This window comes from Bacillus sp. R86525 (assembly GCF_042466195.1).
Classification (GTDB): Bacteria; Bacillota; Bacilli; order Bacillales; family Bacillaceae_G; genus Bacillus_A; species Bacillus_A nitratireducens.
On sequence record NZ_JAXHPX010000007.1, the window covers coordinates 2,822,641 to 2,880,311 of the forward strand.

The 57,671-nt window shown below is 33.3% G+C and carries 43 protein-coding genes and 5 pseudogenes (2 of these 48 only partly in view); 16 read left to right on the forward strand and 32 right to left on the reverse strand.

The window, feature by feature from the left end; translation table 11 throughout:
* The 5 genes and pseudogenes from SJY24_RS17175 to SJY24_RS17195 form a co-directional block, all read right to left on the reverse strand.
* Positions 1 to 632, reverse strand: the 5' end (the start) of a protein-coding gene (locus SJY24_RS17175; RefSeq protein WP_377865578.1) for a PQQ-dependent sugar dehydrogenase. Its footprint begins 799 nt before the window's first position; the window shows 632 of its 1,431 coding nt (coding positions 1–632); it begins with the start codon at positions 630 to 632; its stop codon lies beyond the left edge, outside the window.
* A 91-nt stretch (positions 633 to 723) separates the two neighbouring features.
* Positions 724 to 2,442 (reverse strand): alpha-keto acid decarboxylase family protein, encoded by a 1,719-nt coding sequence (locus SJY24_RS17180; protein WP_377865579.1) that lies wholly within the window; start codon positions 2,440 to 2,442, stop codon positions 724 to 726.
* 379 nt (positions 2,443 to 2,821) lie between these two features.
* Positions 2,822 to 4,693, reverse strand: coding sequence for an ABC transporter ATP-binding protein (locus tag SJY24_RS17185; RefSeq protein WP_377865580.1), 1,872 nt, complete (start codon positions 4,691 to 4,693; stop codon positions 2,822 to 2,824).
* Positions 4,690 to 6,936, reverse strand: a complete 2,247-nt coding sequence (locus tag SJY24_RS17190) for an ABC transporter ATP-binding protein (protein WP_377865581.1) — start codon at positions 6,934 to 6,936, stop codon at positions 4,690 to 4,692. Before SJY24_RS17190 ends, SJY24_RS17185 begins: the two co-directional genes overlap by 4 nt.
* A gap of 162 nt (positions 6,937 to 7,098) precedes the next feature.
* A pseudogene (locus SJY24_RS17195) lies at positions 7,099 to 7,203 on the reverse strand (IS6 family transposase); the annotation flags it as partial.
* Between the two features lie 487 nt (positions 7,204 to 7,690).
* On the opposite strand from SJY24_RS17195, the gene pssA reads away from it, so the two are divergent.
* Complete coding sequence (gene pssA / locus SJY24_RS17200) at positions 7,691 to 8,182, forward strand: CDP-diacylglycerol--serine O-phosphatidyltransferase (RefSeq protein ID WP_000481773.1); 492 nt, start codon at positions 7,691 to 7,693, stop codon at positions 8,180 to 8,182.
* A gap of 440 nt (positions 8,183 to 8,622) precedes the next feature.
* On the opposite strand, the gene SJY24_RS17205 is transcribed toward pssA, so the two are convergent.
* Together SJY24_RS17205 and SJY24_RS17210 are read right to left on the reverse strand one after the other, a co-directional pair.
* Positions 8,623 to 9,738, reverse strand: a complete 1,116-nt coding sequence (locus SJY24_RS17205; protein WP_377865582.1) for an NAD(P)/FAD-dependent oxidoreductase — start codon at positions 9,736 to 9,738, stop codon at positions 8,623 to 8,625.
* Between the two features lie 126 nt (positions 9,739 to 9,864).
* Complete coding sequence (locus SJY24_RS17210) at positions 9,865 to 10,518, reverse strand: YdeI/OmpD-associated family protein (protein WP_377865583.1); 654 nt, start codon at positions 10,516 to 10,518, stop codon at positions 9,865 to 9,867.
* 143 nt (positions 10,519 to 10,661) lie between these two features.
* On the opposite strand from SJY24_RS17210, the gene SJY24_RS17215 reads away from it, so the two are divergent.
* On the forward strand, positions 10,662 to 10,844 hold the full coding sequence (locus SJY24_RS17215) for a hypothetical protein (RefSeq protein ID WP_098767827.1): 183 nt from the start codon (positions 10,662 to 10,664) through the stop codon (positions 10,842 to 10,844).
* Positions 10,845 to 10,863: 19 nt separating this feature from the next.
* On the opposite strand, the gene SJY24_RS17220 is transcribed toward SJY24_RS17215, so the two are convergent.
* The 3 genes from SJY24_RS17220 to SJY24_RS17230 all read right to left on the reverse strand — a co-directional run bounded on the left by SJY24_RS17220 (position 10,864) and on the right by SJY24_RS17230 (position 13,036).
* Entirely contained in the window at positions 10,864 to 11,631 is a 768-nt protein-coding gene (locus tag SJY24_RS17220) for an arylamine N-acetyltransferase family protein (protein ID WP_377865584.1), read from the reverse strand.
* Between the two features lie 190 nt (positions 11,632 to 11,821).
* Positions 11,822 to 12,190 carry a DUF4180 domain-containing protein gene (locus tag SJY24_RS17225; RefSeq protein WP_098767829.1) on the reverse strand — a complete coding sequence of 123 codons (369 nt, stop codon included), beginning with the start codon at positions 12,188 to 12,190 and terminating at the stop codon, positions 11,822 to 11,824.
* Positions 12,191 to 12,361: 171 nt separating this feature from the next.
* Complete coding sequence (locus SJY24_RS17230; RefSeq protein WP_377865585.1) at positions 12,362 to 13,036, reverse strand: HAD family hydrolase; 675 nt, start codon at positions 13,034 to 13,036, stop codon at positions 12,362 to 12,364.
* 464 nt (positions 13,037 to 13,500) lie between these two features.
* On the opposite strand from SJY24_RS17230, the gene SJY24_RS17235 reads away from it, so the two are divergent.
* Positions 13,501 to 14,166 carry a response regulator transcription factor gene (locus SJY24_RS17235; protein WP_000800741.1) on the forward strand — a complete coding sequence of 222 codons (666 nt, stop codon included), beginning with the start codon at positions 13,501 to 13,503 and terminating at the stop codon, positions 14,164 to 14,166.
* Entirely contained in the window at positions 14,159 to 15,631 is a 1,473-nt protein-coding gene (locus tag SJY24_RS17240; protein WP_097885051.1) for a sensor histidine kinase, read from the forward strand. Before SJY24_RS17235 ends, SJY24_RS17240 begins: the two co-directional genes overlap by 8 nt.
* Before the next feature lie 57 nt (positions 15,632 to 15,688).
* Here the strand turns inward: SJY24_RS17240 and SJY24_RS17245 are convergent, their stop codons facing one another.
* Complete coding sequence (locus tag SJY24_RS17245) at positions 15,689 to 16,981, reverse strand: hypothetical protein (RefSeq protein WP_377867266.1); 1,293 nt, start codon at positions 16,979 to 16,981, stop codon at positions 15,689 to 15,691.
* Positions 16,982 to 17,449: 468 nt separating this feature from the next.
* Between SJY24_RS17245 and bla the strand changes: the two genes are divergently transcribed.
* A complete protein-coding gene (gene bla / locus SJY24_RS17250) occupies positions 17,450 to 18,385 on the forward strand; it encodes a class A beta-lactamase (RefSeq protein ID WP_377865586.1) in 936 nt (311 codons plus the stop codon).
* A 239-nt stretch (positions 18,386 to 18,624) separates the two neighbouring features.
* Here bla and gerXC read toward each other — a convergent pair.
* The 5 genes and pseudogenes from gerXC to SJY24_RS17275 all read right to left on the reverse strand — a co-directional run bounded on the left by gerXC (position 18,625) and on the right by SJY24_RS17275 (position 24,937).
* A pseudogene (gerXC, locus tag SJY24_RS17255) lies at positions 18,625 to 19,784 on the reverse strand (spore germination protein GerXC).
* A complete protein-coding gene (gene gerXA / locus SJY24_RS17260; protein ID WP_377865587.1) occupies positions 19,771 to 21,249 on the reverse strand; it encodes a spore germination protein GerXA in 1,479 nt (492 codons plus the stop codon). The pseudogene gerXC and the gene gerXA overlap by 14 nt, the downstream one beginning before the upstream one ends.
* Positions 21,250 to 21,305: 56 nt before the next feature.
* Positions 21,306 to 22,385: a spore germination protein GerXB gene (gene gerXB, locus SJY24_RS17265; protein ID WP_377865588.1), complete on the reverse strand. Its 1,080-nt coding sequence runs from the start codon at positions 22,383 to 22,385 to the stop codon at positions 21,306 to 21,308.
* Positions 22,386 to 22,826: 441 nt separating this feature from the next.
* Positions 22,827 to 23,504: an ABC transporter ATP-binding protein gene (locus tag SJY24_RS17270; RefSeq protein WP_000447830.1), complete on the reverse strand. Its 678-nt coding sequence runs from the start codon at positions 23,502 to 23,504 to the stop codon at positions 22,827 to 22,829.
* Positions 23,505 to 23,515: 11 nt separating this feature from the next.
* Positions 23,516 to 24,937 (reverse strand): ABC transporter permease, encoded by a 1,422-nt coding sequence (locus SJY24_RS17275; RefSeq protein ID WP_377865589.1) that lies wholly within the window; start codon positions 24,935 to 24,937, stop codon positions 23,516 to 23,518.
* A 523-nt stretch (positions 24,938 to 25,460) separates the two neighbouring features.
* Between SJY24_RS17275 and SJY24_RS17280 the strand changes: the two genes are divergently transcribed.
* Positions 25,461 to 25,922: a GNAT family N-acetyltransferase gene (locus SJY24_RS17280; RefSeq protein WP_016129523.1), complete on the forward strand. Its 462-nt coding sequence runs from the start codon at positions 25,461 to 25,463 to the stop codon at positions 25,920 to 25,922.
* Positions 25,923 to 26,316: 394 nt separating this feature from the next.
* A complete protein-coding gene (locus SJY24_RS17285; RefSeq protein WP_377865590.1) occupies positions 26,317 to 27,318 on the forward strand; it encodes an alpha/beta hydrolase in 1,002 nt (333 codons plus the stop codon).
* 388 nt (positions 27,319 to 27,706) lie between these two features.
* Here SJY24_RS17285 and pulA read toward each other — a convergent pair whose 3' ends face one another.
* The 4 genes from pulA to SJY24_RS17305 all read right to left on the reverse strand — a co-directional run bounded on the left by pulA (position 27,707) and on the right by SJY24_RS17305 (position 36,189).
* Positions 27,707 to 30,277: a type I pullulanase gene (gene pulA / locus SJY24_RS17290; protein ID WP_377865591.1), complete on the reverse strand. Its 2,571-nt coding sequence runs from the start codon at positions 30,275 to 30,277 to the stop codon at positions 27,707 to 27,709.
* Between the two features lie 483 nt (positions 30,278 to 30,760).
* Positions 30,761 to 32,464 (reverse strand): M4 family metallopeptidase, encoded by a 1,704-nt coding sequence (locus SJY24_RS17295; RefSeq protein ID WP_377865592.1) that lies wholly within the window; start codon positions 32,462 to 32,464, stop codon positions 30,761 to 30,763.
* Positions 32,465 to 33,149: 685 nt separating this feature from the next.
* Positions 33,150 to 35,096 (reverse strand): bifunctional metallophosphatase/5'-nucleotidase, encoded by a 1,947-nt coding sequence (locus tag SJY24_RS17300; RefSeq protein WP_377865593.1) that lies wholly within the window; start codon positions 35,094 to 35,096, stop codon positions 33,150 to 33,152.
* Positions 35,097 to 35,673: 577 nt separating this feature from the next.
* On the reverse strand, positions 35,674 to 36,189 hold the full coding sequence (locus tag SJY24_RS17305; protein WP_098764117.1) for a DinB family protein: 516 nt from the start codon (positions 36,187 to 36,189) through the stop codon (positions 35,674 to 35,676).
* Positions 36,190 to 36,725: 536 nt separating this feature from the next.
* Here SJY24_RS17305 and secY point away from each other — a divergent pair.
* Both secY and SJY24_RS17315 read left to right on the forward strand, forming a co-directional pair.
* Positions 36,726 to 38,030, forward strand: coding sequence for a preprotein translocase subunit SecY (gene secY / locus SJY24_RS17310; protein WP_002069884.1), 1,305 nt, complete (start codon positions 36,726 to 36,728; stop codon positions 38,028 to 38,030).
* An 80-nt stretch (positions 38,031 to 38,110) separates the two neighbouring features.
* Positions 38,111 to 38,554 carry a carboxymuconolactone decarboxylase family protein gene (locus tag SJY24_RS17315; protein ID WP_000083090.1) on the forward strand — a complete coding sequence of 148 codons (444 nt, stop codon included), beginning with the start codon at positions 38,111 to 38,113 and terminating at the stop codon, positions 38,552 to 38,554.
* Positions 38,555 to 38,769: 215 nt separating this feature from the next.
* On the opposite strand, the gene SJY24_RS17320 is transcribed toward SJY24_RS17315, so the two are convergent.
* A complete protein-coding gene (locus SJY24_RS17320) occupies positions 38,770 to 39,687 on the reverse strand; it encodes a DMT family transporter (RefSeq protein WP_377865594.1) in 918 nt (305 codons plus the stop codon).
* Between the two features lie 148 nt (positions 39,688 to 39,835).
* Between SJY24_RS17320 and pdxR the strand changes: the two genes are divergently transcribed.
* Entirely contained in the window at positions 39,836 to 41,275 is a 1,440-nt protein-coding gene (gene pdxR / locus SJY24_RS17325; protein ID WP_377865595.1) for a MocR-like pyridoxine biosynthesis transcription factor PdxR, read from the forward strand.
* A 337-nt stretch (positions 41,276 to 41,612) separates the two neighbouring features.
* On the opposite strand, the gene SJY24_RS17330 is transcribed toward pdxR, so the two are convergent.
* Positions 41,613 to 42,035 (reverse strand): DUF3995 domain-containing protein, encoded by a 423-nt coding sequence (locus SJY24_RS17330; protein WP_098271957.1) that lies wholly within the window; start codon positions 42,033 to 42,035, stop codon positions 41,613 to 41,615.
* Between the two features lie 155 nt (positions 42,036 to 42,190).
* The gene (locus tag SJY24_RS17335; RefSeq protein WP_377865596.1) at positions 42,191 to 42,724 is read right to left on the reverse strand and encodes a TetR/AcrR family transcriptional regulator; all 534 of its coding nucleotides are present in this window, start codon (positions 42,722 to 42,724) and stop codon (positions 42,191 to 42,193) included.
* 410 nt (positions 42,725 to 43,134) lie between these two features.
* Here SJY24_RS17335 and SJY24_RS17340 point away from each other — a divergent pair, with 410 nt between their 5' ends.
* Entirely contained in the window at positions 43,135 to 44,628 is a 1,494-nt protein-coding gene (locus SJY24_RS17340) for a multicopper oxidase family protein (RefSeq protein ID WP_377865597.1), read from the forward strand.
* A gap of 85 nt (positions 44,629 to 44,713) precedes the next feature.
* On the opposite strand, the gene SJY24_RS17345 is transcribed toward SJY24_RS17340, so the two are convergent.
* From SJY24_RS17345 to SJY24_RS17355, 3 genes and pseudogenes are all read right to left on the reverse strand, one after another.
* Positions 44,714 to 45,211, reverse strand: coding sequence for a DUF421 domain-containing protein (locus SJY24_RS17345; RefSeq protein WP_001022986.1), 498 nt, complete (start codon positions 45,209 to 45,211; stop codon positions 44,714 to 44,716).
* 63 nt (positions 45,212 to 45,274) lie between these two features.
* A pseudogene (locus tag SJY24_RS17350) lies at positions 45,275 to 46,132 on the reverse strand (NAD-dependent epimerase/dehydratase family protein).
* Between the two features lie 81 nt (positions 46,133 to 46,213).
* Entirely contained in the window at positions 46,214 to 47,140 is a 927-nt protein-coding gene (locus SJY24_RS17355) for a zinc-binding dehydrogenase (protein ID WP_377865598.1), read from the reverse strand.
* A gap of 118 nt (positions 47,141 to 47,258) precedes the next feature.
* On the opposite strand from SJY24_RS17355, the gene SJY24_RS17360 reads away from it, so the two are divergent.
* Positions 47,259 to 47,501: a hypothetical protein gene (locus SJY24_RS17360; protein WP_377865599.1), complete on the forward strand. Its 243-nt coding sequence runs from the start codon at positions 47,259 to 47,261 to the stop codon at positions 47,499 to 47,501.
* Between the two features lie 35 nt (positions 47,502 to 47,536).
* Here the strand turns inward: SJY24_RS17360 and SJY24_RS17365 are convergent, their stop codons facing one another.
* Positions 47,537 to 47,740: a hypothetical protein gene (locus SJY24_RS17365; protein ID WP_377865600.1), complete on the reverse strand. Its 204-nt coding sequence runs from the start codon at positions 47,738 to 47,740 to the stop codon at positions 47,537 to 47,539.
* 424 nt (positions 47,741 to 48,164) lie between these two features.
* Here SJY24_RS17365 and SJY24_RS17370 point away from each other — a divergent pair.
* Positions 48,165 to 48,818, forward strand: a pseudogene (locus SJY24_RS17370) (CPBP family intramembrane glutamic endopeptidase).
* Between the two features lie 234 nt (positions 48,819 to 49,052).
* On the opposite strand, the gene SJY24_RS17375 reads toward SJY24_RS17370, so the two are convergent.
* From SJY24_RS17375 to SJY24_RS17390, 4 genes are all read right to left on the reverse strand, one after another.
* Entirely contained in the window at positions 49,053 to 49,931 is an 879-nt protein-coding gene (locus tag SJY24_RS17375) for an SDR family oxidoreductase (RefSeq protein WP_377865601.1), read from the reverse strand.
* A gap of 191 nt (positions 49,932 to 50,122) precedes the next feature.
* A complete protein-coding gene (locus tag SJY24_RS17380) occupies positions 50,123 to 50,884 on the reverse strand; it encodes a glycosyltransferase family 2 protein (RefSeq protein WP_377865602.1) in 762 nt (253 codons plus the stop codon).
* 229 nt (positions 50,885 to 51,113) lie between these two features.
* Positions 51,114 to 51,530, reverse strand: coding sequence for a VOC family protein (locus SJY24_RS17385; RefSeq protein WP_377865603.1), 417 nt, complete (start codon positions 51,528 to 51,530; stop codon positions 51,114 to 51,116).
* Between the two features lie 247 nt (positions 51,531 to 51,777).
* The gene (locus SJY24_RS17390; protein WP_377865604.1) at positions 51,778 to 53,148 is read right to left on the reverse strand and encodes an aminotransferase-like domain-containing protein; all 1,371 of its coding nucleotides are present in this window, start codon (positions 53,146 to 53,148) and stop codon (positions 51,778 to 51,780) included.
* A gap of 125 nt (positions 53,149 to 53,273) precedes the next feature.
* On the opposite strand from SJY24_RS17390, the gene SJY24_RS17395 reads away from it, so the two are divergent.
* Positions 53,274 to 54,212, forward strand: coding sequence for a DMT family transporter (locus SJY24_RS17395; RefSeq protein WP_377865605.1), 939 nt, complete (start codon positions 53,274 to 53,276; stop codon positions 54,210 to 54,212).
* Positions 54,213 to 54,229: 17 nt separating this feature from the next.
* Positions 54,230 to 55,921: a M3 family oligoendopeptidase gene (locus tag SJY24_RS17400; protein ID WP_377865606.1), complete on the forward strand. Its 1,692-nt coding sequence runs from the start codon at positions 54,230 to 54,232 to the stop codon at positions 55,919 to 55,921.
* 70 nt (positions 55,922 to 55,991) lie between these two features.
* On the opposite strand, the pseudogene SJY24_RS17405 reads toward SJY24_RS17400, so the two are convergent.
* A pseudogene (locus SJY24_RS17405) lies at positions 55,992 to 57,068 on the reverse strand (helix-turn-helix transcriptional regulator).
* Between the two features lie 326 nt (positions 57,069 to 57,394).
* On the opposite strand from SJY24_RS17405, the gene SJY24_RS17410 reads away from it, so the two are divergent.
* A protein-coding gene (locus SJY24_RS17410) for a phosphotransferase enzyme family protein (RefSeq protein WP_377865607.1) crosses the window boundary here: on the forward strand, positions 57,395 to 57,671 show its 5' end (the start). It continues 695 nt past the right edge of the window; 277 of the gene's 972 nt are visible here — the first part of the coding sequence; it begins with the start codon at positions 57,395 to 57,397; the stop codon falls past the right edge of the window.

Here is a 57,671-nt window from a genome sequence, read left to right on the forward strand (position 1 = left end):
ATTTTACCCGCTATTTCTAAATCATCCTGGCTTAGATTAAATGGATCATAACCCGATCCACCATCTCCATTTGTAAAAATAAGTTTTCCAGTCTCGGGTGAAAAGTTTAAACTATTAACACCGTTATGATTAAAAAATGGCCGTTTTATGTTAAATAACGTTCTTCGTTTTTGAGGTTGACCGTTTGATTGTAAAATCCATTCTTCAATTGTATCAATATGATCATATTGAGTATCTCTATTTATCCACTTTAAGTTTAAAGTTTTCGGGTCACAAGGATTCGGTTTAAATTGTTCTGCAAGTGCACCTGGTCCTTGAGTCCCAGCCATTGAATAATGAAGATAAAATAAACCATTATGATTAAATTGTGGATGAAACGCTAGTCCTAGCAATCCGCGTTCATCATAACCGCTACTAGAAACACCTTCTTCAAACGTGCCTAATTTGATAATTCGCGGACGAATATTTAAAAATGTTTTTATTACACCGTCTCCTATATAAAAAATCTCTCCTAATTGGGTTGCAATAAAGAGTCTTTCAGCCGATTCACCTGGAAGTATGGCTGTTTTTATTACAGTTGGTAAATTTATGTTATGAACGATGGGTCGTAAACTAACCTTAACTTTTGTCAACTTACTTTACACCCCTTTAATTGCTTTTTATTAAAAGAGTATGATTAGAACTGTTCGATTAGTATTCAATTAGGGACTAGGGAATTGGATATTATTTCTGACTGCGCTGCTTTTCCTGCTTCTCCATATAACTACGCATCCGTCGCATATATTCAGGTGCGTCCATTGGATTCCCTGCGATCATTTCAATTATACAGAGTCTTTTGACGCTTTCCTTTTCAGCATGGATTATAGCCTGATCAAGCTCTCCATAGGTCTGGACCGTAACGGTAAACGCGTTACCTCCAAAAGCTTCGGCCAGCTTGGTGTAAGACCATCGAGGGATTTGGTTGTACTTTTGATCCTCTGTTTTGACATTTAAATATCTTTCGATTGTATAACCATCGTTGTTCAAAACAAAGATTATGGGCTTGCAGCCGTAATAGAGCATAGAACTGATTTCCTGTGCCGTTAGCTGCAGGGCACCGTCACCTGTAAACACCAATACTCGGCGTTCCGGCGCGGCCATAATAGCACCAAACGTCGAAGGGATTGCGTAACCGATGGACTGCCATCCACCTTGTCCAATATATGTTACATTGCCCGGCAGTCTTACCTCTCCCATTCCATAATAAAACGTTCCGGTCTCGGCGATTACAATATCCCCATCTTTCAGCATGCGCTGAAAACGCGGATAATAGCCGTCCGCCATTAGAGGTCCGTCGGCAATAGTTGTGAATTGCTCATAAGGGAATGACAATTTTTTTGTCAAACCTTTGCCCGTATAACCCACCTTCTGAACGGCAAGTAGCATGTCGGCTGCAAGAACATTCGGATATTCCGCCTCAGCGATTTTAACTATATCTGGTTGAATATCGACAGTTATCAGCGGGTTCAGCTTTGCGGTAAAGCTTGCGGTGTTTGTGTCCGCCCATACCATGCCAATCGCAATGATACAATCTGCATTCTCCACCGCACTTTGGACTTCAGTTCTCCCGAAAGAGCCTAGGTACATTCCGATATAATTTGGATGGGTCTCATCGAATCCTCCCTTCCCGTACATCATCGTTACAACAGGCACATTCATTGCATCGGCTAGTTGCCGAGTTGCTGTCTGAAGGCCGAATCGCATCGTTTTCACATCCACCAAGATAACGGGTCGGTTGGCGCGTTCCAAAAGCGGACGGACATGATTCACTGCAGCCTGAAGGGTATTCGGGTTGGATGTTGGACGTGGTGGTACCGGTTCTGCCCAAACTTTAATCGGCTTGGTCACTAAATCATTAGCCACAACCAGGTATACCGGCTTTTTCTTTTCCTTAGCAATGCGAATCGCAGTCTGAATTTCAATCTTGGCATTTTCCGGCGTAAGCACCGCGGTATATGCCGTAATCTGCTCATACACCTTGCGAAAAACGTCAAAATTCCCATCCATTAAGGTGTGATGCATAAGCTTATGCTCTTTTTGATCCTTCTCAGGAGGCGCACCCACAATGTGTATAATTGGTACATGCTCGCTGTTGGCTCCCGCTATCGCATTGCATGCACTGAGCTCCCCGACCCCAAATGTCGTAATAAGAGCCGATATTCCTTTGATTCTTGCATAGCCATCTGCAGCGTAGCCCGAGTTTAGTTCGTTTCGTCCTTCTATAAAACGGATGCCGTTATAACACTCCAAAGTATCAAGAAGTGTAAAATTATAGTCCCCTGCGACACCAAAAATTTCGGTAATGCCCTCGAGTTTCAGGCAATCGAACAAATACTGGCCAACCGTTTTTTGAGCAGGTCCCCTTTGTAAACCAAAGTTGCCCGTATTAATCATGTTGTCCATCGCTTGCTCACTCCTTATCTATTTCTTGGGCTTGTTCTGTTTTATAGTACCCTTTTTGATAATGCCCATTAATTAAACCGATTATCCGTTGGGCAACAATTAATAGGGAAGAAATGCTCCTTATCTTTGGAGATAGTCATAAAACAAGAGAAGGAGGAGAAACACTGCAACATTACAAGAATGTATTAACTAATCTTCTAATGTTCTTTTTAAATTGTTTCCCTTTAAAATATTCCATTTATCATGCTCCTCACTCTGTTTTGCAAATGTCTAGCTTACTTTTAAAAACTTTGTAACAGAACCTTAAAAATAATAAAAACCCACGAAGAAAATGCATTTTCTTCGTGGGTTTAGTTATTTAAATGGACTTTCACCTAACTCAAGAAGCATCCGCACCTTCAAACTGACTATTATAAAGCGAAGCATAGAAACCGTCAGCTTTCAATAACTCTTCATGATTACCTTGTTCTACAATATCCCCGTCTTTCATGACAAGGATTAAATCTGCATCACGTATTGTTGATAATCTATGAGCGATAATGAAGCTTGTTCTACCTTCCATAAGGTTTTCCATCGCTTTTTGAATCAGTACTTCTGTACGAGTGTCAATGGAGCTTGTTGCTTCATCGAGTATTAATATTTTCGGATCCGCTATAAGGGCACGCGCAATTGTTAGTAGCTGCTTTTGTCCTTGGGATACGTTGCTTGCTTCTTCGTTTAGTTCCATTTGATATTTATTTGGTAATGTTTTTACGAAGTTGTGAACGTGAGCTGCTTGCGCTGCTTCAATTACTTCTTCGTCTGTAGCATCGAGTCTACCGTAACGTATATTTTCCATGATGGAGCCGTTAAATAGCCACGTGTCTTGAAGTACCATACCAAACATGTTGCGCAGGTCTTCTCGCGTGAAGTCTTTTATATCGTGACCGTCGATACATATTGCACCACTGTTTATGTCATAGAAACGCATTAACAGTTTTACAATCGTTGTTTTACCAGCTCCGGTTGGTCCGACGATTGCTACCTTTTGTCCAGGTTTAATGTTAGATGAGAAATTATTGATGATGATCTTATCTGGATTGTATCCAAATTGAACATCTTGGAAGGTAACTTCTCCTTGAACTTTTTGCAGCTTCACTGGATTTTCTGCTTCTGGCACTTCCTCTTCTTCTTCTAAAAATTCGAAGACTCTTTCTGCAGCAGCTGCAGTGGATTGAAGTACGTTCGCGATTTGCGCTACTTGAGCGATTGGTTGCGTAAAGCTTCTAACATATTGCACAAATGCTAGAATGTCTCCAACTGCGATGGTTCTCTTTACCGCAAGCCATCCACCTAAAATAGATACAGCGACGTAACCGATATTACCGATAAATGTCATAATCGGCATCATCATTCCAGATAAAAATTGAGATTTCCATGCGGAGTGGTAAAGGGTATCATTTACCTTTTCGAATTTTTTTACTTCTTCTTCTTCTTTGTTAAAGGCTTTTACGATATTGTGACCACTATAAATTTCTTCGACCTGACCGTTTACGTGTCCTAAATATTCTTGCTGGGATTTGAAGTATTTTTGTGATCGTTTTACGACTGCCATGATGAGAATCATCGATACTGGCAATATTAAAAGCGCCACTAATGTCATTTGCCAGCTGATTGATAACATCATGATAAGTACACCGATGATTGTAATAACGGATGTGATGATTTGCGACATACTTTGGTTTAAAGTTTGGCTCACCGTATCTACGTCATTTGTAATTCTCGATAATACTTCGCCGTGCGTTGTTTTATCAAAGTATTTCAGCGGCATACGGTTAATTTTTTCATCGATTTCTTTTCTGAAGTTATAAGATACTTTTTGAGCTACTCCAGAAATAATGTACCCCTGGATAATACCAAACACAGTGCTCAGTATATATAATCCAAGGAGTAAAATGACAATATTTCCGATATAGGTAAAGTCAATGGCCGCACCAGGTGCTCCTGATACTTTGCTTACAAGTCCTTCGAAAAGTTTTGTTGTCGCATTTCCTAAAATTTTTGGACCAACGATTGTAAAGGCTGCACTACCGATTGCGAAAAGGATAACGATTAAGATTGATAATTTATAGGGCTTCAAGTATTGAAGGAGTTTATTCATCGTTCCTTTGAAGTTTTTTGCTTTCTCAATCTTTCTCATGCCGCCCATATGACCGCCACCACCAGGACCAGGGCCGCTTTGTTTTGTATTTTCTATTTTTCTATCACTCATGATGACAACTCCTCTCTTGAAAGTTGTGATAAAGCAATTTGCTTATAAACTTCACAGTTTTCCATAAGCTCTTCATGAGTACCAGTTCCAACTATTTTTCCTTCGTCAAGTACAATAATCTTATCGGCATTCATGATTGTACTGATTCTTTGGGCAATAAGTAAAATAGTACTTCCTGTAATCTCATTGTTTAAAGCTCTGCGCAATGCTGCGTCTGTCTTAAAGTCAAGAGCTGAGAAACTGTCATCGAATATGAAGATTTCCGATTTTTTCGTAAGAGCACGCGCAATAGAAAGTCTTTGTTTTTGACCACCGGAAACGTTCGTACCACCTTGTGATATTTCTGTACGGAAGTTTTCAGTTTTCGCGTTAATAAACTCCATAGCCTGCGCGATTTCTGCCGCTTTTTCGAGTTCTTCTTCAGTTGCTTCTTTTTTACCGTATTTCAAATTACTCTCGATTGTACCTGAGAAGAGAACTCCTTTTTGCGGTACATAACCAATTTTTTCTCTTAATTCCTTCTGAGATACTTCTCTAATATCCGTGCCATCTATTAATATTTGGCCGCTTGTGACATCGTAAAAGCGTGGAATTAAGTTGATTAATGTTGATTTACCACTACCTGTACTTCCGATAAAAGCTGTCGTTTCACCAGGTTTTGCAGTAAAGGTGATATTGGAAAGCACATCTTCTTCTGCACCTGGGTATCTAAAGCCAACATTTTTAAATTCAACGTAACCTTTCTTGTCTGAAGCAAATGTTTTCGGCTCTTTTACATCACTAATGGTAATGTCAGTATCTAAAACTTCTGCGATACGTTGTGCGGAAACTGAAGCACGTGGAACCATAATAGATACCATTGAAATCATTAAGAAGGCCATGATGATTTGCATTGTATATTGCATAAATGCCATCAAATCACCAACTTGCATATGTCCTATATCCACTTGGTGTGATCCAACCCAAATAATAAGTACAGTAACGGCATTCATGATAAACATCATCATTGGCATCATAAATGACATTAAACGGCTTACAAATAAATTTGTTTTTGTTAAATCTTGATTTCCTTTTTCAAATTTCTTTTCTTCATGTTTTTGATTATTAAAAGCACGAATAACAAGCATACCGGTTAAAGATTCACGAGTGATTAAGTTAATTTTATCTACTAACTTTTGGATACGCTTAAACTTAGGAATCGCGAAGCTAAATAAACCAATGACTAGGCTTAAAATCGCAATTACCGCAACTGCGATAATCCATCCCATTGAAAGGTCTGTAGTAAGTACTTTAATAATGCCGCCGATACCTAAAATTGGTGCATAGAATACAATGCGAAGCATCATAACCATAAGTGTTTGAACTTGTTGGATATCATTTGTACTTCTTGTGATTAGAGATGCAGTGGAAAACTTATCAAACTCCGCATTCGAGAAGTTTGTAACTTTCCGGAATACTTTCTTTCTAAGGTCTCTGCCGAGTCCTGCAGCTACTTTTGCAGCAAGTAAACTCACGATAACGGTAGCTGCCATACTTACTAAGGATAAAAGTAGCATTTTCCCGCCGGAAGTAAGAATAAAATTAGATTGAAGTTTATCAGTATTGATACCGATTTTCTTATACTCATTCTCGATGTATGAAACAGCTGACTGTGTTACCATGCTGCCTGGCATATTCTTAAACTTTTCATCTGCCTTTTCTTTCATTGCATTGATTTGATCTTGAGGAAGTTTCGCAATGATTGCAAAAGGATCTGTATTTGGCGGAAGTTTCGCTGGTGTGTTGTTGTCACCTGTCGCAGCAGGAGAGAAAGCAGATGAGCCACCTTTTTCAATTCCTTGTGTAATTAACATTGGTTTCCCAAAGATATCGTTAAGTTCGTTAATTATTTTTTTATCTTCTGTATGTAACTTATAAAGTGGCTCTTTATCAAGCTGCGGATAATCTTTTAAGTCATTTTTTAGTTCACTTTGAGAGAGGTTGTTCTTATCTAAAAGCACATAGTTGTCAGCAACTTTTTTCTTCTCATTTTCATTCATAAAGAGCGTAAGTTTATCCATTTCACTTTTACGAATAACCTCAGGTACTGCATTTTCTACACCTTTTTGTTGAATCCCTACATTGACAATGTTAGACATGTAGTCTGGCAGTGATAGATCGCATACTGCCTGTACAGTTAAAAGACATACAACCGCAATGATGGAAGCAATAAATGGTTTTAAATGTTTGATGATCTTTAACATTTAGTTCATCTCTCCATTTTCTTTGTCTAATTTTTTTAGTTTTTACTCCGCTTCTCTCCTTTATTCTTCGTATTCTCACTAATTCATTCTAGCAGCTCTTTACGTATTTTCGACTACAGATTAATTTTATGACTATATGAAGATATGATGCAAATTTTAGGGTGTAGATGTTGTTTTATAGGACTTAAATCCAAAAATAGAACGCACATGTTTCTTGATAAAACGATGATCTTGTTCCACTATATAATTAACATATCTAACTAATCTTTTCTGGCGGAAAACCAGAATTTCGTAAACTAACTGAATTGATTGATGAATATCGGATTAATATGTTTCCTGTACTCTTAGGCAGTGGACTACCTTTATTCAAAGAAATTACGGACAAAATCAATCTTAAACTTATAAAAAACAATACATTTAAAACCGGAGGAAAATGTTTGACTACTCGGCAATTCAACTATCGGGTGCTAATGTTCAACAACGCGTACCGAAAATAATCAAACATATTTTATAAAAAGTGATTCTATAAAATATGTTTAGAGCCTATTTTGGATAACTCTTTTTTTCAAAAACGTTTTTTTTATATTAGGTAAATTAGCAGTAATAGACTTACCAACATAACGTACAGGAAATCGACTTTTTTCTTGTCGAAATTTACTTAGCATACAGTGGTCATATATTTTCAAGAATAACGGAAGAATATATAGAAAATGCTACATAAACGTGAAGTTTGATCAACTTAGGGGGGACAACCTTGTTCAATCACATAGTAAAAGCTGTACCCAATTTATTTACGATTGGAAATTTATTGTGCGGTGTTTTTTCAATTACCATGAATATGAGTGACTATTTGGAAGTAGCCTCCATTTTTATTTTCTTTTCAGCTGTTTTAGATCTCCTTGATGGAAGAATTGCTAGAAAATTAAAAGTGAACAGTGAGTTTGGTGTACAATTGGATTCCTTAGCTGATATAGTTAGTTTCGGAGTTGCTCCTGCACTTTTATTTCATTCGATAGCAACACCATCTATTTTAACTTCTTTGGCATTTATCCTTTTCCCAACGATGGGTGCTTTAAGATTAGCTAAATTTAGTATAAAACCAACCATTGGATATTTTAAGGGATTACCTATTCCAGCTGCTGGATTACCATTGGCCGGTATGGGGTTGTTTTCATATAGCAATGCATGGATTACATTAATCCTTGCTCTCTTAATGGTAAGTCCAATTAGGTTTAAAAAACTTTAATTGGGATCCCATCTATCGCTTTAATTTCATTTGTGAAACGGTTCGCTAATATCCATCAAGTTGAGGTTTTTGATGTTGTTCATCATTTTACGAATACAGCGATGGGACAGACTTTAAAGAGCTTACCTATTGTAATTGTTCATAATAGATTGTGAAATTGAATAGCCTCCAGTTTTTGAGGTTATTGTTTATATTTCGGATATGTATTAAAAGAAAGGATATTCGCCTCTATATTGAACGAATCAATCTTTCTTCTCTAATGCCTCAAACGATAAAAATGCACTTCGTTGCTATAAGAGGTCAAAAATTTTCGTTTTGTGGATTATCTATTTTCTTAGCTTGATAGCGATGTGGTGGTACCCTTGTTTAAAAGAACTCCTACCGCCCAAATAACATAATAAAAAGATTAGGAAATCACTCCTAATCTTTTTTGTTTATTACTATTCCATTGCCCCAGCAACGTCATAATCGTTTAAATCTAATTCAATTGGTTGTCCTAATGCCAGTTTAGCAAGTTGAGATCCTAAGTATGGTCCCGCAGTTAAACCCGAAGCACCTAATCCATTTGCAACGAGAATACCTTCAAACTTAGGTAGTGGTCCAATAACAGGTAAGAACCCTGGTGTAAACGGTCTAAAGCCAACTCTTGTTTCAATCATTGTACCATCTTTTAAACCAGGCGCTATTGTTAACGCTTTATGGAATATTTCATGTACACCACCCGCTGTTACACGGTGATCGAAACCAGTGTCATTTTCATGGGTAGCACCGATTACGACATGACCATCGTCAAACGTTAAAATATATTGATCGTTCGGCGGCATAACAACTGGCATATTTTCTGTTGCTGTATTTTCCATTTGTAAATGAACAATTTGTCCTTTTTGGAACGTAACTAAGAAATTAACTCCTAATGGATTCAAGATTTCGTTCGCCCATGCGCCTGCAGTTACCATTACCTTTTCCGCTACAATTGTTTCGTCATTTACTTTAACTCCCGTAATATGATTCCCTTCACGGACTAATACTGCATCACCTTTTATGAAAGTTGCACCATGCTTTTTCGCAGCGCTTATTAATGCGTTGCGTAATAATCTTCCATTTACTCGTGCAGCGCCACTAATATGAACAGAACTATATTCTTCCGATAATGCTGGGAATAATTTTTTCGTTTCTTCAGCTGATAAGCGAGTGATTTCACCAATCTCCGGTGCATCTTCACGGCGTTTATACGCTCGCTCTTCCATTTGATCCAGTTTTTTCTCATCAGTATGTAAACTAATTGCGCCTACACGGTTGTAACCTGTATCAGTTTCACCGTCTTCTTCTAATTGCTGAATTAACGAAGAATAGTAACGCGCACCGCCTTTAACGATTTTATACCACGCTTTATTACGACGTTGCGACAGCCACGGACAGACAATACCTGCTGCTGCGTCAGTTGCTTGACCTAAATCTTGACGATCTACAATAGTAACCTTCGCACCAGCCTTAGCAAGATGATAGGCAGTAGATGCCCCTAAAATTCCCGCTCCAACTACAATATACGATTTCATTTCAAACACCTTTTCTCTTTTGCTAATTATTTAAATATAAGAACATACTTTAGTATACTGAAAGGAATCCTCTTTTCAATGTACTCTTTGCAATTAATTGTTTCATCATTGTGACGTTCCTAATTGTTATTTTTTCTTCTTACGGAATAACTCAATTGTTTTATAGCCTTGTGAAAGGATTTCAATCATTTTCTCAAGACGTTTTTCACGTGTTTTTTCTTGTTTTACAGAAAATAAATTACGTGCCCAATCTTTCTGATATCCAGGAGTTAAACTTTGATAAAACTTAAGTTCATTTGGATGATTAGCTAATAAAGCTTCAACATCTTTAATTCGATCTGCATAATCGGCAACACATTGACTCATAGCAGGCGTTTTCGTCGCTTTTTTCTTTTCACGCTTTAGGCCTACAACAGTAAAGACGTCATCCATACTTACCATTCGAGCGAATTTAATTTCGCTTTTTCCTACATATCCATCTTCTCCAACACTTAATGCTGGAAACATCTCATCACGGTGAATAAACGTACTGTAACGAGCATTACCTTTTTTCGGATATGCGAAAAACACATAACCTTTTTCAAGTAATAATTCTTCATTATTAATAATAAAATTCGTTTGTTTCACCATTTCATCAAGCGTTTCAACAAAAATAAAAATAGCATCGTGTTCTTTTGAAAATGCAGTTTCTTTACCTGTGAAAATGTCATAATCACTTGGTTCGTTAATTACGACCATATTTGTATACTTATTTAGTTTCAATTTATCAATAACTGACATTATAATCTTCCTTTACATCCAATATTCATTTTATATACTTCTTTATACTGTTCTAGTGTATTATATCTATTAAGAAAATTAAACTTGAAATCGTATCATTCTGTTTCAATAGACCATAATTTTTTACTATAAGGAGTGGTTTTATGCCGTATGTAATCCGAGATGAAGGGCTAGTTTTGCAAGGAGATAATGGAAAAGAGCCAGTTTTTCATACATATGAAGAAGCTGAGGAAACGTTAAAAACATTAACTATACCGCAGTTTCCGAAACATATTAGACGAAAACCATTTAAACCAAAAATAATAAAAATAGCCGATCCTGAATAAGAATTGGCTATTTGTTTATTCATAACTTAATAGCAAATAAAGTATATAAAATCTCTTTATATTGATTTTCTGTAATTTCACGCTTAGTTTTTTGACCACAATTAATTTCAGTTATACTTGTATTTGTTAAAGAAATATGACCAAAATCCGTCAATTTGACTGCAATTGGTCCTTTATTGAAAATAGACTTCTCATCTTCTATCACTCTTCTTTGAACGTCGTTTACTACTGTCTCATCAATAATATGAGTATAAAAAGCATGACAAACTTTCCATTCTCCATCAACATCTATTCTTTCTAGAACATAATTTCCTTTACTCGTATCTTTTCGTCTCACACGATACGAACCATTTTTAGAAGAAACAGACTCACCAGTAAAAGGTACAGGAACGAGAGGTACTAATGAAGCAATACCTACATCAATTAAGTACAGTACGTTATCATAATTTAATATAATTGTTATATGCCCATCTTCAAGTGCCCAAGCGTCTATATCATTTTTATATACGGTACCTAGTGCGAGTTGTACATCATAACCACTATCTTTTAAAAAATAGTAAAAAAGAGTATTTAATTCATAACAAAGTCCGCCGCGGGATCTAGTTAAAATTTTCTCTTGTAAGTTTTCCATAGAAATTGTATTCGCATTACTTGCTATTACATCTAAATTCTCAAACGGGATTGTGTGGGCAAATGCAAAGAGTATTGTACTTAATTCTTCAAATTTTATTTCAGTACGTTTTTCAAGGTTTAATCTTGTAAAAAGTTGATTTTGTAACTTTTTCATATTCAGCACCCCTTAATAAGTTATAAGTTAAAATAATATATGCTGATTGTAAATTTGAAGGGATATTGTAACAATGTACATTTGCAGTTACTGTACCGGTACAAAATTTAAATTTGAAAAACATATTTATATAAAAATACAAATAAGAGGCACCTTCACGGATGCCTCTTTCGAAATACATTTTATATCTTTATTTCAATGAGCTTAACTTTTCAATTGCCTGTTGCTCAGTTGCTATGAAAAAAATATCCTTACCTTTATTACATTCATAAATGAAATCTTTTAAGCTTTTACTAGCGTACATAGAAAAATCCCCGACGATAGCAATTTTCACGCTGTAATTAATAAACTTTTGAAGAATATCACCGGCAAGACGTGTTTTTAAGTCAAAGAAACTTTCACTTATTAATGATTTATTGATAACAATCCACTTCGAATCCGCTTCATATTGAACTGTTGCCATGAAATCTAATGCAGATTGAACGTCGGATATTAATACTGTATCGTTTCTGACGACCGCAATATTTATTCCGTCAATTACTACTTTCTTTATTTCCATAGTCTCACTCCTCTATAATTTATAAAGTATATATTAAACATGCTGTGTAGATCTTCATTAACACACATAAATGATTTGCCCCTGGCCCAATATCCTTTATATCCTCGTAAATAAATATTGTTTTAAAACTTCTCATACGGTCAATGAAATTATGGGTAATCTATCTTTTTACTATTTTTGAAAATTTATCTCTCCACAATAACTTAATAAATTATCAAAAGAAGTAATCTCGGCATATGGTTTTATGTCGGTATTATTCTTAATCATATTAGGATTGAACCATATGCCCTTTATATTTGCATTTTGACAACCAGCAATATCCTTTTCTAAGTCATCCCCAACAAATAAAGTATTTTCCGGCTGTATATTTAGCTTATTTAATGCTAATTCGAATATACGTTTATCAGGTTTACTAAGTCCCACTTCTTCAGAGATAATGATAGTATCAAAGTAACCGTTTAAATTTGTGTTAATTATTTTAGCCGTTTGCCTTTGAGTTGAGCCATTTGTAATAATACCAACCTTAATATGCATCTTGATACTATTTAAGAAATTAATAGTATTTTGATTTATAGAAAAACATTTAGGGGAATTATTATCCCAAAAATCTTGAATGTAATTGCGTTGCAATCTATACTTCGGCGGGAATTCATCAAACAATGATTCCAAAACTATCGTTTTATTACTTATGCCGTATTCCCTTTTATCGTATTCTTTGAATTTCTGTAACATATTGTTTTTGACTGTATCACTAACATCCTCATAACACTTTTCTAAAACAAATAAAAACAATTTATCTACTGCCTTATCCCTATCAATTAACGTATCATCTAAATCAAACAGCATAGCTTTATAACCCCTCAAATAATTTCACAACCTTTCTCACATGATTTAAATAATCCCTAGTTCGCACCTTAGACCTTTACTAAATTAGCAAAAAAAACTCCAAAGTTTGTGGCGTACGCTCTAGAATTTCGCTGGCTTCTTTTATATTTAAATTCATCTCCCTTTCTCCCTTCTAGTAAAGTATCGAAAGTATATTTTCAAACAGTTTAAAAAACTACATAAAATTTACATTATTATACATTAGTTTTTCGTAAATATTAATCGTTCAGCTTTTTATATGATAAGTTTTTTCAAGCACACAAATATTTCTCCATAAAAAAGGAATATGGGTAATAATACTTTTTTACGGAGAATACACAATCTTGAAAATGGAGCTAATACGTTAAATGTCCTATGAAGTTTCCCACTGTTTCTCCACATAAACTACAGATAGTACGGCTATAATGACTACCAGAGGTGATATTATGAAAAACTATCATATCCTCGTGGTTGAGGACGATCAAGAAATTCAGGAATTAATTAAACAATTTTTAATGACACAACAGTATACAGTGGTAGTCGCATCAGATGGATTAGAGGGTATGACACAATTTAATAAGCAATCCTTTGATTTAATTCTTCTAGATGTAATGATGCCCAATCTTAATGGATTTGAAGTATCCAAGATGATTCGAAGTCAGTCAAACGTACCAATTATTATGCTAACTGCGTTAGAAGAGGAAGAAGATCAAATGAAAGGGTTTGACCTTGGAATCGATGATTATATAACAAAACCCTTTTCGTTTCATGTTTTGATTAGACGAGTCGAAGCTGTACTTAGAAGAAGTTATGATAAAAATGTAAATAATCATTTGGTATTTAAAGAAGTGCGTATCGATGTTGATGCATATAGAGTATATGTAAATGACGTTGAAATTTTATTAACGACAAAAGAATTTGAAATTCTACAACTACTATTTCAAAATGAGAGAAAAGTACTCACAAGAGAAAATATCGTAGAAAAAGTTTGGGGGTACGATTATTTTGGAGAAACACGAATAATTGATACACACATTAAAAACCTACGTAAAAAATTAGCTATTCCTTACATTAAAACAATAAAGGGTATTGGTTATAAAATTGATGAGTAGCATTATAAAAATTATGAAGATGAAGCAAATTACTTATAAACTCTTTATGACTACCTCTCTCATTTTGTTATCCTTTGCAGTATTGATTTATTTAACTTTATACTTCTTTCTCCCTACGTTTTATGAGCAATACAAAACAGATCAACTTCAAACAGGGATAAAAGAAATCATTGATAAGTCTAAAGATCTTACGTTTCAAGATGCGATACCACTTTTTGATGAATATGCCAAAAAAAATAATGCGATGCTTTATCTTCAAAATAATGAGGGAATAATTAAATACTCTCCTTCATTTTCTTTTACTCAAAATGGTTCGCAAACAACAGTAGTTACTAGAGCGACACGGTTTGAGAATGCAGGTACCCTTAGCAATTCATATAACGTTACGCAACCAATTCAATTCCAAGATGGTAGTTTAACGCTTATAGTCTTTGCTACATTTCAACCAATTGATGAAGCTTCACAGGTTTTAGTACGCTTTCTCCCCTATATTAGTATCATTGTACTCATAATTGGTATAGGGAGTGCTTATTTCTATTCCAGGTTTATTACAAAACCACTTATTTATATTAATGAAGGTGCACAAAAGATGGCAAATTTAGATTTCTCCGAAAAAATTGAGGTTCGCTCTACAGATGAGTTAGGAGAATTATCTAATAGTTTGAATGACATGTCTATTAACTTACAACAAGCTATGTTTGATTTAAAAAAAGCAAATCAACAATTAAAAAATGATATTGAAAAAGAACGAGAAATAGAAACAAAACGCAGAGAGTTTTTTGCGATTGTAGCACATGAATTAAAGACCCCTCTTACTGTAATGAAAGGATACTTAGAAGGGATGATATACAATATTGGCCCTTATCAAAATCGTGATCAATATTTAAAGAAAAATCATCAAATTATTGAAAGTATGGAACAATTAGTTCGTGAAATTTTAAGCATGTCGAAATTAGAACAACACACCTTTAAACTAAAAGTAGAAGAAGTTAATCTTTCGAATTTAATAAATACAATCACAAAAGATCTCGAATTTTTTGCTTCTCAAAAAAGAATCCAAATAATAAAAGAAATTGATTCTGATCTTTCTGTTTATACAGATCGTGTTCTTTTTGAAAAAGCATGTAAAAATATTATCCATAATGCGGTCATGTATTCACCACATAATGAAAAAGTCTATATAAAATTAAGTGAGGATTCTAAACAAGGTCAAATCAAAATGCAAATTATGAATACAGGTGTCAATATTAAAGAAGAGGATATACAACAAATTTTCAAACCATTTTATCGAATTGAAAAATCAAGGAATCGAAATACTGGAGGAAGTGGTTTGGGGCTATATATTGTTAAACAAATTCTTGAAACGCTAGATATAAAGTATTCTATAAAGAATATGGAACGTAGTGTACAATTTAGCATGAACATTCCATTATCTAAACAAAAAACAAACAAACTCCCCTCTTAGTAGGACGAGTTTGTTTGTTTTTTGTAGTTTTAGTATTGTTATTTTTCGAGTTACTTTTTAAGCAATATTGGGATTAGCCTTTTTACCAATCCACATACCTAAGCCCACCATGCCAAACCAACAGCAAATTGCTAACATAAACATCAATCGTTGTACGGATAACCCTTCAATCTGCATTTGACTCTTCCCAACAATTGTTTGGAAAAGTTGCGACCATTCGACATTGTAAAATACCCCTACTCCCACAATCACAATCAATATAAAAAATTGTAAAAATATATTCCCCACATTTCTCCATGTTGTGTAAATGAGTAAAGAAAGCTCTCTATGTGTAGTATCCACCATATATACTTTCAAATTATTTTGAGAAGAAATACAATTAATGGCATAGCTCCCAAATGTAACGCTAAGGACTATAAATATTGGAGAATAAAACCCGAATATCATGATTAAAGTACTTACTAAAAACAAATGGATTGGATTAACTTTCTTAGCAGCTTTGATATCTAAAAATATGGACATCAAAATCCCTAATAGGTATGGTCCAACTACAATGAAAATACAGATTAACATGTTATAGAAAGTAAAACTATAAAAAATACCTATCAAAAATAAATATCCATTTCCTAATCCAAGTAAAAATGATTCTGCCTTTAAGCGAATTGGTAAAGAAGATGAAAGTTTATGAAAGAACTTTCCTTTCAACAAACTCAAAAACATGAAACAAATAAGCGCTATAGAGAGTAGAAAGAAACAGAAAATATATTGGTCATTATTTATGTTACGACTTGTTCGTATCAAAAGAATAAGCATTGAGACAAAAAGAAACTTTCCTACTACCGATACGATAGAGATAGGTAAAAGCCCTTTGGCTAACTCTGTTCTCGGCATTTTTTTTATCGCAAAAAGGATACTGATTAAACAAATCCCATATATGCATGTTATCAGCGGCGGCGATAGAAAACTAATCGCTAACAATACGATTATTAGTAAAAGAAAAACGATGCCAATAATAATCGCTTGTTGATTTTTATTATAAATCTTCCCCCCGCCTTCCACATGTAGAAACAATAAAGTACTCGTCATGGTAGAAATTGTACTAACTGCAAAACCAGAAACTAACGCACTTATTTCGAGCCATCTTGAACTCCATCCAAAGAAAGTAACACTAAGTAATGATACTATCAGAATAGAAACAGTCCAATATAAGGAGCGGTGAATCCCAGCCTTATTCACAATAGGTATCCAGATAAACACACCCGTCATATAAGTTGTATAAAACAAGATTGATGGCCAGTATCCCTCAAAGCCTTTCGAAATCTGTAATCCATAAACAATGTAAATAAGCATGGGTGTAAAGATAGTCGTTATTAGTAGACTAAATGTAGTTATACTTTGCACCACAAGTCTTTTTTGCTTTGGCGTATGTATCGTATAACACCTCACTTAAAATGAAATCAGTAGTTGTTATTACTTATTCTATCCGAAACGAGGTTGTTATATATGCGCTATCCAATTGAAATTCCCGTTACAAGGAAAACTCAATCTAAATCCATATTAAATTAAGTGAAGTTCAAAAAAATGGATTTTGCGATGCTTAAAAACAAAATTAATGGATATATTAAAAACTTTAATCCTAAATGGAACAAATGTGTTACTTAGATTGTCTATTACGTATACAAAAGGTGCTTTTGGTAGTTCTCTCATTTTGTAATGCAAGAAACACATGAGGAGTGCTATCTGGTACATTTATTAATTGTATCGGTATGTAAAATACCTAAACAAAATCCATATATTCTTGAAAGAGGTTGAAAATGTATGATAGTTTCAAAGAAGTTTTTTCACATTGCACATTATAAAAAGATGCTCCCTGTAGTATTACTTTCATGTGCAACGCTTATAGGCTGTTCCAATAGTAATATTCAATCTGAATCCCCTAAACAAACCAAACAAGAACATATAAGTAATCAATCTTTTGTTAAGCTTGAAAAAGATTATGATGCTAAGCTTGGTATTTATGCATTGGACACAGGTACGAATCAAACCGTTACTTATCGTTCAGATGAACGGTTTGCATACGCATCTACCCACAAAGCCCTTGCTGTGGGAGCACTGTTACAAAAGACATCAATAGAAGATTTAGATCAAATAATTAAGTATACTAGCAAAGATCTTGTGAATTACAATCCAATTACCGAAAAATATGTAGATGCAGGTATGAATCTGAAAGAGCTTGCGGATGCTTCCATTCGATATAGTGATAATACTGCACAAAATCTTATTCTTAAACAATTAGGTGGGCCAAGTGAATTCAAAAAATCACTGAGAGACATAGGAGATACTGTCACAAATCCTGAGCGTTTTGAACCAGAATTAAACGAAGTGCAGCCAGGAGACACTCGTGATACTAGTACCCCAAAGGCATTAGCTACTAGTCTTCAAGCATACGCGCTAGGCGATATACTTTCCATTGAGAAAAGGAACTTTTTAATAGATTTGATGAAAAGAAATACTACGGGGGACAACTTAATTCGTGCTGGAGTTCCAGGAGAATGGGAAGTAGCCGATAAGACTGGCTCTGGGTCTTATGGAACAAGGAATGACATTGCAATCATTTGGCCACCAAATAAAAAGCCAATTATTCTTGCGATACTTTCTAATCATGCGAAAGAAGATGCGAAATACAATGATAAACTTATTGCAAATGCAACTAAAATAGTGTTAGACGCTTTAAAAGTAACGAATAAATCATAGTAATGAATTTAAGCTGCTCCTATTTTACGGCACATATAGTTTTAAAGACTTGTACTTATCTAAACGCTAAGAAATGTAAGCGTGTTTTCAGGCAACGAAGGAGGCAAAAGCCTCCTTCGTTGCCTAATCGAACTCTCATCCCATTCCTAAAGAAGACGCCACCACATCGTAGTGGTCTTTCGCGTTCGAATCTCCTATTTAGAGCTAATATTTTACGTTTCCTTTCATCTTCAACCATTCTAATGCTCAATCATATTACGCATATTTTTAGATTTTCCATTTGTAGCTATATTAATCGAGACATTTAAATCTAATTCTTTATTTTGAAGGGATATCCCCCCTCTTTTTTATATTGTTTCCACAATTTAGAATTCTGCCGATATAAGGAATGTGATAACTGATACGTGTCAATCCCTCTTTCGATTCCTTTTCGGTACGTTTTTTTTATTTCTTTTTCAACTTGGTCCTCTGCAATTTTTTTAATATCATTTACAGGCATATAATTTATTAATTGAAAAATATCAGCATCGAAATGGATGTTCATAAGCATGCGTAACTTTCCATTTTTAATAAAATGCTTTGTATCTATCTTTGGATTTTTTAATACTATATGTCCAATGATTTTCTTGTTAAATTTTAATAGTAATGGAGCTCGTTTAGTATTTTCATCCGTCCATCGAACACCAGCAATATCATGGCTGTTTAAATGATTTATATAGGATTTATCGTTTATAAAACCATAACCACTAAATTTTAACATTGGAAATGATGTATGCCCTTTTTTCCAATATGTTTTAGTCGTAGCTAAGAAAGGAATGCGAGTTGTCATCCCAGGTTCATAATAATTTCTTTGGAATTTATATAAAGGTAAAGGATCTATTATTGTATATTGCTTGGTTATCTCTTTTGGTAAATTAATGATTGTATATAATTGAGAAATATTTAATATATTATTGTTCGCTAATATATTTTCTAAAGGCTCCTTAGTTCCAAATATCCACATAGTATCTCGAAATTGAAAAAACCGAGAAAAAAAATCATTAAATTGATTTAAGTCACCATGTTTTAGAAATCTCTCTGTTACAACAATTGTTTTGAGATGCTCCCATGAGATTTCTTGTTGAGCACCCTTATAAAAATCAAATGCTGCCTCATCTAAAATGGGGCCTTTTCCCTTTCCGATATAGGCCTGGCTATAATTACGGGTAGTGCTCCCTTCTTGTTTAGCTATGTTAGAAAAATTAATAAATTGCGGACGGATGATATAGTTATTATCTTTAAAATCGATACCTAGACTATTTATATACAAAACGTGATGCAACTCTCTTTGATCCCAACACCCTGTTAGAAACGTACACATCATAAAAAGAAATATAACTATTTTTTTATTTTTCTTCATCGGTACTCTCTCTTTTCCTTGTATTATCTTGCGTATGCAATTCTTTAGGTCTTTTTTTCATATACGTGAAAGGAAGTCTAAATGTGGCTGCTAGCATACTTTTAAACACAGGGGGTGAATATGGTGTAAAGAATGGAACTCCAAAAGAGCGTAAATTTACTACATGTATCACCATCACAAGGACACAAAAGATAAAACCCACTATGCCTAATAAAGAAGATACTAAGAATACTACATACCGCAATATACTTATTATTCCTGTTACTGACTGATTAGTTAAAGCAAATGTCGAAACAACCGAGATTGCTATTATAATGACCATAGATGCTGAAACAATTCCTGCACTAATAGCAGCTTGTCCAATAATTAATCCCCCTACAACAGATAATGTTTGACCAAATACGGCAGGAACACGCAATCCTGCTTGTCTCAAAATTTCAAATAAGGTCATCATAATTAGCCCTTCTAAAGGAGCTGGAAAAGGAATCCCTTCTCTTGATAAGCTTAATGTAGCTAGCAACGTATAGGGAATCTGATCTGGATGATATGTAATTAGTGCTATCCAAATTCCTGGAAGAAATATAGAAATCGCTATCCCCAAAAGACTTACAAGTCGTACAAAGCTACCGAATATGTAGAAAAGATCTTGATCTTCAGATGTATTCACAAAAAAAGGAAATGTAACTGGTGCAATTGTCGCTGTTGGTGACCCTTCAACTAGTAAAATAAAACGCCCATATAGCAAACAATTCACAGCATAATCAGGGCGTCCAGTATATTCAACTAAAGGAAATACACTAAATTGATTGTTTGTAATTAATTCTTCAATTTGTGCACTTGAAACAACCCCGTCTATTTTAATTTTTCTTAATTTTAATCGAACTTGATTAATGATATCTTGGGATGCGACATCTTTTAAATACAAGAGTGCTACTTTAGTTTGTGTTCTTTCTCCAATAATAAATTCTTCATAACTAAGAGAACTCGTTTTTAGCCTTTTTCTAATTAATCCTATATTTGTGTTTAACTCTTCAACAAATCCATCACGTCCACCACGAATAGTCATCTCTGTATTTGTTTGTTCAACTGACCTTGTAGGTATTTGGGCAATTTCAACTATATATCCATGTTTAGATTCTTCAAAAATAATAAGGAGGTTACCTTCAAATATAATCTGAGAGATAGTTTCATTCGAATTTACCATATCTAATTTCTTTACTGATAACTGGGGAATTAATGTTGAGAGGTTAAACTCTTCTATTGAATTACTTGAAAGCTCTTTGCAAACATGGGATGATGTGGCTTGTTTTAATTTTGTATTGTCAATTAAGTTTTGACAATACATAAACAATACTGAATTCTTTTTTTCTTTCTCATCCAAATCACGCTTTATTACTTTTACATCGTTGCATCCTTCAAACCACTCTAGTACTATCTTCTCATTTATTTCTACTCGTTTGTTCATCTACGTTGTCTCCTTCAAACTCAGCAACCTTATATAAAATACATCCTCATACTCTTTTAAGAGCTTTTCTTAAATTTAGCAACCCATACAAATACTATTAGTAAGATAGAAAACAAAAATAGTCCTAATGCTGAAACTGGTAAAATAATTTGAGATACAAACCAATAGAAACTAGAGTCACTGATGGGTAGTATACTTATTAATAAAATACATGAAAGTATTGCAAACATAACCCCATTTCTCGTTTTCCGATTTGTAATTGATAACAAATCTGGAATAAGAAAAACAACAAGTGATAAACGAATAAAGATCCCTACAAGCCACTGATACACGGAGAGAAAGTCTAAATTTTCAATGTACCTTCCTATTGACACAAGTCTCCATTCTTCAAATGCTGGATACCGTTGGTTTGCTGCTACGAAAGGCCCAAATTCTATAATAGCTGCCATAACTGGGCCTATTGTGATACCAATAATAACCATTCCCAAAGCAATCAGTTGATATAATTTGACTTTTGAACAAATGTGATGCTGTAAGAAAAGAATAAAAATTAACTCTAAAAATCCTGCTGCAGGATAAACCATCCCCTTAAATACTGGCTTCATTCCATTTTCCATCATTGGCTGAAGTAAAGAATAATCTTTATGCGGAACATTTGCAAACATTACAAAAAAACCAAGTAGGAATACAATAGGTAACAAAACGCCTGTTGTAAGTGCAATAGATTGAATTCCTCTTGTAGCATTATAGAGACAAATCATTGAAAAAAGTATTCCTAAAACAAAGTGAGGTGTTTCTGGTAAATAAAATGAGAAAAAAGTTAATGTTTCTTTTAGTGCAACGACACCAATTGTTATTAAATAAATCACAACTATGAATATGATTGGATATACACTGAGTTTCCCAAAATTATTTTTTAACCACGAAAACAAGTGTTCATTTTTTATGTTTCTATATATGATGAATATTAATGAAATCCAAATCAAGTATATAATGCTTACTAATATGATAGAGATCCACGAATCTCTACCTGAGGTATCTAATAACATGGGAATCATAATGACATGATTAATTATCCCAATACTACCAATGAGTATCATAGAAACTTGAAATAAAGTTATTGTTTGCTTAGTCATACATACCACCATATTTTGTAATGAATAAATATTACATAGTATAACTGATACATTGCATCTTTATTCCAAACGGTTAGGGCATAGAGCCATGGACAATTAAACGCTCTTATTTATAAAATCTATCACATGAGATGTAAGCCAGTTCCTTTTTACAGATAAATAATTTAACGGGACAGTATTCAGATCATACATCTAGATACTGTCCCGTTTTTTATATGCAATTCTTCAATGATATAGTCAATCGATCATAACAAAAAGAACCTGTAGAATATACTACAAGTTCTTTTTCAAAAATTGTTAAAAAGGGAATAGCAAACTATATTAACATTCAATACAGGGAGACCATTTTGATTATGGCTTGGTTATATTGTATATCAAATATAAATATTTGAAGAAACTAATTTCGAAAATTATGTGAATTAAAAAACTAGGGTGTTTATATTAAATTTCGTTTACTACCAACTTCTTCTTACTTAAATAAACTGCACGATCTGATTTTTTAGCAACTTCCTGTGAGTGCGTCACAACAATAATACATTTATTTTCTTTATGTGCAAGTTCTTGAAACAGTTCTATTATATCCATTGCCGTTTCTTCGTCGAGGTTTCCTGTCGGCTCATCCGCAATCAGTAAATCAACATTACAAGATAACGCTCGAGCGATTGCTACACGCTGCTGTTGCCCGCCACTTAGTTGCAGAACATTTCGTTTCGCTTCTACTTCTGTAAGTCCTACTTTCTCTAATAATTCTAACGCTCTTGCCGTTTTATTTTGCACTTTAACACCTGTAATTTCCATTGCTGTTAAGACATTTTGAAGAGCAGTCATATAGGTAATCAAATTATAAGATTGGAAAATTACCGATACATTTTGATTACGGTACCGATCCAAACCAATTTTTCGAATATCCTTTCCATTAAACAGTACATAACCATTTTTAGGTATATCTAGCCCGCAACCTAAGCTAAGAGTAGTGGTTTTACCAGATCCGGATGGTCCTAGAATCGTGTAGAAATGTCCTTTTTGAAAAGAAAAGTTAACATTTTCCAGTATCGCTACTTTTTTTCCGTTACTTTCATAATAATAATCTAAGTTTTTAAATTGTAAAATCGTCTCCATATCGAGCCTCCTTATTCATCTTTTAAAAGAATTTGTTTTGGATTCAGGCGTAGAATAGATAATGCTGGAACAAGCGTTGCTAATATAGCAATAGCTAGTCCAATCCCCCCCATTTTCCCTACATCTTCTCCTGTTACACTTACATTAATTTTATCAATTGGATCCTCTTTTTGATTTTGTACAGTTCCACCAGGTCCAGCTACCATTACAGTTCCATTTTGTGGGGTGTTTGTTTCTTCTCCTGCTGTAGCAATTTCACTCGAAAGTAAATTATTCCCTATGAATTGAGAAATTTTTGCTCCTGTTGTTATGGATAATCCAAATGCTAAAATAGCAATACATACTACTTCTACTACGAACTGCGCCATCAGTTTCCATTTTTTCTCTCCAATGGACAATAAAATCCCCATTTCTTTACGACGTGCTTTAATCGATAACATAATGATTAATCCTAAGATAATCGCACCTGCAATAGATACCATATAGATAATCATTTGAGAAGTAGAAGCGATATTTTCGATAGGACCAATCATTTGTTTGTACAATGAATCATGTGCATCTAACTTAAAATAATTAAAATCAAGACCAGATTTTTTTGCTTCTTTTTTAAATGCATCAATGTATTGTGGGTCGTTCAATAAGTACACAACTTGAATACTACTCATACCTTCATCTACTTCTAATTTTTTTAAAGTAGAGTAAGGCATATATAGTTTATTAGCTGGATTCATCATAGGAGGGGGATTTTGACCCATTGGTTGCTCATTCGTTTCGTAAATACCGATAATTTCAATTTCAAGAGTTTCCTTTTTATCCCCTGATTGAACTTTAACTTTATCTCCTACTTTCAAATTATTTTGTTCCGCTAATCGTTTTTCCATTAAAGCTACATTCTGATCTTGCATCTGTTCTGTAATTGGTTTTCCATCAACGATTTTATTTTTTCCATTTTTAAAGCTTTCTTGTAATAAAGTCTTGCGAACTCCTTCTATCATAAGAGAAGAATTCATATCTATTTCTGTACCTGAACCTGATCCTCCCGCCGTTGCCACTCTAGCATTTCCTTTTCCTTCTCCTTCTGAAACTCCTACTAATTTAAATCCATCTGCAATTCCGAAAGTGTTAGTTATGTAATTATAGTCTTTTACATACTTTGACTTCGCTAATTGATCTGCTTCTTTTGTATTAAGCTTTGGCGGATTAGGCATCTCTCCCGTTTCCCTAGCTTGTTGACCTAATTTGTCAAAATCAAGACTTAAAGTAACATCTGCACCGAGTTTTTTTCTTGCTGCATCAGCAGCTTTTTTTGATGCATTTTGGATTGTGAATCCTGCCAACACTAAATTTGTAACAATTAGGAAAACTGCCATCAAAATTAATGATGTTCCTACTCTTTTTTTCATACTGAGAATTGCTCGTTTCATAAAGTTCATTTTTTCTTACCTCCTTGATAACTTGTATTCTATATAGGTTATCTAGAGTCTATATGGAGCTAATCAGTAGTTTATCTAGAGATATAAGGAGTTTATGTGTAGTTATTCATTTGACCTGGTCAAGAAAAACCGGAACACCAATCTAAAAACGTAATCGTTTTTGAATATTGATAAAGAGGCAGTCCTTAGAGTTAGGTTAAGATTCATTGAATGAGAGCATATAAATCCATGCTTTTTACGTAATTTCTATACAACAAATAAAAACCACCCTATTTGAATGGTTATATGTGTGCTTGTTAAATATGAAAATTCATTAAAGAATATGGAGGTTTATTGAAGTTGGTCAGATTTTCTAAGAATAATATTGTGTTAAAAAGCCTAACTTATAATTTTATAAGTTAGGCTTTTATGCTATCTATAAGAAAAAGTTATAGAGACTCATAATATTTTATAATTTAACCTATTGTATTTAAACAAGTAAAATAAAAGTAACAAGTGCATATATTAAGGAGGTTTTTTAATAGTGACAGAAACTATAACATTTAGAATTGCAACGGCCGATGATTTAGATGAAATTGTAAAAATGCTTGCTGATGATGTTTTAGGAAATAAAAGAGAGCGCTATGAAACGCCACTCCCTGATAGTTATATAAGAGCATTTCATGCTATTGATTGTGATCCAAATAACGAGTTGATTGTAGCGTGTGATGGGACGGAGATTGTTGGTATTCAACAAATTACATTTACGCCTTACATTGCACGTCAAGGGGGTTGGAGAGCTACAATTGAAGGTGTACGGACAGCCTCATCAAAACGTGGTAAAGGTATAGGAAGTAAACTTATTAAATGGGCTATTCAACGTGCTAAATTACGGGGATGTCATTTAGTACAATTAACAACAGATAAAGAACGACAAGAAGCTTTACAATTTTATAAGAAATTAGGTTTTAAAGATTCTCATGAAGGATTAAAACTCTTTCTCTAATGAAAATAGCTATTTATATACCAAAAAGACGTATATTGTAAGGTTAATTAACTATAGGCTTCGAAAATTATGGTAACTATCACTGTATTAAATATACAAATTGACACATTGTCTTTCATATAAATTGCGTCACTTCAAAAGGTGTACCTTTTGATACGAAAATAAGCAAGTTAATGTTCTCTTTTATGAATGAGAATATTAACTTGCTTTTTAGATTTTAGTAAAAATTATTTATAGTTTTATTTTATTGATAGCTTTATAATATAATATACAAATTCCTCACCTATTTTATAATTCAAGCATCTACTATTAGGAAAAGAGAATATTTTATAATTAATTTACAGCATAAATTTTGTCCATCTTTTAGACGATATGTATTTTGGAGGAGGTTAATTTGATTTTTTCAAAACTCATTGATCGATACGCCTTGTATGATTTGCACAAAAAAAGAAGTGTAGAGTTTCAGTATACTTCTCTTTCTAACACCTCACTATATATAAAGGACATAGAATTTTTTTATAAAGTAAAACCATCTCATATTCATTTTAACATTAAGCATTTAAAACAAGAAAAGGAATACATGGTTGGGCAATTCAAATATAAAAGCTCGGTTCAATCTGGTGATTCATGCAACGATTCTGTCATTGGGGATTTATTCTTACATAAAAATGAAGATGCACCTCATGTCATCTTTGTTCACGGTTGGAGAATGGATTCTAACGAACGTGTCAAAAAAATATTCCACGACCATATGACCAACTTGAAGTGGAATATGTATTATTTCACTTTACCATATCATTTTGACAGAAAACCGAACCAATCCCTATACAGTGGAGAGTACATGGTAAGTGCCAATATTGAACGAACTGTAGAAGCAACTAGACAAGGAGTAGCTGATTTACGAACTTTGATCAAATGGATTAAAGCAAATAAAAATGGTCCCTTGATTTTAATAGGAATCAGTTTAGGTGGAGTTATTACTAACTTAACATCTCTTGTTGAACCAGAAATTGATGTGTTAGCATCCATTTTCTACGCGAATCGACTCTCTTATTCAATTTGGAAGACAAATCCAGGTAAATTTATTAGAGAAGACTTGGAACATCATGGTGTTACGTATGATGATTTAATAGCTTATTGGAAAATCACTGAACCGAGTCAAACATTACCAAAAGTAAAAAAAGAAAATATTTTATTAATTTCAGGCAAGCATGATCTTTATGTGCATTCTGAGGATACGGACTATTTGTGGGAATCCTGGGAAAGACCTACGCGATATATTTATACATGTGGGCATGCCGGGATTGTCCTTAAACGTAAAAAAATTGCAACTGATACTATCAATTTTATTCAGAATCGATTGAACTCCCAAAACTTCCCCAAAGACATACCTTAAGGTGAGGGATTACTAAGTATAGAATCTTATACTTGTAATCTTTCATTCTATACCAAGTTCATTTCATATGGAAAAGGGTTACTCATCATTTTCACCAGGGGCTTATTTTTATGAAAAGAAATTATTGTTGTTTACCCTTTATATGCAATATTACATATAAAAATCTTTAATTGTTCTGTTATAATTTTAAGAGTAAATTATTCATCCATTAATTTACACCATCCATATCTACAGTTATGGAAACCCTAATTACACATAAAAAAGAGGAGAACCTTGGTGAGTTCTTCTCTTTTTGTTTATTAAATTGTAATATAATTACAGTATGTGAAATTATATTGCTTTAACTTTAAAAGCGAAGTGAAAACAACCTTCACTCCGCTTTTTGCATTTATTTAATCGGTTTCTCTGTTTTTAAAACTAGTGAACTTAATGCAGGAACTTTAATTTTATTGTCATGGACAACGTAAAGTGTCTTACTTCCCGCCTGATTCCCGTTTACTAGCACTTTCCATGGACCTTTCGATGGAAGTGTTATGTCAACGGCTTCCCTATTTGCATTGTGAGCTACCATAAAGTATTCGCTTTTATTCCCACTTCCCTTTCCATCTATTGTATAAGCTACAACATTTTTTGGAACATCGATAAAAGCTACATACTTTTTAATTTGCTCTGCAGATGTCATTCGAAAAGCTGGGTATTTTTTGCGTAATTCTATTAAGCCCTTCATGTACTCTACTTCATTATTAAATGCTGCACGGCGTAACCAGTCCATCTGGTTAATTGAATCAGGAGATTTGTAACTATTATGATCACCATATTTTGTTCGCATAAACTCTTGTCCTGCATGTAAGAATGGAATACCTTGTGATGTTAATAAAATAGAAGAAGATAATTTATGCATTTGCTTTCGCATTTCTTCACTGTCACCTGAATTAGTCAACTCAAGTTTATCCCATAAAGTGTGATTGTCATGTGCTTCCACATAAGTTAGCACCTGCTCCGGATCTTGATAAGTAGACGAATTTGTATCATAGTCAATACCGGCCGTAATGCCTTTTTTAATACGGTCTTCCATGTTTTGCTTTCCATTTACAAAACCATTTTCTTTCTCCTCAAATACACTACCTTTCAATCCATCACGTATATTATCGTTAAAATGAGCAATCCCTTTCATTTTCTCCGCATTTTTTTGATTTGCTTTCAATTCAGCTGCAAGAGGTGTATTTAAATCCCATCCTTCTCCATGCAGAATAATAGAAGGATCAATTTGATTAACAGCTTTACGTATCTCATTCATCGTTTCATAATCATGAATACCCATTAAATCAAAACGGAACCCATCTAAATTGTATTCTTTTGTCCAGTATGTGACGGAATCTACCATGAATTTTCTCATCATCTTTCGTTCTGAAGCGGTATCATTCCCTACTCCAGTTCCATTTGCTAATGTTCCGTCTTCATTGTAACGATAATAGTAACCTGGAACTAACTTATGAAAATTTGATTCAGCGGCATTATACATATGGTTATATACTACGTCCATCACAACACGAAGATTATTATCATGCAATGTTTGAATCATTTGCTTTAATTCAGTTATTCGAACAGTTGGCTCAAAAGGATTTGTAGAATAGGAGCCCTCTGGGACGTTGAAATTTTTCGGGTCATATCCCCAGTTATATTGTGGTTCATTTAAATTCTCTTCATTTACTGAAGCATAATCAAATATTGGTAAAAACTGAACGTGAGTAACACCAAGATCTTTCATATGATCAAGTCCTGTTTTTACACCTTCAGGCCCTTTTGTTCCTTTTTCTGTTACACCTAAATATTTTCCTTTTTGCTTAATACCACTTTCAGGTTGAATGGAAAGATCGCGTACATGCAATTCATAAATAATAGCATCTTCCGGATTTTTAAATTTTGGCTTTTTGTTTGCTTTCCATTTTTCCGGATTTGTTTCTTCTAAATCAACAACTGCACCTTTATCTCCATTTACAGAAGCAGCACGCACATACGGATCAACCGCTTCAGTCCACTTATCCCCAATTTTCACCTTATACGTATAAAAGAGACCTTTTTGGTTCCCTTTAAGTTCTGCTTTCCAAGTTCCCTTTTCACCTTGTTGCATGTTTATTTCAGTACCTATTTTATCGCTCCATTTTTTATATGTAACTAACTTCGCTTCACTCGCAGTAGGAGCCCATAAACGGAACTTTGTATGTTGCGGAGTATATATATTGCCTAAATCATTACCACCATAATAAAATAAATTATCAAATTCCTCGCTACGAATGACTTTACCGATTTCAGTATTCGCATCAGCTAAGTTTGCTATTTTAACTTTGTATGTTTGTTTTAAATCAATTTTCTGTTCCGTAATTATTTTAACCTTACTAGTAATATCTCCACTATTTTTATCATAAGGACTAATTCCCTTAATTTTAACGCCTTCAATTTCAATTTTCTGTTCCTTACTATTAAACGGAACATTAGTCGTTACAGTAATTTCATTAAAACTATCAATAGTAGCTTTTTGAATTGAGAGATCCGAAGAAGGCTTAGAGTTATATACTTTTTCATCACCCGAAAGGATCCATACTTCAGCACGACCATCCCTTATATTTTCAACCCAGTGATCACCTCCATCTTTTTCCCATTCATTGGTACGAACTATAAATCCTACACGATTATAGTCACCATCTATTTTTATCTTAGCGTATTTTCCAAATTCATCTTCACCAGTAAATTCATAAGATTTACCGTTTGCATTTTCTCCCCATACCCAAAGATTCCAGTCTTTTGTATTTCCAGATTTCTCTTTGTAATGAATGATAACTTCAGTTGTTTTCGAATTTGAAACTGCCTTCACACTCTGAAAAGAGAAAACAGATGATAACATAACGATTATGGCAAGTAATAAAAATGATTTGTTAATTAATCTTTTTGTCATTTGCACCACATACACCCTTTCTTTATATAGTACGAGCTATTTATTATGCTCATACTAAATTACACTGCTTAAATTAATGTAGAAATCCCTTTTACTTCACCCCCATATTGACTATTTTCACGTATGTATTTCAATGATCTTTTAATACGAAAGCGTTTGCATTAATGCTTAAAAAAATAGATTTTTTTTGCCTTCATATAGTTGTAAATACTAAAAGATCAGGGAAATCATTTTAAAGCAATCGTTTGTTATCGCTTTCATTTTATAGCACTTACTATTAAGAGGTCAATATATTATTAATTTTCTGTTTTTATACCCTTGAAATCTTATATATTTGTCGTAACTTATTGAAGATAGATGCCTGATTATTGCTTAGTAATTTTATTTTCACTAATACATTGCTACGTAAAAAATCAGCTAATATCCTTAAAATGAAATTAGCTGATTTTCATAATGTATTAATATATGAATGGAAACTATATTTCTAACTTACTTAATTTTTGCTGCATCAAATGCTTTTTGCACTGCTTGAACTTCAGCTGTATTCGCCCCATATTTATTAGTTGCCACTCGAATACATGCTGATTTCAATTCTTTGAAATTAGATGTCATGTTTAACTCATCTGTATTTGCATAATAGAAAATATCAAACATTTTATCTTCACCAATTCCTTTAACAGTTACTCCGTTATGAGTTCCGCCTTTTGCAATGAGATACGCAACTTTATTAATAATACTTGAATTAAAATGAACGCCACCTTGATCCCATCCATTAAAATCGTTAAATTCACTGTAATCATCTGGATACGGTACTCCAAGTGAAGATGGAACAGAAGCCGGGTTTTCCATATCACGGAAAACAGATCCAGTTTGTTCTCCCATTGTCCAGTTAAAGGTTCCATTATTTACGTATTTCTCAATAGATGTTCCCATAATATCAGATAGTGCCTCATTAATCGCACCAGATTCACCGTAATATTCAAGATTAGATTCGCTAGAAGTAACAGCATGTGTAAATTCATGTCCAGCTACGTCATATGCCTTGACAATAGGATCGCCATATACAAGCATACTTCCATTATTAGCACTTAATGCATTTTGCCAATTTTTCGGATCGTTCGTATCTTCAGAATCCCAAGCATGTACAACTGAAACTACCTTTTGTCCCTTATTATCAAAACTATTTCGCTTGTATTTATCTTTATAAAAATCAAATACCTTTGTTGCTAAGTAATGAGCACTTACTGCTTTTGGATCGTTAAATGTTGTTGAAGTGCTGGTTGCTAGTGTACCAGGATAATAGCTTTCTTCTTTAGTAATATCTCTATAATTCACATCATATGTTTCAATTCCTTGCCCTCTTGTATAATCAGCAAGTGCATATTGGCCATTACTTTGTTTAGAAATACCAAATGAACGAGATATACCTAAATCATCTTTTCCTGTTCCAGTTAATGATGTAAGACTGCTTTTTTTACTTTCCTTTAAAGCTCCAACTAGGTTTTCACTTGCTTTTAAGTTAGATTCTTGTACCATATTTTTTAACATATCGCCATTTTGCGCATTTACTAAATAAGTTCCAGAAACATAGTTTGGTGTTGCAGCTTCAAATGTAACTTGGTATGCATTTGAAGCTTGTCCATTATTTTCATCAACAAAAATAACTTCCTTAACTTCTGGATCAGAAATAAACTTGATATCGTTCCCGTACTTCGTATAAATATATTGTTTCGCTCCATCTTTTGATAGATTAATAGGCTTTTTCAATTCTTCTTGTTTTAAATTTTGCGCGCTATCGCCTGAAACACTTTTAATAACACCCTTATTATCTACGTGTGCAGTTAATTGATGGCCATATACTTCTTTTCCTTCGTATGTTTGCTGCATACGCACAAGTGTTGTTCCATCATACGAACCACGTTTTTGAAGAACTTTATAATCTACTCCTGTTTCTCCATTGACTTGATTTGGAGAAAGAGCTTGTTCAGCTTTCTCCTTAAGAGCATCTTTTACTACATTCTCTGGTGTTTTTTGTGACGGTTGTGTAAGTTCACCTGAACGGAATGAGTCCTCCTGAATTTGAACTTGTAGTTGATCTGTTTCCTCTGCATGACCTATTCCGTATGGTGCCACAGCTGTTAAAGCTAATCCTGTTGTTAATGCTACCTTAGTTAATGTCTTTGTTTTTTTCATTTTTTCACCTCGTATAATTTTTGAAATAGAAAGCTTGTACAAAGTATACTGTCTAATCTTGTCGGAAAAAAGGGAAAATACAAAATTTATGTAATATTATGCAAAATTACATAAATGTGGTCGATAAAATAAAAAATGAGCCCTTTTAGGTGCTCATCCAATTGGTTAGTTGTTAATTATCTATATTCATTTTAATCAAAGTACACGTATATCTTATTAACAACATAAAAACCACTCTTTACTATTTTAAGAATAGTAGATAAATACTTTAGTGAGGCAACGCATATACAAGTTAGATTTTTCAATATAATTTTGTTATTTATGTCTATAGCTGCATGGATTGGAACGTTTTGAGACTGCTGAAGTCTTATATGAGTTTCAGGCTTTTTTATCTTGTCAAAAATATCTTTTAAAGATAAATTTTTCTCCCCATTTAAATATAGAAAAGGACGTATCTATTGCATGTTATTAACTTAAGGTATGTTCTTTTAAAGCATATTATAAATATACATAGCGAGAAATGAAACAATAATTATTCAAATGAAAAACCCCCTAAATTTTTAAAGCGATCCAGGGGGTTTTTTACCGATGATTCTCTATATTTCCATACCGATCACAAACTTTTTTAGGATAATGGTATGTCCAAGTTGAATAGTTTTTTGCAAGAGAGCCATCTTTTTTATATTTATTTAATTATCCTACTAAGTTTTTTGTAAAATTCACCTTTTCTTTTTACATGATTAAACTGATTTGGATTAATATTAGCTTTTTGTGAGAGTGCTACAATCTCTTCTTTTGTAATTGAATCTTTAGTATTTATAGATGCTATATTTGTATATTTTCCATCTTCTGTTTTTGGGATTTCTAAAATCCCTTTATTTACAAGATCAACTACAGCCTTATGCTCTGAAGAATGTGTATCTACACCAGTAATTTTCCAATTATGCATAACTTTTGGCGTGTATACACCGTTCTTTACCTCTTTTAAATATGTAATAGCAAGGTTACGAATGGTTCCACCTGTTTCTCCGAATGCATTCTCTTGTTTAGATGACCAAGTTTGTTCAAATTTACGTCCCTCTAAAGCTCCCCCTTTTGCCTGAAGAGCCTCCATTCTATACGCATTCATTCCTAGCGTCATAACATCGCCCATTTTGATTGGTTTATTTGTACGAATAGAGCGTAAATTTATAATTCTACTACCATATGGTTTTGTTAAGTCAATTTCGTATTTTACGCCTCCAAAGAAATCGTTCGTACTGTATTTAGACGCACGACGGTTTTTATCAAAGCTAACTGTTACATCTCCGGCACGAGATGAGTTAAAATATCCTGCTGCCCATTCCATATAGTCTTTTAAATCTTTTCCAGTTATCTTATATACTGTAATTTCTCCCAAAGCATATTGATAATTATAAGCAATATCTTTCTTCTTTATAGGACCTATATCCAAACGGGCATAATCATTATCAATTTGATGGGCTACTACATCCGCCTTGCTGTAATGGAGCATGACTTCATGAAAGAAATCTGATAAAGGTGTCTCTTGAATCTGCACACTTGGAATACCCTTTATTTCATTTTCAGGAACAAGGTTTCTACCCTTTAATTGAGCGACTACAACATTTGCATCTCCTCTCGCATACTCATGAAAAGGTGTTAGTGTTTCTTCAAGTGTAGAATCAGATAATACTGTAGTTCCATCAGCATTTTTTACAGGTATAGCGGTAGCTGTTTTATCTTTTAAAACAAGCTTCCCATCTTGCTTTGTAAAAGTAAGGTCAATACGTGAAATATGCGTTCCGTATTTATCTGGTTCTGTAATAATCACGCCATTTACAACTTCTTTTTTTACAAGTTTATGCATATGAGCCGCAAAAATAGCGCTTAGTTCCGGACAAGCATTCGCAATATCTTGAACACCAGTACCTGGGATTCCATTCTCATTTTCTAGTCCCATATGCATAACCCCTACCATTACATCTACTTTATCTTCTAATTCTTTAATAGCCTTTTTTGTCTCTTCTACTGGATTTTTCACTACTAAACCATCCAAATGATCTGTCCCTTTTTCAAAATCACTAATCATTGGTGTATTCATACCAATAATCCCGACTTTAATTCCACCTTTTTCAACAATCGTATATGCAGGAAGAAAACGCTCTCCATTTTCCTTATAAATATTTCCTGCTAACGTCTTTCCCTTGTATTGCTCACTAACTTTTTTCAATGTATCTAGTCCAAAGTTGAATTCATGATTTCCAAATGCCCAGGCGTCATATCCCATTGTATTCATTGCTACCATCATTGGCGATTGTGGCTTATCGTTGAATAATTCTACTGAGTTTCCTTGAATTGTATCCCCGGCATCTACTAATATGGTATTTGGATTTTCTTGACGTACCTTCTTTATAACCGTATAAAGCTGCGTCAGACTTCCACTCATATTTGCTCCATCAAGCGCATAATCCCAAGGCATAAATCTACCATGAATATCTGCAGTACCTAACAATGTAATATTAACATTAGATTCCTCAGCCTTAGAAATAGCTGGTTTGACTGTTACTGCTGTTACAAGAAGCATAAGAATAATAAAATAGCATACATAGTTCTTCCATTTCGTTTTTTGCATAATATCAATATTTCTCCCCTTTTTGTACTGTCATAAAGTTGCTTGAACTTTAAAAATATAACTTGTTATTCAGAAAACTTCAACTACAAAAATAAAGAGAATAAAATGCATATATCCCTTAATAAAATTGTATTTTATCATTTTCTGACAAAATACTTATTCCTCAAACGCGTGAAAGGTGCTTACCCAATGGTAGGTGTAAGAGTACTTTCAAAAATTTGGACATATAGCTCATTTCCGAAAATCATTATAACTTAAAGATATAGTGTGTAATGCTGATTACATTTTCGGATTTCATTGCCAATTTATTTCCTTCTAAATGAAAATGATGAGATCACTTCCAAAAATAATAACCCCGCTCTTCATTTAAGGCGGGGTTACACTTATACAGCAAATCGGATTCAGATTTTTTTCGAATGTTCGTTTCCTCTTCAGGGGTAAAATCTGCTAGTTTCGTAATTTCTTCAGCTTTTTGGTTGCTTTCAACTAAATTTATCATAATTTTAATCAGGATTTCTATTTTATCACTCGAAACCTTGATGCTATCCCAAATCACTCAAAAAATAGATAATGATGTTTACCTTTCAACTCCACAAAGCAATTTTATCTCTTTAATTTGTTCTATATGACGCTGTTCATGCAAATAGATCAGTTCTATCCACTGATCAAGAAGTAATTCTCCAAGAGCTGGATGCGTCACTGATTTTTTCGCTAATATAGATTCATCTTCTATTGTACTCAGGAAACGCATCAATTCTTTTCTAGAGTCGTTTAACAAATCAACCATTTGCTGCACTTCAAATGGTTCTATACTTGGTTCAATCATTTCTGGGGCTATAAATTTTATCGATCTATCTAATAAAATAGTGTGAATTTCTTTACGCTCATTTAAGATACTATCCATCTTTTTTAATCCCGATGAAATAACTGTTATAACTCTCTCATCTAATAAAACTAAGTGATGACAAACTTGTGCTATACTCCATTTATCCTTATCTGGTTTCCTATTAAATTGAGCATCACTTAACAAAGTAATTTCCTCAAATAATTGATTTCTAGTTTCATAAAACTTGTCATTTACAAATGTATTCATGTGAATTCTCCTTTCATTAGAACCTACATACTTAAATTCCTACGCTAGAAATATTCTCTATGGAAAAAAGATTTTCCTTCACTATTATTCCAATCCAATCTTTTCTTTCTTTAGTAGATTCTCTAATTCATGCTGAAACGTATGAGTTCTCTCAACATCCTTGAAGATTTCCTTGAGGTTATCATGCGCTACAGCTACATCATAATACTTTCCACGGAATCCTTTCAATATAACTACATAAAACGTTCCTAATTATCAATCAAACATTAAATATATGTAAAAAATCACCCTATTCATTCATTTTTAATGCTTATGTATGTACATTTATTAATTTATTAGTTATATTATGGGTATTGAATGATTACGAAAAGTTAATAAATCGCTTGTATAACACCTTATATTTTTATATCCGTGAAAACTGCAAAATGTATAAAATTCCATTTGTCAAATGAATTTAATGCGGAAGGAGGTTTGTGGTTACTTCATCGGGATATAATAATCAGTTTTGAACTGATAAAAATATAGGAGGCGACATAATGTTTCGTACGATTTCAAATTTCATGAGAGTAGCTGAGATAAGAAACAAAATTCTTTTTACACTAGCGATGCTAATTGTTTTTCGAATTGGCACGTTTATTCCAGTTCCTCATACTAACGCAGAGGTATTAAAAGTACAAGATCAAGCCAACGTTTTAGGCATGCTGAACGTATTTGGCGGAGGAGCACTGCAACACTTCTCAATCTTTGCTGTAGGTATCACACCATATATTACAGCTTCTATCATTGTACAATTACTACAAATGGACGTTGTACCTAAATTTACAGAATGGGCAAAGCAAGGAGAAATGGGCCGTAAGAAATCAGCTCAATTTACTCGATACTTTACAATCATTCTCGCATTCATACAATCCATTGGGATGTCTTATGGTTTTAATAATATAGCAGGTGGACAATTAATTACAGATCAAAGCTGGACTACATACTTATTTATTGCGACAGTTTTAACTGCTGGTACTGCATTTTTACTTTGGTTAGGTGAACAAATTACCGCTAACGGCGTTGGTAATGGAATCTCAATGATTATCTTCGCAGGACTTGTTGCGGCGATTCCGAATGTCGCTAATCAAATTTATTTGCAACAATTCCAAAACGCAGGCGATCAGTTATTCATGCACATAATAAAAATGGTTTTAATTGGACTCGTAATTTTAGCGATAGTAGTTGGTGTTATTTACATTCAACAAGCTGTTCGTAAAATACCGATTCAATATGCAAAAGCTGTTTCAGGAAACAATCAATATCAAGGAGCAAAAAATACTCATTTACCCCTTAAAGTAAATAGTGCAGGTGTAATTCCTGTTATCTTTGCTTCAGCCTTTTTAATGACGCCGCGTACAATTGCGCAGCTCTTCCCTGATTCAAGCGTATCTAAATGGATAATTGCGAATCTTGATTTTGCACATCCATTTGGAATGACACTATATGTGGGTCTTATCGTTGCCTTCACATATTTCTACGCGTTTATTCAAGTAAATCCTGAACAAATGGCTGAGAATTTGAAAAAGCAAAACGGATATGTCCCGGGTATTCGCCCAGGTAAATCTACAGAACAGTATGTAACAAAAATTTTATACCGTTTAACATTTATCGGTGCGATTTTCTTAGGAGCAATTTCAATATTACCACTTGTATTTACAAAAATCGCTACATTACCACCATCTGCTCAAATCGGTGGTACAAGTTTACTAATCATCGTAGGTGTTGCATTAGAAACGATGAAGACGTTAGAAAGTCAACTTGTGAAGCGTCATTATAAAGGATTTATAAAAAAAGTGAATTAATTACAAAAACACACTAGAAGTCACAATAGCGACCTAGTGTGTTTTTATTATAAAACTTATAATAACGGAGGTTTTGTCATATGAGTCAAAGAATGTCTTATTATGATATTTCGCCTGATGGTATGAAAATTATGATGGATATGGAGAAATACACGAAGAAATCTTCAATTAATCGAGCTGTTAGAGAGCTTATAAAAATTAGAGTCTCTCAAATTAATGGTTGTGCTTATTGTATCGATATGCATACTTCTGATGCCCGAAAATTGGGTGAAACCGAGCAAAGAATTTATTGCTTAAATGCTTGGGATGATTGTGATTTTTATACTCCTGAAGAAAAAGTGGCTTTGGAACTATCGGAGCATATCACTCTCATTCCTACTAAAAGAGTCCCTGAAAATCTATACAACCGAGTACGTGAATACTTTGACGAAAAACAATATGTTGATCTTGTGTTAATCATTAATCAAATAAATAGTTGGAATCGAATTTCTATTGCGATGGGTAATACCGTAATAAAAAAATAATACTTATCCACCAAACAATATGCGATCGATTTAGTTAAGTGTAAAATTAAATACACCCTATATTAAAACACAGTTGGTTATTTCTCCAACTGTGTTTTTGATTTTACTATCTCCAATCTGTATTCTAACGTGTTAATCATTTTCTTCAAATTAACTATTTTTCCTTCTAAAGTTTGAATACATTTTCCGCTGTTTTCCACATCATTAAACTTTAACTACATCTCTTTTTTTAATAACTTCCCTTGCTTAAAATAAACGCCCAGCGTAGAACGATTTGCTAAAAATACACCAATCAAGATTAAACAAGCACCAATTCCCATTGCAGGATTTAATGGTTCTCCTAATACAAAATAACCTACAATAACAGCAATTAACGGAGATACATACAACCAAGTCGATGGAAATACTGGATTTGTTTTTGATAAAAGCCAGTAATATAAACCGTGTCCACCGATAGATCCTACAAATATAAGATATAAAATTGGCCATTGTACATTCCAAGATGTTAATACAGCTAAATTCGGCTGTTCCATTACAACAGATACAATTAATAGCAAAACTCCTCCATAAAACATTTGAATGCCGTTAATGAGAAATGGTGATACGTTAGGCAAATCTGAAAGTATCTCTTTAGAACGAATAGAACCTATTCCATAAAACAACTCTCCTACTAATATAACAAGGCAAGCGATACTCCATATGAATGTAAGTTCTTGATGCATTCCAGGTAAAGAAATGCAAAAAACACCAAGGAGTGCTATAACTAAAGCGACAAGTTGTTCTTTTTGCAATTTTATTTTATTTCTCTTTGATTGTAATAGCAAAATCATCATTGGGGCTGTTGCAGATAGAACTGCAGCTAATCCAGAAGAAATATATTGTTCAGCCCAGTAAAGGGTCGCGAATGTCATAAATGTTAAACAAAAACCAGCATATATAATACGTTTCGATAATAAGTAAGGCATAATATCCTTTCGCTTTAATTTAAAAATAATAATGAGAATAAGGCCCGCCAAAAAGAAACGAATTCCAGCTGAAAATAATGGTGGTGCCCCCGCTTCTATTCCAATTTTTATCGTTAAAAATGTCGTTCCAAAAATAATACATACTAAAATATAATTTAAAATGACCATTTTGCTTCCTCCTTTTTACTCTTGAAACGAGTATAGAGGATATGGTGTATAACAGTGTATCAACGCATATAACAGTTGAATAAAAATATAGTTGATTGCCAGAATGTTTTTCGCTTTAATTAAATTAAAAAGAAAAACAGGTGATTCTATGAAGATATTACTGCGTAAAGAATCCAACATACCATATTACCAACAAATATATATGCAAATTGTTGAGAGAATTCAAAGCGGGATGCTTTCACATGGTGATTACCTCCCTTCTTTACGTTCTATGGCCGATGATTTACAAATTAGTTTATTAACTGTTCGTAAAGCGTATAAGCAGTTAGAAATGAAAGAATATATACGCATTGAGCAAGGAAAAGGTGCCTATATACATAAACGTGTGAATAAAGATTTCAAACCAATTCCGTATCAATGGCAAAAAACGAAATCCATTAATGTTATGCGTTCTCAATATGTAATGAACCAACACCGTAAATATTTCGATTTTTCACAGGCAGTCCTTTATCCACGTTTATTACCAAATCCGTTTCTTTCAGATGAAATGCACAAATTACTTAATAAGGATCAAATGATACTGGCAACATACGGACCTGTTCAAGGTGACAAAGAACTTAGATTGGAAATAACAAACTACTTAAAAGAACAGCAACAAGTAGTTACAGATCCATCTCAATTATTAATTACAAGCGGTGCCCAGCAAGGAATCGATTTAATCGCCCAAACATTATTAAAGCCTGGAGACATAGTGTTAGTGGAAAGTCCGTGTTATGGAGCGGCGCTTGATGTATTTGTTAATAAAGGAGTTCAAATTATCCCTGTTAGTCTAGATAACAACGGCATTCGCTCAGATTTAATCGATGATATTTGTCAAAGAAAGAATCCTGTTTTGTTATATGTGAATCCTACTTTTCAGAATCCAACGGGCACAGTAATGAGTAAAGAAAGAAGAATGGAACTTGTAGAACTAGCAGAGCTTTATCAATTTTTCATTTTAGAGGATGATTCTTTCGGAGAAATATATTTTGAGGATTTTAAAATTCCCTCTCCAATAAAAAGCTTTGATACAAATGGTCACGTTATATATTTAAAAGGATTTAGTAAAACGTTAGCACCAGGTCTTCGCATCGCGGCACTTGCAGCTGAAGGTCCTATCTTTGAATGGTTATACGCTGTGAAGGCTTCGATGGATATTGGTAGTCCCTTATTGACACAAAAAGCACTACTTCCTTTTTTACGAGCGGAACGAATGAAAAATCATTTAGAAAAATTACGGACTGCTTTACAAATTAGACGCGATTTAACAATTGATATATTATCTCCATTAAAAGAATTAGAATTTGAAATACCTAATGGAGGATTTAACTTATGGATTACACTCCCACAGTCAATCGATCCTTTTACATTATTACAAAAAGCGAATGAAGTAGATGTTTCTTTTTTACCCGGCACAGCTTGTTTGTTAAGCCATGAAACTCAATATAATCATTTACGAATTAGTTATTCAATGTTAAATGATAAAGATATGTTGATTGGATTAGAAAGATTACATGATACAATTGCTAAGTTTAAATCAATGATTTAAACTCCAAAACAACAACTAACCTCTTATTCACACAATAAAAAACCAACACTTTAAAATTTTATTCAAAGTCAAGATATAAGCTGAACCTATTATTAATAGTGAATTCTTATCTAATGTCATACATTATATGTATAAAAATTAAAAGGATAGAAGAGCTTGAATACATTCGCCCTATCTATCCTCTTTTTAAACACAAATGACTAATCATAGCGGACTTCGCTGTCACCAGAACCCGTATTGCTCTATTGCTATGCTCAAACTTTTTATTACTACTTGTTCAATAAGAGGTGTTTTCTTCCTGCATAAAATTTATTTTATAGGGAATTCATTATACTTATTAAAACAACAACATGATATAGACAAAACCAAAGAATAAACATAATGGACTATAGAACCAAGTGTCATATCTAGCAAACTGAGAATGTTTAATTTTTTTGAAGAATCCAACAAACTTAAAATCACCAATTGCCCTAATAATGAAAACTAAAGCACAGACAATACTTCCGATTTTAGATAAACTATTTGCTTGGAACCTCTGCAAATAACCTACTTGAACAACAATAATGACACTAGCTAGTAGAATAAGAATAGCTATGAATAACGTTCCCCATATTCTCGGAGTAAAAGCGGGCTTATATTCTCCCTCTTTTACTGGAATAACAGCGGCAGAACCCCATCGACCTCCAAAAGCCCAATAAATATGCAAAAAACTGATAAAACACAGAAGCACTACAGCTACTAATGTTAATAGTAATTTCATTTATTCGCCCCCAATGTCGTAACTTTAAAAATAACATACACCACCGTATGTTAAAGTGAAAATTTTGTCCCTTCTGGTTTTATAACCATACTAGGGACATTTATCGAATAATCAATTATGCCTCAGCATAATTGCGTCCGGAGGCTTTACTTCTTTCAGTCGATGCTTGGACACCCGCTGAAAGAAGTTAAAAGCTCAACCATTTTATCAATATCAAAATTAGGATTTGCTTCAAACCTTGTCATCCATCCTACATACGTTAAATAGGCAAGTCTCGCTCGATCAATTGATTCAGTTTCGTCTATGCCCATTTTTTGATACAATTTTGCAACACAAGAAATTCTCTGTTCTTCTATATCTACTACACGTGTTGCCACAACAGGATCATATTTAGCCCAAGCATAAATACCATTCTCAATTTTTTTATCTCGATTAAAACTAATCTGTAATAGCTGTTCTAAAGAGGCATCCTGTTGCTCCATACTTTGAACAATCAGCTTTGTTGCATGTACTTCCCAAAAGTCAAGCATAGAATCTAAAAGCTCTTGATGGTCACGAAAATAGTGATAGAAGCTTCCTTTGCTTATTTTTAGCAATCGAGCAAGTGCTTCAATGCGAACTTTATGTATTCCTTCATTAGCTAATTGTTGTAATCCTACTTTTATCCAGTCTTCCCTCGTTAATTGCATATCATCTCTCCAATAAAATACGGTAGCGTATGTTTTACGTTAGGTTACTATTATTCTCATTTTTTGTCAATTATTCATTCTGTTTATTTTTGAACTTTAATGTTGTTGTTAATCGCAACATTGATCGTCATCACCCTTGGTAAAATACAAGCACATACTAAATCAAATAGATTTTCTGTTATGTCCAGTAAAATATCTTCCTCTGTAAATTTCAAGAAAATCCGGATGGTCCACAGCCTAAAACCCTTGAATAAGCATTTAGACCACTAAATTTTTCTGTATATTATTTTAAGTCATATTAGATTCACATGTATAAGGGATATATCAATGATTTTGTTGGTCAAGTATACAAACAATATAACATTCACGTAATAGAATATACTATATTACACGAAAGGAGGTAGCGATATTTGGAATTAAAAAAATTTATTGATCCCCTTCCGATTCCCTCTGTAATAAAACCTATAGGAACATATAAAGGTAAGCCGTTTTATGATGTACGTATGATTGAAACGCTACACAAGTTTCATAGTGATTTACCAAAGACGAAAGTATGGGGTTATAATGGAATGGTACCTGGTCCAACATTTGAGGTAAAAAAAGATCATCCTGTATATGTGAGATGGTCAAACGATTTACCTAAAAAACACTTCTTACCTGTTGATACAACCGTTCACGGGGCGCATGATAACCCAGAAGTACGAACTGTTGTACATTTACATGGAAGCCCAAGTGAACCAGATAGCGATGGTCATCCTGAAGCATGGTTTACGAAAAACTTTCAACAAACAGGACCTAGTTTCGTAAAAGAGATTTATCATTATACGAATCGAGAACGAGCAACCGCCCTTTGGTATCATGATCATGCACTTGGGATTACTCGTTTAAATGTATATGCAGGTCTTGCAGGACTTTACTTGATTCGTGATAAAGAAGAAAAATCACTACCCCTACCTAAAGGTAAATACGAAATACCACTTATCGTTCAAGATAAATTTTTTAATCCGGACGGTTCCCTATTTTATCCTGCTCAACCTGAAGATCCATCACCAGGTTTACCATACCCTTCTATTGTTTCTCTATTTTTAGGAAATACAATTGCAGTCAACGGGAAAGTATGGCCATTTTTAAAAGTGGAGCCCCGCAAATATAGATTTCGTTTATTAAACGCTTCTAATACTCGCACATACAAGTTCCAATTAAGTGACCTTAGCTCATTCTTTTTAATAGGAACTGATGGAGGCCTTCTTAAACGGCCGATTAAAGTACAAAGTTTAGATGTTTCACCAGCAGAGCGTATTGACATTATTATTGATTTTTCAAGGTTTGAAGGAAAAAAAGTAGTTTTACAAAATGGAATTGATTTAGATAATCCAACTGGTGAGATTATGGAGTTCCAAGTAACGAAACGATTATCCTGCCCAGATAAAAGTAAAATACCATGCAAATTAAGTAACATTGACTTTATTCCCGTAGAAAAAGTAAAGAAAGTAAGACGATTAACGTTAAATGACTCAGAGGATGAATTTGGGCGTCTCATGCTTTTATTAGATAATAAAGAATGGGCCGATCCAGTGACAGAAACACCCTTATTAAATTCTGTTGAAATATGGGAGTTAGTAAATTTGACCGTTGGGATTCATCCTATTCATATACATCTAGTTAATTTTCAAGTTCTTGATCGTCATGATTTGAATGGAAACTTATTAGATCCTCTCCCAGCTGATTTCGGTTTAAAAGATACCGTACTAGTAGCAGGTGAACAAATCGTTCGAATTATTATGAAGTTTGAACCCTATTCTGGAGATTATGTATGGCATTGTCATCGTTTAGAGCATGAAGACCATGATATGATGCGACCTTTAAAAATCATACCTTCCAGTCTTATTAAATACAAAAAGTAACACGAAAGTCCCTTCAGAATTACTGAAGGGACTTTTACATATTTGCGAAAAGTACCTTTATGTATAAGCACTTTTCAATCTATAACTATTTTTTAAGATTGTATTGCTCTAATAGCTTTTCTAACATTTCTAAAGTAACTGGCTGTGCCGTGGTAGTTAGTTGATACCCAATACGTCCGTTCGTTTCTACAGTTGCCTGTTGTAAATTCTTGATTTCATGTATACCTTTTTCTCTCAGATGCATAAACAATTGTTGTTCTGACATTTTTGCACGTAATAAATTCTTTTTTAAAATCTTTCCGTTTTCTATAACAATAATGCTAGTTCCATTGAGAAACTTTTCTAATTTTCGTGATTTCAATTCAAAAAAATGAATGATAAGTAAAACACTTGCAAAAATAAACGCAGTAAAAATAGATGGGACTACTTTCCTACTTAATATAGGTTCTACAATAATACGACCTATAGAAACAACAATAATAATTTCAGCTCTGGTCATTTGGCTAACGGACTTACTACCTGTCATTTTTAAAACAACAATTCCAGTGAGGATTAAAATAAAGCTTTCAAAAAGTATATTCATTACAGTCCAATCCTTTAATTGTGAATGTTACTAGTATTCCCATTAAAAGATTTTTATGATATTTCACATACTCATCAAATCTTTAAACCCTTCAGACCATGAAGGATATAAAGGTATCCATCCATACTCATTACGTGCTTTATTATTTGAAGCACCCCTCTCCCAGCTATTTTTCCCCGTTTGAATCTTAGGATTAAGTGCCCCTATTGCAGTTGCATATATCGGTAACCACTCTTTACTAGTAGCTGGGTAATCATCAACTATATTTACTATACCTGAGGGCCAATTAAGAGCTAACACTGCTGCCCTAGCTGCATCCTCGACATGTATAAACGAGCTTATCCCATCCGTCGCAACAATTTCGTTATTTCGAACTTGATTCGCAATCACTCCATTTTCCGTATACCACGTTCCAGGTCCATATAACGTACCGTATCGAAGTATAACTGCTTCGGATAATTCAAAGGCTGTTTCTTCTAATTTAGTAATACCATTTATCGTAGCTTGGCGAGGCATAGGAGCTGAAAAATCTAGCGGATCTGTTTCTGATGCAAGCGTATCTCCTGGTTCATATGCCCACGAAATACTTTGAGCAATTATTTTCTTTACACCTACATTTTTAGCTGCGTCAACGAGATTACGAGTACCTTCAATTCTAATTTTTGCATTATCTTCAAAATCCCATGAAGACAATGATGTTAATTAATGAATAACTACATCGGGATTTGTTTCTTCTAATACAGAAAATACAGTATGACGATTAAATACATCGGCTATTACTGGTATAGCACCAACTTTCTTTATTGCTTCTACTTGCGATTCATTACGAATCATTGCAAATATCGTATATCCCTCTTTTATTAACATTGGCAATAAAGAACGTCCTATTACACCCGTTGCACCTGCTACAAAAATCTTCATATATGTTCCTCCTCATTCTGTTATCATAAATGTGACGAAACATATGTAAAGTATGTGACAAATATTTGGTTAGTTTTTTCATTATTCATATGAAACGTATACTTTTAAAGGGTTAATAATACCTTGACTCAATTCCTCAAAACATTGTACGAGTGCAGTATAATGTATTTCATGTTGAAAAATTTCTTCTATAAATGGTGTTTGTTCTATTTTTCTAAAAAACCAATCTGCATGTTTTGGATAATCATATCCGTCACTTGACCCAATGATTTGCAATTCTTTCCGATAAAAGTCGGCGGTTAATGTTAGTTCTTCTTTATTACCATCAGAAAGTATACATATTACACCATTATTATTAAGGGCTTTTTGCAATGTACGAAATCCGCTATTTGTAGCTGAACATTCAAAACCGTAATTATATGTTTCTATTATTCGCTCTTCTGAATCATATATGTTTTTGGCACCAAATTTCTTTGCAAAGTCTCTTCTATTTCTATTAGGTTCAACCACATCCACATGATCCACACCTGCATAGTATTTTAAGAAATAACATGTGAGTAAACCCATAACTCCCATTCCAGTAATAAGTACCTTTCTATCCTGTCGAGGGTTTAATTTTAATACCCCTTTGGCAGCATCACATGAAAGAATGGATAATAAGGCAACTTTAGACTTTATATAACTAGGTATTCGAATTACTTTATGTCCCTTAACTATTCCTATCGTTTGATGCCCATAAAAAGAAACCACTTTATCGCCTACGTTTAAATTTGTTACTTTATTACCAACTTGAATAACTTCACCATAACTTTCATATCCGGTTTTTCTTGGATAAAAAGGATTTGTATCTGTAACATCCGATTCTTTATACTGTGGTAACTCTGCTCCAATACTAATTGCACCTGCGATTGTTTTAACGATAATTTCATCATCCTGTAAAGACCTAATTTTATCCGTTTGCCACTTCAGTTGTTTAGGCCCTTCTAGAACTAATTTATTTTGTTCCATTACTACCCTCTCACTTTATAAAAATATATTCTCACTAAACTTTAAGCTATAATAATCAATAGGAAAGGTTCATCCAAAATTAAAGCTATAATGTTGGCTAGCAACCAATAGTGTTAACATGATAATTGAATTTGATGGATATGGAATTAATGAGTATGCTATTGGTCCTAACTGTTCTATTAACCAGTTAATAGTAATGTATTTAAACGTGAAAAATGAAGAGTTATCTAATCAGAATCTTGTAAGTTTATTTTGTGCACGATATCATTTTGAAAACATTCCAAAGTCATTACAAGAAAACATTACAAGCGATGTCGTCATTGATTTAGACACGGACTATATTTATATCCCTAATAGATAACAATAATCTAATAAACTAAAATGGTTTAATGTAACTTACGATTCAGACAAGAATTTAATAAAATAAGTAATTGCCCAAATGGAAGTCGCGAATTGAGTGACAAAATACATTGTCCATTCGAAAGAAGTCAGTTTTCTCTCTCGTTTAATCTTCTTTAAGTATCTGTAAAATATTAATGTACTCAAAAACATAAGTAATAAAGAGAATTGTTGTAAATCATCGATTATACGTACCGCCATATACTCCATCACCCTCCTATACAAAATAAAAACTATACTTTAAGGATATCATTTATTTGGTAATGTTTTTCCATTTATTTAATAAAATTTTAAAAATGTTTTATGCGATATATGTGTAGAGATAATAAAGTTGTTTAATTTTGTTCTTAGAAATACAATAATCGCCTACTCAAAAATTTGATGGGCGATTATTATTTTTGTTTAATAATTACTTTATTTCATACCATTTTCAAAATACTTTAATTTAATCACAATATTAATAATAGGTTTTGGTGTAAATGATTCTTGCAAGTAAGCTCCTAATCTTGGACTTACTGATTTAAAAAAATAAAATTATTATGCCCGTCTCAATTACCATTATTTCGGAAAATAATGTGCTATTATAAATTCATAATTAACAAAAAATAAGAAAGAAGGGGTTGTTGTGGAAACAAAGATTATAGGAACAGAGAAGAAAATTGATTCAAAATCTCTTTTAGCTTTGGGATTATTAATTATTTCCGGGATTGTATATCAACTTTTCGCAGTTTTAGGGGGAAATATACCTGAAGTATTAGAAATGATTCTTGAAACTTTATGGAATGTTGTATTATGTGCAATTATTGGATACTATTTTTTAGGGGAAATATCGTTAGAGCAATTTAAACATTTTAATATTAAGACATTACTTTGGGGTGTGCCTTTAACAATTATCGTAGGTATGGCTTCCAACTTAATATTCAGTTACATTTTTGAACCTGCAACTAAAAATTCCGTTGCTGAAGTAATAAGTATTTCTATGATTTTATTCCGTGTGCCCTTTATGTTAATGGGTGAAGAATTGATTTGCACTAATATAATTATCGCATTACAAAAATTAGGATTAAAATTTGGCACGGCATCATTAATATGTAGTTTGTTGTTCGCTTTGTGGCATATTCCAGCTTATGGTTTTGTGCCAATGCAGTTATTAATAACTATAATCCCAATTAGATTAGCACTAAATTATATATGAAAAAATTCAAAAAGTATTTGGGTAAGTTGGATTTGTCACTTTATTTTTGACTGTATTTCATTTGTACCAATGCTTTTTAAATAACTATTTTATCCCTCTATTTGCGGGCAGTAAGACTCCCATCTCAAAATTCGGCGAATGCTAGGAAGTTAGGTGGGAGATAACTGCCCGTAAACACCCGATTGGTGAAGGCTAATAATCAGTGGAGAATGGACACCTCCACACTGATTAAAGTTTCACTTTATTTTTAAGAGGACTTTATTATTTATGTACAGTATAAAGAAAAAGAGCACTCAGCTATTGAGTGCTCTAAAAACATTAATTTTGATTCAAAACATTCTCCTCAAAATATTTCCCCCAATCTGGGCGTCTTCCGTCCATATCTGTAAATCCATACTCTCTTCCTAATTCCCATGAACTTAACGCTCGTCCCGTTTTTTCATGAACATTTGGATCACTTGCTAAAGCTGCTACTGCTCTTCCAACAAAGAAAGGAGTTTCTGATGCAATAAAATGAGGATCTTGTTTTGCTCCGTCTCGCCAATTTTCCTCTGTTACACCAAATATATCTAACATCGCTTCTGAACGAAGGAATCCTGGACTAACTGCAACTGCTGTAATATTGTGTTGTTCTAAATCTTTCGCCATTGCTTCTGCTAAATGAATCGTTGAGATTTTTGCTAAACTATAATATAAATTTCCTCTGTATTGATAGTCGACACCATCTGTAATTTCAATTACGAGTCCCTTTTTATTATTTACCATTAATGGCACACCGTAATGACTTGTAATCATATGAGAATGAACCGCTCTTTGTTGCATTAATAATCCGTTATGTAGATTGTGTTCCCAGAAAGGTTTCTCCCATTCCGTTAAAGGATCGCCACCCCAAACATCATTTACTAAAATATCAAGTTGTCCATTTTGTTCTTCTTGAATCTTTGTAAATAATGCTTTAATATCGTCTTCTACTGTATGGTCAACACGAACTGCGATTCCTATTCCGCCATGCTTTGTAACAAGCTCTGCCGTTTCTTCAATCGTTTCAGTTCTTCCCATACAGGATAAATTCCCTTTAGTACTTCTTCCTGTTACATATACAGTTGCACCCGCTTCACCAAGCATCATCGCAATTCCTCTTCCAGCATCTCTTGTTGCCCCGGCTACAACTGCTATTTTACCTTGTAATGGTTTCATGTGATTCTCCTTAGTTGTTTGATCAAGTTTAATTATTTATAGTACACTCTAACTACCCCTAATTCTTATGAAGGATTAGGGGTGGTTAGAGTAATACATTTTAAAATAAATTTACCACAAACTCAACTTGCAGTTATTTATCTTGATTCACCAGTTCATTTGAGGGTGATTCGTTTGGGAAATCTTCACAGTTACCTTTCTTGGTTATCATAATATGTTTTATCTGCGTATTTTTTATCATTTCCTTTTAGATAAGCTAAGATTACTTTTGGATTTTTAAGTAAAGCCCAGTCTCCATATTTATCAAATCTTCTGCATGAAGTTATCATTCCATTTTTAATTGTACCGAATTTCTTATTATTTTGCTTTCCCCATTCTTTTAATCGTTTAGCGAAATCTGCATCTTCAGCCATAAGCATGTTTTCATTAAATCCGTTGATTGCCATAAAGTCTTTTCTATAGCACCAAAAAATCCCTACAGATATAGCTCCATACTTAAAAAGTAAGGGGATTATTATTAACATTGCGGAAACGAATATTCCTAAAGACATCCTTTCAAACTTCCCAGTTACCCCACCACCAATGTATTTACCTGAAGCGAAATATTTGTCTACATTAGACAACATAAACTCTGTCATTTGGGTATCAGCATCTATAGTAATGATTATTTCTCCACTAGCTATTTCGGCCCCTTCATTTCGGATTTTGGATAAGTTTTTATCGTTATTTTTTAATGTAATACAGTTATAAGACCTTGCTATTTCTTCTGTGTTATCTGTGCAGCGATTTAAAACAACTATGACTTCAGTTTGATCTTTATATGCCTCTGATGCCTTTGCAATTGAATCCAAACATTTTTTAATGTACTTTTCTTCATTGTGTGCAGGAATTATAATAGAAAACTTCACATCTTTTTCTAGATTCCCTGCTAACGATTCTTTTGTTTCAGTCATAATATCCCCCTTATTTTATAAAGTAAATATCTACTATATATATTAATTTAGGTTGTATTATAGAAACTGAAGGTAAACTGTTATTTAAAAGTTTACTTCGGAGTATTTAAAACATAACAGTAAATGTAAAACAAGCATAACCCCGTTCTGATGTTAAGAAAGGGGTTAAATAATATGAATTAAATTTGATTAGTATTACGCCCTATGCCTCATTGTGCAACAGCGAGGTTCACGCTTTTTCGCTCGAAATCAGCACATCTAAATAGTGCTGATTGTACATAATGCCTAATATGTTTCCGAAGGGATCAACTACGGAAGCGGTAGTGAATCCCACGCCGCGCTCTGTAGGTGCCTCATATTCTTTCGCCCCCATAGACAACAGCTTATTGAAAGTTGCTGTTACATCATCAACATGCCAATACACGATAGCACCAGCTGGACCGGTCACTGTACCAACTGGCGCATAACGGCTATCGATTAAACCTAGCTCATGTTGGTAGTCTCCAATGCGAAATTCGGCATATCCTGGGCGTTCAAAGTATGGTTCGCTTCCTAATAGCTCAGCGTACCACTTTTTTGCAGCTGCTAAATCATCTGTCCAAAAACTAACTGTAGTTAGTCCTCGTAATGTTTGTGTATTGCTCATAATCGATTCCCTCCATAATGTTGAGTAATACTTCCTCCTACTAAACGATATAACATCTTCTGGACTACCTTTAAATTACTTACAAAGACCCCATTCTCTTATTTTTATTCAAAAAAACGACCTTTTAATGGTATATCATGTATGGAACGATTTTTTTGTAATTAAACATTATTATTGTGACTCAACCAGAGCGGTACATACAAACAAGGCTATTCTATTCTATTCAAAGCAGGCCCCCTCATAAGCATTATTCTTTTTTAAACTGAAAATCTACACGGTTCATTCGTTTTATTTCCTCAATTACTTTGCCAATCCCTTCTTCAATCTTTTCTTCTTTTACATTAGATACATTTAACTTCAACAATCTCTCTTTATGAAAGTTACTCAAATAATTTTTATTAATAGAATCTATGCTTAGTTGACTCTTGCTTAAATTTTTAATAAGTGTATCCGTAACTATGTTTCTTTTCAACTGTAAACACGTGTGTATTCCAATTGAATCTACAGATCTATAAGTAAACAAACGTGGGTTTTCATTTTGAACACCTTCTACTACTTCCGCTAGTTTCTTTGACCTATTGTAGTAAGATGCTTTAATTTTATGTTTATGCCGATCAAACATTCCGCTCTTTATATAAATTTCTAAAGCAGCTTGAGAAATCATCGGACTATCAATATCTAATATCTTTTTATATTTATTGAAAGTATTTGCAATAGCTGGTGGAATAACTGCAACACCAACTCGTAAACCTGGAAAAATAATCTTTGAGTAACTTTTCAAATATATAACATGGTTACAATTATCTTGACTGTAAAAAGGATCAACTTTTGAATCAGTTTCTAAATCTGCTAAATAATCATCTTCCACTATAAATACATTATATTTCTTCGCAAGTTGAATAATCTTTTCTCTCTCTTTTTTAGAATACGACGTTCCAAGTGGATGGTGAAACCTTGGTATTGTATAAAAGAATTTAATTTTTTCTGTGCGGAATATCTTCTCTAGTTCATTTAAATCTATCCCTTCATGTGTACGCTTTATTCCGATCACAGGGATCTTATTTATTTCTACATATTCAATATATAAATGATAACTTGGCTGCTCAATTAGTATCGTTTCGTTTTCATTTGGAAATGGTATTGAAGTTAATATAGCAAGTGCTTGCTGCACACCCGACGTTATAAATATATTATCTTCCTTCGTGAAAACTTGATAGTTTGCTAACTGTTTTTGCACAACCGAAATTAAAGATGGTAACCCTTTCGGTGTTCCGTATATAAACAAATCATTCTTATAGGTATCAATCGCTTTATTAATGCAATGCTGAAAATCTAAGTATGGAAAAACATCTGAATCTGGGGCTGAAGAAGCGAAATCAATAATCTCGTTACTTTCTACGTAACTTCCAGATTTCTTCACAACGTAGTATCCACTTTGAGGTACAGAATAAATAATATGACGCTTTTCCAATTCATGCAGCGCTCGTATTACAGTCGCCTTATTACATTCATATTGTGTAACAAGCGACCGTATAGACGGTAATTTCTTTCCTTCTTTTATCTCACCATTTTGAATCATACTTTCTAAGTCGTTCAAAACATGTAAATACTTATACATCATTACACCTCCTATATTTTTTGTACCGGTACAGTTTGTATTTGTTCACATTGTAGCACTAGATCAGAAGGATTACTATGTACGTATACTGGCCAGTAAGAAATTAACTACTATGAGGTGAAATTATGAAAAATACAACAAAAGCATATATATCAGCATTACTCTATTCATTTATTATTGGATTTTCATTTATGTTTGTGAAACTAGCACTAACCATTACGAGTCCTCTTGATACACTGGCTCACCGTTTTACAGTTGCCTTCATAGCAGCAAATATTCCGGTTATTTTCGGTTTCGTAAAGTTAAATATTTCATTCAAAAACATACTTGCACTTTTACCACTCGCAATATTTTATCCGGCACTATTCTTTGCTTTCCAAGCATTTGGATTAGTATATACAAGTTCTTCTGAAGCTGGAATTATACAAGCAGCTATTCCTATATTTACAATGATACTCGCTTCCTATTTTTTAAAAGAGTATACGAATACATGGCAAAAAACATCTGTATTTATTTCTGTCGTCGGTGTCATATATATATTTATCATGAATGGTATAGGAGCTCATGAAACGAATTTCATCGGGGTTATTCTCATTTTATTATCGGCATTATCATCTGCTTGCTATAATGTGTTAGCTCGAAAAATGACAAAGAAATTCAAGTTAATGGATTTAACATACACAATGACAGCAATTGGTTTTATTACTTTTAATTTAATCGCTATCGTCAGCCATATAAACAAAGGTACAACAACTGTATACTTTAAGCCATTTACGAACAGCACATTTCTTATCTCCATTTTATATTTAGGATTACTATCATCCTTACTGACAGCATTATTATTAAACTATTCATTATCTTATATTGAAGCAGCCAAAATAAGTGTTTTTAGCAACTTATCTACACTTATTACCATTATCGCAGGCGTTGTATTCTTACACGAGCAAATTGCCTATTATCATATTGTCGGTACACTTATGATTGTTCTTGGAGTAATAGGCACAAATTTTCTAGAAAAAAAAGGAATCATAGCGAAAAAAAAGAATACCTCCTTGAGTAAATAAAAAGTGAGGGGTAAATAATGCAGAACTCTAATACGATCGATATCCGTAATATATATGAGCTAGAGCACGAATTGTCTACTTTATTAAGTAAACCCATTTCTTCAGGAGAAGATTTAGAAAATTGGCTGAAAATACAGTCGAAATTAATATGGGAAATCGAAGAACAATTAAGAGCACACTATATTGACTTTCAATGTAATACAGATAACAAAGAAATAAAAGATACGTTTGAATATGATCAACAATATGTAAGGCCTCTTTTGAAACGTTATCAAAATTCCTTTGATAATAAATATTTAGAGTCACCATTTCGAATGCAACTTGATCCAAAAACTTATAGCTTACTAGATAAAAAAATAAAAAATGCGCAAACATTATTTTGTGAAAAGAACATTGATTTAGAAGTAAAAGAAGACAAATTAGTAACCGAGTACTTCGAAATTACAGGCAGTTTGACTGCACTATGGGATGGCGAAGAAAAAACAATTACTGAACTACAGTCTTACTTACAAAATCCGAATCGTGATATACGAAAAAAAGCAAAAACGCTCATTTCTGAAAAATTCTTATCTGTTGAAAATAATTTACAACATATTTTAAATGAATTAATTGCAATCCGTCACCAAAAGGCAAAAAACATTCAATTAGATAATTATCGTGATTATATGTTTAAAAAATATGAACGTTTTGATTATACGGCTGATGATTGCTATGAACTTGCAGAATCCGTTCGTAAATACGTTGTGCCACTTATTGATAATATATTTAATGAGAAAAAAGCTGAACTTCAAGTAGATACACTTCGTCCGTGGGATCTAAAAGCAGCCGCACCAAATCAAAAAGTATTAAAACCCATTGAAGACGAGAGTGATTTAATCGAAAAAAGTTCTCATATTTTACAAAAACTAGACCCAGAATTTTCTGCATTATTGAGCCGTATGCATAAAAATGATTGCTTAGATTTAGAAAGTCGTAAAGGAAAAGCACCTGGAGGATTTTGCGAACACTTACCTGCTTCTCAATTATCTTTTATTTTTATGAATCTCAATCATACACATTATGATGTTACTACTTTCCTCCATGAAATGGGCCATAGTATTCATAATGAATGTATGAAGCAGCTAGAGCTACAAAAATATTTAGAAATCCCTTCAGAATCAGCTGAGCTAGCTAGCATGACAATGGAATTGTTTTCGATGGAGTATTGGGATACATTTTATGAGAATACAGAAGAATTTATAAAAGCAAAATTAGATTTCTTTAAAGATATTGTTAAGTATTTACCACAAATGCTTATCGTTGATCAATTCCAACATTGGATGTATGAAAATCCAAATCATACTGCTAAAGAAAGAAATGAAAAATATTTAGAATTACATCACACTTACCAATCGAATGTGGTAAATATTGAAGGTTATGAAAACTGGATAGCAACTGGCTGGTTACCTGTACTACACATATTCGAAATACCATTCTATTATATCGAATATGCAATCGCGCAGCTTGGTGCATTGCAAATGTATAAACAATATAAAGAGAATCCTAAACAAGCACTACAAAATTACAAACAAGCATTATCTCTAGGTAGCTCTGAATCCTTACCAGAGGTATATGAAGCAGCTGGAATTCGTTTTGATTTTTCTAGTAAGACAATAAAAGAATTAATGGCATTTGTAGAAGAAGAATTAAATTTACTTGAACAAATATAAGTAAAAAAGATGCACCTATACTTTTAGGTGCATCTTTTTTACTGTATTCTCTTCTAATTAGTTTCAATTTTCATCTCGCTTTATTAATAAGCTCTATATATTGTAGGTCCCCATATCCTATTGTTGGAAAAAGATTAAACAACCTTTTTAATAACTCTTGTGTTGGTAAACCTTTATTTTTGGAGATATACTTTACTACTACATTATTTTCTTTTAACATTTCTAAATATAAATCTATCGCCTGATACATTACAGGTAGTACCTCATGAGATGGCTTTTTATGATTTACTAGAACTTCATTGTAAACAGAAAAATAGTTCCCTAATTCAAGTTCAATTTGACTAACTTTAAATTCATCCTCTCTGAAGCTATTTAAGTATACTTTGCCCTTATAACCAGACTGTTCAAGGTAAGAAAGTACTGTAAGTAGATTCATTTGGCAAAACATATCTTCACCGAACCATAAAACAATACATTTATACTCTTTCTTAAAAAGATTCTCTAAAGGATGAATAACCTTTTTCGTATAACTTTCTACAGTACCTTGGTGCCCATCTGCCCTTGTTTGAATAAACTCATCATCAAAAATCTGTGCGGTAGTCGCATTTACACACATAGCTTCATTAAATGGAGCGTAATAAGACTCCCTCATTAGTTTTTCACTTTTAAATTCTTCATACATAAATTGACCATTTAATATGTTTAGTACATCTTTATCAAACAGCTCACTCTTCGCATTTCGTAACTGATCAACTTCAATTTTTCTAGAAAAATTCATTCTATCCCACTCCTTTCAATCATTGATTGAGAGTTTAATAAATGATTGAACCGGTATTTTGTTAAGTTGGAATTTTCCTGGGGTTATACCGAAAACAGTTTTAAATGCTCTACTATAAGCCTCTTGCGAAGAGTAACCGTAATCAAATGCGATATCAATTATCTTTCTATCATTCGTCAAATCTTCCGTTGATAAATACAATCTTCTAAGAAGAATATATCGTCTAATACTTATCCCTGTTACTTGATGAAATTTAAGCGAACAGAAGTAAGGAGAATATCCCATATAATTAGATAATTTATCTAATGAAAACTTCTTTTTTAAATTGCCCTCAATCCATTCAATCATTAGCTGTATATGTTCATTCATTTATCCCCCTCCTCACTAAAAATTATAAGAAGTATCCACTTCTTTCTTTTGATATTTCTTGTGGTTTATAACCTTACTCTCTAGAACCTTTAAATATCATATGTAATTACTCATTTCATATTTTTTCAGCTACCTTATTTCGTTATACATTCACTTAAATTTCCAATAAAGTGAAACTTTAATCAGTGGGGAGTTTGTTCCTCCACACTGATTATTATCCCATACTAATCGGGATTTTATGGGATAAATCTTTTTTAAAGGATTCTACCAAATAAAACACGAAATTTGTAAGTTAAGGAACTAGTAGTTTTGTGAGTGGGAAATTTATGTTTGGAAAGGAAGTTAAAATGAATAATATAGAAAAAGAGATACTCAAACTAATTAATAAACTATATCCATTGGAGTTTATTGAAATGACACCAGTAACAAATGAAATGTATCAATGTCTCACAGCACAAGGTACTTACTTCGTTAGAATTACAAACTATAAAACATATGAAGAGCAATTAGAAGAAGTTACATATACGAATTTTTTATATCAAAAGGGCTTAGGAGTCCCTCCAATAATACCTTCTTCAAAGGGGAATTTAGTAGAGAAAATAA

Excerpts from the sequence above, each read along its gene's own strand:
- SJY24_RS17305 (WP_098764117.1), bottom strand. The coding sequence starts at position 36,189 with ATGAATACATTTGTAAATGACAAGTTTTATGAAACTAGAAATCAATTA.
- SJY24_RS17385 (WP_377865603.1), bottom strand. The coding sequence starts at position 51,530 with ATGAGCAATACACAAACATTACGAGGACTAACTACAGTTAGTTTTTGG.
- SJY24_RS17400 (WP_377865606.1), top strand. The coding sequence starts at position 54,230 with ATGCAGAACTCTAATACGATCGATATCCGTAATATATATGAGCTAGAG.
- SJY24_RS17295 (WP_377865592.1), bottom strand. The coding sequence starts at position 32,464 with ATGAAAAAAACAAAGACATTAACTAAGGTAGCATTAACAACAGGATTA.
- SJY24_RS17335 (WP_377865596.1), bottom strand. The coding sequence starts at position 42,724 with ATGCAATTAACGAGGGAAGACTGGATAAAAGTAGGATTACAACAATTA.
- SJY24_RS17215 (WP_098767827.1), top strand. The coding sequence starts at position 10,662 with ATGCCGTATGTAATCCGAGATGAAGGGCTAGTTTTGCAAGGAGATAAT.
- SJY24_RS17245 (WP_377867266.1), bottom strand. The coding sequence starts at position 16,981 with ATGCTTATTTACATTGTTTATGGATTACAGATTTCGAAAGGCTTTGAG.
- pdxR (WP_377865595.1), top strand. The coding sequence starts at position 39,836 with ATGAAGATATTACTGCGTAAAGAATCCAACATACCATATTACCAACAA.
- SJY24_RS17190 (WP_377865581.1), bottom strand. The coding sequence starts at position 6,936 with ATGTTAAAGATCATCAAACATTTAAAACCATTTATTGCTTCCATCATT.
- SJY24_RS17230 (WP_377865585.1), bottom strand. The coding sequence starts at position 13,036 with ATGCTGTTTGATTTAGATGATACGTTAATTGATAGGGATAAGGCAGTA.
- SJY24_RS17220 (WP_377865584.1), bottom strand. The coding sequence starts at position 11,631 with ATGAAAAAGTTACAAAATCAACTTTTTACAAGATTAAACCTTGAAAAA.
- SJY24_RS17225 (WP_098767829.1), bottom strand. The coding sequence starts at position 12,190 with ATGGAAATAAAGAAAGTAGTAATTGACGGAATAAATATTGCGGTCGTC.
- bla (WP_377865586.1), top strand. The coding sequence starts at position 17,450 with ATGATAGTTTCAAAGAAGTTTTTTCACATTGCACATTATAAAAAGATG.
- gerXB (WP_377865588.1), bottom strand. The coding sequence starts at position 22,385 with ATGACTAAGCAAACAATAACTTTATTTCAAGTTTCTATGATACTCATT.
- SJY24_RS17180 (WP_377865579.1), bottom strand. The coding sequence starts at position 2,442 with ATGGACAACATGATTAATACGGGCAACTTTGGTTTACAAAGGGGACCT.
- SJY24_RS17235 (WP_000800741.1), top strand. The coding sequence starts at position 13,501 with ATGAAAAACTATCATATCCTCGTGGTTGAGGACGATCAAGAAATTCAG.
- SJY24_RS17185 (WP_377865580.1), bottom strand. The coding sequence starts at position 4,693 with ATGAGTGATAGAAAAATAGAAAATACAAAACAAAGCGGCCCTGGTCCT.
- SJY24_RS17275 (WP_377865589.1), bottom strand. The coding sequence starts at position 24,937 with ATGAACTTTATGAAACGAGCAATTCTCAGTATGAAAAAAAGAGTAGGA.
- SJY24_RS17320 (WP_377865594.1), bottom strand. The coding sequence starts at position 39,687 with ATGGTCATTTTAAATTATATTTTAGTATGTATTATTTTTGGAACGACA.
- SJY24_RS17360 (WP_377865599.1), top strand. The coding sequence starts at position 47,259 with ATGATAATTGAATTTGATGGATATGGAATTAATGAGTATGCTATTGGT.
- SJY24_RS17365 (WP_377865600.1), bottom strand. The coding sequence starts at position 47,740 with ATGGCGGTACGTATAATCGATGATTTACAACAATTCTCTTTATTACTT.
- SJY24_RS17210 (WP_377865583.1), bottom strand. The coding sequence starts at position 10,518 with ATGTCAGTTATTGATAAATTGAAACTAAATAAGTATACAAATATGGTC.
- SJY24_RS17240 (WP_097885051.1), top strand. The coding sequence starts at position 14,159 with ATGAGTAGCATTATAAAAATTATGAAGATGAAGCAAATTACTTATAAA.
- SJY24_RS17345 (WP_001022986.1), bottom strand. The coding sequence starts at position 45,211 with ATGAATATACTTTTTGAAAGCTTTATTTTAATCCTCACTGGAATTGTT.
- gerXA (WP_377865587.1), bottom strand. The coding sequence starts at position 21,249 with ATGAACAAACGAGTAGAAATAAATGAGAAGATAGTACTAGAGTGGTTT.
- SJY24_RS17355 (WP_377865598.1), bottom strand. The coding sequence starts at position 47,140 with ATGGAACAAAATAAATTAGTTCTAGAAGGGCCTAAACAACTGAAGTGG.
- SJY24_RS17205 (WP_377865582.1), bottom strand. The coding sequence starts at position 9,738 with ATGAAATCGTATATTGTAGTTGGAGCGGGAATTTTAGGGGCATCTACT.
- SJY24_RS17330 (WP_098271957.1), bottom strand. The coding sequence starts at position 42,035 with ATGAAATTACTATTAACATTAGTAGCTGTAGTGCTTCTGTGTTTTATC.
- secY (WP_002069884.1), top strand. The coding sequence starts at position 36,726 with ATGTTTCGTACGATTTCAAATTTCATGAGAGTAGCTGAGATAAGAAAC.
- SJY24_RS17300 (WP_377865593.1), bottom strand. The coding sequence starts at position 35,096 with ATGCAAAAAACGAAATGGAAGAACTATGTATGCTATTTTATTATTCTT.
- SJY24_RS17315 (WP_000083090.1), top strand. The coding sequence starts at position 38,111 with ATGAGTCAAAGAATGTCTTATTATGATATTTCGCCTGATGGTATGAAA.
- SJY24_RS17380 (WP_377865602.1), bottom strand. The coding sequence starts at position 50,884 with ATGACTGAAACAAAAGAATCGTTAGCAGGGAATCTAGAAAAAGATGTG.
- SJY24_RS17270 (WP_000447830.1), bottom strand. The coding sequence starts at position 23,504 with ATGGAGACGATTTTACAATTTAAAAACTTAGATTATTATTATGAAAGT.
- SJY24_RS17390 (WP_377865604.1), bottom strand. The coding sequence starts at position 53,148 with ATGTATAAGTATTTACATGTTTTGAACGACTTAGAAAGTATGATTCAA.
- SJY24_RS17375 (WP_377865601.1), bottom strand. The coding sequence starts at position 49,931 with ATGAAACCATTACAAGGTAAAATAGCAGTTGTAGCCGGGGCAACAAGA.
- SJY24_RS17395 (WP_377865605.1), top strand. The coding sequence starts at position 53,274 with ATGAAAAATACAACAAAAGCATATATATCAGCATTACTCTATTCATTT.